The 57671-nt window shown below is 61.2% G+C and carries 53 protein-coding genes (2 of these 53 running past the window's edge); 39 read left to right on the forward strand and 14 right to left on the reverse strand.

The features are described 5' to 3' along the window. Positions 1-232, forward strand: the 3' end of a protein-coding gene (locus tag C8D92_RS13740) for a malic enzyme-like NAD(P)-binding protein (RefSeq protein WP_116919684.1). Its footprint begins 1034 nt before the window's first position; 232 of the gene's 1266 nt are visible here — the last part of the coding sequence; its start codon lies beyond the left edge, outside the window; it ends in the stop codon at positions 230-232. Between the two features lie 227 nt (positions 233-459). On the opposite strand, the gene C8D92_RS13745 is transcribed toward C8D92_RS13740, so the two are convergent. After that, positions 460-2916: a penicillin-binding protein 1A gene (locus C8D92_RS13745; RefSeq protein ID WP_243402455.1), complete on the reverse strand. Its 2457-nt coding sequence runs from the start codon at positions 2914-2916 to the stop codon at positions 460-462. 282 nt (positions 2917-3198) lie between these two features. Between C8D92_RS13745 and C8D92_RS13750 the strand changes: the two genes are divergently transcribed. From C8D92_RS13750 to hemE, 11 genes are all read left to right on the forward strand, one after another. Continuing rightward, entirely contained in the window at positions 3199-4263 is a 1065-nt protein-coding gene (locus C8D92_RS13750; protein WP_095611971.1) for a pilus assembly protein PilM, read from the forward strand. After that, a complete protein-coding gene (locus tag C8D92_RS13755; protein ID WP_095611967.1) occupies positions 4263-4835 on the forward strand; it encodes a PilN domain-containing protein in 573 nt (190 codons plus the stop codon). Before C8D92_RS13750 ends, C8D92_RS13755 begins: the two co-directional genes overlap by 1 nt. Then, positions 4832-5443 (forward strand): type IV pilus inner membrane component PilO, encoded by a 612-nt coding sequence (locus C8D92_RS13760; RefSeq protein ID WP_116919686.1) that lies wholly within the window; start codon positions 4832-4834, stop codon positions 5441-5443. Before C8D92_RS13755 ends, C8D92_RS13760 begins: the two co-directional genes overlap by 4 nt. A 6-nt stretch (positions 5444-5449) precedes the next feature. Next, positions 5450-5995 (forward strand): pilus assembly protein PilP, encoded by a 546-nt coding sequence (locus C8D92_RS13765; protein WP_095611965.1) that lies wholly within the window; start codon positions 5450-5452, stop codon positions 5993-5995. Positions 5996-6059: 64 nt separating this feature from the next. Beyond that, complete coding sequence (locus C8D92_RS13770) at positions 6060-8147, forward strand: type IV pilus secretin PilQ (RefSeq protein WP_116919687.1); 2088 nt, start codon at positions 6060-6062, stop codon at positions 8145-8147. 144 nt (positions 8148-8291) lie between these two features. Then, complete coding sequence (gene aroK / locus C8D92_RS13775; protein ID WP_095611963.1) at positions 8292-8864, forward strand: shikimate kinase AroK; 573 nt, start codon at positions 8292-8294, stop codon at positions 8862-8864. Further along, entirely contained in the window at positions 8861-9955 is a 1095-nt protein-coding gene (gene aroB, locus C8D92_RS13780) for a 3-dehydroquinate synthase (protein ID WP_116919688.1), read from the forward strand. Before aroK ends, aroB begins: the two co-directional genes overlap by 4 nt. Positions 9956-9982: 27 nt before the next feature. Further along, on the forward strand, positions 9983-11554 hold the full coding sequence (locus C8D92_RS13785) for an AAA family ATPase (protein WP_243402456.1): 1572 nt from the start codon (positions 9983-9985) through the stop codon (positions 11552-11554). A 201-nt stretch (positions 11555-11755) separates the two neighbouring features. Further along, a complete protein-coding gene (gene gltB, locus C8D92_RS13790; protein WP_116919689.1) occupies positions 11756-16213 on the forward strand; it encodes a glutamate synthase large subunit in 4458 nt (1485 codons plus the stop codon). Positions 16214-16270: 57 nt separating this feature from the next. Beyond that, a complete protein-coding gene (locus C8D92_RS13795; RefSeq protein WP_095611053.1) occupies positions 16271-17689 on the forward strand; it encodes an FAD-dependent oxidoreductase in 1419 nt (472 codons plus the stop codon). Positions 17690-17719: 30 nt separating this feature from the next. Continuing rightward, positions 17720-18784 carry a uroporphyrinogen decarboxylase gene (gene hemE / locus C8D92_RS13800; RefSeq protein ID WP_116919690.1) on the forward strand — a complete coding sequence of 355 codons (1065 nt, stop codon included), beginning with the start codon at positions 17720-17722 and terminating at the stop codon, positions 18782-18784. Between the two features lie 241 nt (positions 18785-19025). On the opposite strand, the gene C8D92_RS13805 is transcribed toward hemE, so the two are convergent. From C8D92_RS13805 to ettA, 5 genes are all read right to left on the reverse strand, one after another. After that, on the reverse strand, positions 19026-19394 hold the full coding sequence (locus C8D92_RS13805) for a PilZ domain-containing protein (protein WP_116919691.1): 369 nt from the start codon (positions 19392-19394) through the stop codon (positions 19026-19028). A gap of 113 nt (positions 19395-19507) precedes the next feature. Next, a complete protein-coding gene (radA, locus tag C8D92_RS13810) occupies positions 19508-20896 on the reverse strand; it encodes a DNA repair protein RadA (RefSeq protein WP_116919692.1) in 1389 nt (462 codons plus the stop codon). Between the two features lie 7 nt (positions 20897-20903). Next, entirely contained in the window at positions 20904-21203 is a 300-nt protein-coding gene (locus C8D92_RS13815; RefSeq protein WP_116919693.1) for a helix-turn-helix domain-containing protein, read from the reverse strand. Beyond that, positions 21193-21492, reverse strand: a complete 300-nt coding sequence (locus C8D92_RS15885) for a type II toxin-antitoxin system RelE/ParE family toxin (protein ID WP_279338317.1) — start codon at positions 21490-21492, stop codon at positions 21193-21195. Before C8D92_RS15885 ends, C8D92_RS13815 begins: the two co-directional genes overlap by 11 nt. 421 nt (positions 21493-21913) lie before the next feature. Next, positions 21914-23575 (reverse strand): energy-dependent translational throttle protein EttA, encoded by a 1662-nt coding sequence (gene ettA, locus C8D92_RS13825; RefSeq protein WP_116919695.1) that lies wholly within the window; start codon positions 23573-23575, stop codon positions 21914-21916. A 229-nt stretch (positions 23576-23804) separates the two neighbouring features. Here ettA and glyA point away from each other — a divergent pair, with 229 nt between their 5' ends. The 8 genes from glyA to C8D92_RS13865 are packed head-to-tail and all read left to right on the forward strand — an operon-like array spanning position 23805 to position 30369. Continuing rightward, a complete protein-coding gene (glyA, locus tag C8D92_RS13830; protein ID WP_116919696.1) occupies positions 23805-25061 on the forward strand; it encodes a serine hydroxymethyltransferase in 1257 nt (418 codons plus the stop codon). A 56-nt stretch (positions 25062-25117) separates the two neighbouring features. Beyond that, positions 25118-25636 (forward strand): transcriptional regulator NrdR, encoded by a 519-nt coding sequence (gene nrdR / locus C8D92_RS13835; RefSeq protein ID WP_095612320.1) that lies wholly within the window; start codon positions 25118-25120, stop codon positions 25634-25636. A gap of 13 nt (positions 25637-25649) precedes the next feature. Continuing rightward, positions 25650-26783, forward strand: coding sequence for a bifunctional diaminohydroxyphosphoribosylaminopyrimidine deaminase/5-amino-6-(5-phosphoribosylamino)uracil reductase RibD (ribD, locus tag C8D92_RS13840; RefSeq protein ID WP_116919697.1), 1134 nt, complete (start codon positions 25650-25652; stop codon positions 26781-26783). 5 nt (positions 26784-26788) lie between these two features. Then, the gene (ribBA, locus tag C8D92_RS13845) at positions 26789-27901 is read left to right on the forward strand and encodes a bifunctional 3,4-dihydroxy-2-butanone-4-phosphate synthase/GTP cyclohydrolase II (RefSeq protein WP_095612322.1); all 1113 of its coding nucleotides are present in this window, start codon (positions 26789-26791) and stop codon (positions 27899-27901) included. 31 nt (positions 27902-27932) lie between these two features. Beyond that, a complete protein-coding gene (ribH, locus tag C8D92_RS13850; RefSeq protein ID WP_095612323.1) occupies positions 27933-28412 on the forward strand; it encodes a 6,7-dimethyl-8-ribityllumazine synthase in 480 nt (159 codons plus the stop codon). After that, positions 28409-28891: a transcription antitermination factor NusB gene (gene nusB, locus C8D92_RS13855; RefSeq protein ID WP_116919698.1), complete on the forward strand. Its 483-nt coding sequence runs from the start codon at positions 28409-28411 to the stop codon at positions 28889-28891. The genes ribH and nusB overlap by 4 nt, the downstream gene beginning before the upstream one ends. A gap of 1 nt (position 28892) precedes the next feature. Beyond that, complete coding sequence (gene thiL / locus C8D92_RS13860; RefSeq protein WP_116919699.1) at positions 28893-29849, forward strand: thiamine-phosphate kinase; 957 nt, start codon at positions 28893-28895, stop codon at positions 29847-29849. Continuing rightward, on the forward strand, positions 29821-30369 hold the full coding sequence (locus tag C8D92_RS13865) for a phosphatidylglycerophosphatase A family protein (protein ID WP_116919700.1): 549 nt from the start codon (positions 29821-29823) through the stop codon (positions 30367-30369). Before thiL ends, C8D92_RS13865 begins: the two co-directional genes overlap by 29 nt. 113 nt (positions 30370-30482) lie before the next feature. On the opposite strand, the gene C8D92_RS13870 is transcribed toward C8D92_RS13865, so the two are convergent. After that, positions 30483-30689, reverse strand: a complete 207-nt coding sequence (locus C8D92_RS13870; RefSeq protein ID WP_095612327.1) for a DUF6316 family protein — start codon at positions 30687-30689, stop codon at positions 30483-30485. A 152-nt stretch (positions 30690-30841) separates the two neighbouring features. On the opposite strand from C8D92_RS13870, the gene C8D92_RS13875 reads away from it, so the two are divergent. After that, the gene (locus C8D92_RS13875) at positions 30842-31492 is read left to right on the forward strand and encodes a DUF2057 family protein (RefSeq protein WP_095612328.1); all 651 of its coding nucleotides are present in this window, start codon (positions 30842-30844) and stop codon (positions 31490-31492) included. 124 nt (positions 31493-31616) lie between these two features. Here the strand turns inward: C8D92_RS13875 and C8D92_RS13880 are convergent, their stop codons facing one another. Continuing rightward, positions 31617-33137 (reverse strand): WS/DGAT/MGAT family O-acyltransferase, encoded by a 1521-nt coding sequence (locus C8D92_RS13880; RefSeq protein ID WP_116919701.1) that lies wholly within the window; start codon positions 33135-33137, stop codon positions 31617-31619. A 109-nt stretch (positions 33138-33246) separates the two neighbouring features. Next, positions 33247-34170, reverse strand: a complete 924-nt coding sequence (locus C8D92_RS13885; protein WP_116919702.1) for a LysR family transcriptional regulator — start codon at positions 34168-34170, stop codon at positions 33247-33249. A gap of 101 nt (positions 34171-34271) precedes the next feature. On the opposite strand from C8D92_RS13885, the gene C8D92_RS13890 reads away from it, so the two are divergent. Beyond that, complete coding sequence (locus C8D92_RS13890; RefSeq protein ID WP_116919703.1) at positions 34272-35294, forward strand: glutathione S-transferase family protein; 1023 nt, start codon at positions 34272-34274, stop codon at positions 35292-35294. A gap of 29 nt (positions 35295-35323) precedes the next feature. On the opposite strand, the gene C8D92_RS13895 is transcribed toward C8D92_RS13890, so the two are convergent. Next, the gene (locus C8D92_RS13895; RefSeq protein ID WP_116919704.1) at positions 35324-36292 is read right to left on the reverse strand and encodes a polyprenyl synthetase family protein; all 969 of its coding nucleotides are present in this window, start codon (positions 36290-36292) and stop codon (positions 35324-35326) included. A gap of 294 nt (positions 36293-36586) precedes the next feature. On the opposite strand from C8D92_RS13895, the gene rplU reads away from it, so the two are divergent. The 4 genes from rplU to proB all read left to right on the forward strand — a co-directional run bounded on the left by rplU (position 36587) and on the right by proB (position 39684). Further along, positions 36587-36898, forward strand: a complete 312-nt coding sequence (gene rplU / locus C8D92_RS13900) for a 50S ribosomal protein L21 (protein ID WP_116919705.1) — start codon at positions 36587-36589, stop codon at positions 36896-36898. A 33-nt stretch (positions 36899-36931) separates the two neighbouring features. Further along, complete coding sequence (gene rpmA / locus C8D92_RS13905; protein WP_095611755.1) at positions 36932-37192, forward strand: 50S ribosomal protein L27; 261 nt, start codon at positions 36932-36934, stop codon at positions 37190-37192. A 158-nt stretch (positions 37193-37350) separates the two neighbouring features. After that, on the forward strand, positions 37351-38538 hold the full coding sequence (gene cgtA, locus C8D92_RS13910; RefSeq protein ID WP_116919706.1) for an Obg family GTPase CgtA: 1188 nt from the start codon (positions 37351-37353) through the stop codon (positions 38536-38538). A 21-nt stretch (positions 38539-38559) separates the two neighbouring features. Beyond that, complete coding sequence (proB, locus tag C8D92_RS13915; protein ID WP_116919707.1) at positions 38560-39684, forward strand: glutamate 5-kinase; 1125 nt, start codon at positions 38560-38562, stop codon at positions 39682-39684. A 118-nt stretch (positions 39685-39802) separates the two neighbouring features. Here the strand turns inward: proB and rpsT are convergent, their stop codons facing one another. Beyond that, positions 39803-40069: a 30S ribosomal protein S20 gene (rpsT, locus tag C8D92_RS13920; RefSeq protein WP_095611758.1), complete on the reverse strand. Its 267-nt coding sequence runs from the start codon at positions 40067-40069 to the stop codon at positions 39803-39805. 231 nt (positions 40070-40300) lie between these two features. On the opposite strand from rpsT, the gene murJ reads away from it, so the two are divergent. From murJ to C8D92_RS13985, 13 genes are all read left to right on the forward strand, one after another. Then, positions 40301-41887, forward strand: a complete 1587-nt coding sequence (gene murJ / locus C8D92_RS13925; protein ID WP_116919708.1) for a murein biosynthesis integral membrane protein MurJ — start codon at positions 40301-40303, stop codon at positions 41885-41887. A 290-nt stretch (positions 41888-42177) separates the two neighbouring features. Next, positions 42178-43131 carry a bifunctional riboflavin kinase/FAD synthetase gene (gene ribF / locus C8D92_RS13930; RefSeq protein ID WP_116919709.1) on the forward strand — a complete coding sequence of 318 codons (954 nt, stop codon included), beginning with the start codon at positions 42178-42180 and terminating at the stop codon, positions 43129-43131. Between the two features lie 45 nt (positions 43132-43176). Further along, positions 43177-45999 carry an isoleucine--tRNA ligase gene (ileS, locus tag C8D92_RS13935; RefSeq protein WP_116919710.1) on the forward strand — a complete coding sequence of 941 codons (2823 nt, stop codon included), beginning with the start codon at positions 43177-43179 and terminating at the stop codon, positions 45997-45999. Next, a complete protein-coding gene (gene lspA / locus C8D92_RS13940) occupies positions 45999-46508 on the forward strand; it encodes a signal peptidase II (protein WP_116919711.1) in 510 nt (169 codons plus the stop codon). Before ileS ends, lspA begins: the two co-directional genes overlap by 1 nt. Beyond that, entirely contained in the window at positions 46505-46957 is a 453-nt protein-coding gene (gene fkpB, locus C8D92_RS13945) for an FKBP-type peptidyl-prolyl cis-trans isomerase (protein WP_116919712.1), read from the forward strand. The genes lspA and fkpB overlap by 4 nt, the downstream gene beginning before the upstream one ends. A 21-nt stretch (positions 46958-46978) precedes the next feature. Further along, a complete protein-coding gene (gene ispH, locus C8D92_RS13950) occupies positions 46979-47932 on the forward strand; it encodes a 4-hydroxy-3-methylbut-2-enyl diphosphate reductase (RefSeq protein ID WP_116919731.1) in 954 nt (317 codons plus the stop codon). A gap of 214 nt (positions 47933-48146) precedes the next feature. Next, positions 48147-48731, forward strand: a complete 585-nt coding sequence (locus C8D92_RS13955; protein ID WP_095611763.1) for a GspH/FimT family pseudopilin — start codon at positions 48147-48149, stop codon at positions 48729-48731. A 26-nt stretch (positions 48732-48757) separates the two neighbouring features. Further along, positions 48758-49264 (forward strand): type IV pilus modification protein PilV, encoded by a 507-nt coding sequence (gene pilV, locus C8D92_RS13960; protein WP_095611764.1) that lies wholly within the window; start codon positions 48758-48760, stop codon positions 49262-49264. 9 nt (positions 49265-49273) lie between these two features. Beyond that, entirely contained in the window at positions 49274-50332 is a 1059-nt protein-coding gene (locus C8D92_RS15950) for a PilW family protein (RefSeq protein WP_095611765.1), read from the forward strand. An 8-nt stretch (positions 50333-50340) separates the two neighbouring features. Further along, positions 50341-50838, forward strand: coding sequence for a pilus assembly PilX family protein (locus C8D92_RS13970; protein WP_095611766.1), 498 nt, complete (start codon positions 50341-50343; stop codon positions 50836-50838). Positions 50839-50862: 24 nt separating this feature from the next. Further along, positions 50863-51237 carry a hypothetical protein gene (locus C8D92_RS13975; RefSeq protein WP_116919713.1) on the forward strand — a complete coding sequence of 125 codons (375 nt, stop codon included), beginning with the start codon at positions 50863-50865 and terminating at the stop codon, positions 51235-51237. A gap of 15 nt (positions 51238-51252) precedes the next feature. Then, on the forward strand, positions 51253-54450 hold the full coding sequence (locus tag C8D92_RS13980) for a pilus assembly protein (RefSeq protein WP_116919714.1): 3198 nt from the start codon (positions 51253-51255) through the stop codon (positions 54448-54450). Between the two features lie 8 nt (positions 54451-54458). After that, entirely contained in the window at positions 54459-54905 is a 447-nt protein-coding gene (locus C8D92_RS13985) for a type IV pilin protein (RefSeq protein ID WP_322852825.1), read from the forward strand. On the opposite strand, the gene C8D92_RS13990 is transcribed toward C8D92_RS13985, so the two are convergent. The 3 genes from C8D92_RS13990 to C8D92_RS14000 form a co-directional block, all read right to left on the reverse strand. Beyond that, positions 54906-55466: a GspH/FimT family pseudopilin gene (locus tag C8D92_RS13990; RefSeq protein ID WP_165819284.1), complete on the reverse strand. Its 561-nt coding sequence runs from the start codon at positions 55464-55466 to the stop codon at positions 54906-54908. It abuts the gene before it with no gap. Positions 55467-55685: 219 nt separating this feature from the next. Next, the gene (locus tag C8D92_RS13995) at positions 55686-57104 is read right to left on the reverse strand and encodes a sigma-54-dependent transcriptional regulator (RefSeq protein ID WP_116919716.1); all 1419 of its coding nucleotides are present in this window, start codon (positions 57102-57104) and stop codon (positions 55686-55688) included. A gap of 16 nt (positions 57105-57120) precedes the next feature. Continuing rightward, on the reverse strand, positions 57121-57671 hold the end of the coding sequence (locus C8D92_RS14000) for a sensor histidine kinase (RefSeq protein WP_116919717.1). 1069 nt of this gene lie beyond the right edge of the window; only the last 551 of its 1620 coding nucleotides appear in the window; its start codon lies off the right edge, out of view — the gene reads right to left on this strand; its stop codon occupies positions 57121-57123.

Genomic DNA, 57671 nt, shown 5'->3' on the forward strand with positions numbered 1-57671 from the left:
CGTCAATGCGATCCGGGATCTGGCGAGAGAGCCGGTGCCGCAGGAGATCTGTGAGGCCTATAACGTTGAGTCTTTCGAGTTTGGCAAGGAATACATCCTGCCCAAGCCGATGGATGTCCGTCTTCTGGAGTTTGTGCCGGCTGCTGTTGCACGCGCCGCCATTGACTCCGGTGTGGCGCGTCACGGTTATCCGGCGCACTACCCGCTGAAGGCCCTCGAAGACGTTCAGTAAAAGGCGCCGACTGAAAACCCCGCCCGGCTGTCAGGCCCGGCGGGGTTTTTTGTGTCCGTAGGACGGGGAATGCCTTCTCTTAATGATGGATTCGCCACGGAAAGAGACAGAAAGCACGGAAAGAGAAGTGACGGAGGGTTGCGTCGGTTTCTCTTCCGCGTCCGGAGGACGCTTTCCGTGAATTCCGTGTTATTCCGTGGCAGGCCCTTGGTTGGGCAGTCAGAGTCTCAGAACAGCTGTTGCGGCATCTGGCCGTCGCTGTTGCTGTCGTTGCTGCCATCGTTGGAGGCCGTGGCGTCAATGTCCACCGGTTCCGGCGCGTTTTCGGTCCGGAAGATTTCAAACAGGGTGTTCTTGCTGTCGGGGCGTGCCCGCTTCCCCGTCTCGGCGTCAATCTTGACGGTCACCAGTCCGTTGGGGCGTGGCATGTTGGCGGGTTCTGTCCCGGCCAGAGCGACCTCCATGTAGTCCGCCCAGACCGGAAGCGCTGCGGTGGCGCCATATTCGCCGCGGCCCATCGGCTGAGGCTGGTCAAAGCCGACCCAGGCGCTGGCTGCCAGGTTGTGATTGAAGCCGGAGAACCAGGCGTCCCGCTGCTGGTTGGTCGTGCCGGTTTTGCCGGCGATGTCATCCCGGCCAAGTGCCCGGGCCCTACGCCCGGTCCCCAGCCTCACCACGTCCTTCATCATGGAGTGAAGGATGTAGACGGAGCGCTCGTCCGCCACTCGTGGTGCCGGCTGGATGGCCGGAAAGCCCACGGCGGGTGTCGGGCGGCCTTCCGTCAGCTGCTCGCAATTGTCGTCGCAGGTGACGACGGCTGGCGCCTCGTAAACGACATCGCCGTCGCTGTTGCGTACGGTTTGTACGAAGTAGGGCGAGACGTTGTAGCCACCGTTGGCAATCACGGCGAAACCGCGGGCGATTTCCATTGGTGTCAGCGTGCCGCTGCCCAGCGCCAGTGATAGATCGCGGGACATCTGGCTGGTATCAATGCCCAGCTGCCCGAGATACTCGACGGTGTTGTCGATGCCCAGCTCGCGCAGCAGACGGATGGAGACCAGGTTTCTTGACCGATAGAGCGCCTTGCGCAGCCGGGTCGGGCCGTAGAATTCGCCGCTGGCATTCTGGGGGCGCCAAGTGGTTTCCAGGTCGATGTCGTCGAAGACAATGGGAGCGTCGTTGATCAGGGTCGCTGGCGTCTTCCCGTGTTCCAGAGCCGCCAGGTACAGGAACGGTTTGAAGTTGGAGCCGGGCTGGCGGCGTGCCTGAGTCGCCCGGTTGTATTTACTCTGGGAGAAGCTGAATCCGCCCGTCAGGGACTGGATACCACCGGTGTGCGGATCCAGTGAAACCAGAGCGCCCTGGACTTCTGGAACCTGCGACAGGCGCACCGAGGTCGGCCCGGGTGTCTCGCTCGGTGCTGCGCCGCGCGACAGGGGCGATGCCATCGGAATGCCCTCGACGTACACGACATCCCCGACTGACACGACATCCGCCGGTGATTCTGGTGTCGGGCCGAGCCGGTTGCGCGAGCGGAACGGGCGAGCCCAGGTCATCGTGTCGAATGCCATTGTGGCCGGCCCGATTGTGTCGGCGTAAACCCTCGCGGCTGCATCGGAAACACCGGTGACGACCGCCGGGTAAAGGCCGGCATAGGACTCGTGCGGCGCCAGGATCGACTGGAAATCGCCGGAGGCCATGTCCGACTCGGAGGCCTGGGCTACCGGGCCGCGGTAGCCATGTCGCCGGTCATAGGCCTTTAATCCGTTCCTTAGGGCTTGGTTGGCGGTGGACTGGCGGGTACTGTCGATCGTGAGAGAGACTTCATAACCGTCGGTATAGGCCTGGTCGCCAAAACGCTCGACCATCCATGTCCGGGTCATCTCTGCCAGATAATCTGCCTCAAGGGCGGACTCCGCACCGTGGTAGCGGGCCGTTACCGGCGCGTCCGATGCCAGCTCATGCGCGGCCTGCCCGATATATTCGAGGTCGTGCATGCGCTGGAGAATCCAGTTCCGGCGGATCAGGGCCCGTTCCGGATTCGCCAGCGGGTTGTACGCTGACGGTGCCTTGGGCAGGCCGGCGAGCATGGCCATCTGGGCCAGTGTGAGTTCCCGCACGGGTTGGCCGTAATAGACCTCAGCGGCCGCTTGTAGCCCATACGCACGATTGCCCAGATAGATCTTGTTGAAATAGAGCTCAATGATGGTCGATTTCGACAGTTCCTGCTCCATCTGAAGGGCCAGCAGGATTTCGTTGAATTTCCGAATGAATGTGCGATCGCGTGTCAAAAAGTAATTTTTTGCAACCTGCATCGTTATTGTGCTGCCGCCAGAGCGGATAGAGCCTGTCGATACAAGCTCCCACGCGGCCCGCACGAGGCCTTTGATATCGACCCCTGAATGCTCATAGAATCGGGCGTCTTCGGCGGCCAGGAAGGCCTGCAACTGCAACTCAGGAATCTGGTCGATTGTGACCGGCTCCCTTCTCTTTTCGCCGAATTCTGCTATTAATCTGTTGTCGCTGGAATAAATCCGCAACGGCGTCTGTAGTTGGATATCGAGGATCTGTTCGACGTCCGGAAGGCCCGGGCGGAGATATAGGTAAAAACTGGACAGTGTCATGGCGCCCAGTGCCAAACCGGCCAGAAAACACCAGAACAGGGAGTGTGTCAGTTTGCGCATGCGTGACATTTTTTTCTGACAAGTGTTGGATATAGGTCTATCATCTGAGAAATTGCTTTAGAAGCGGAGCCCATCCAGCGATGCTACTCTGCAATCCTCATCGGTTAAAGCGGCATTGTATCGTTTGGGCGCCAGAATTTCTCTTACGGAATGACAAGAATCCGGCCCCTGAAGGTCGGACCTGACGAGCCGATACAGGAAAGGTAATCGTGAAGGCGCTCTGCAGGGGCGTGCGGTTGGTTGCCTGATCCGGTTCAGCAAATCCAGGTACAGGGTGAGCGCGTGTTCGGATTACTCGGAAAAAAATCCAGTAATGTGCTGGGGATTGATATCAGCTCCAGTTCGGTCAAGCTTCTTGAGCTCTCAAAGCAGGGCAGTCGCTATCGGGTTGAGAGCTATGCGGTGGAGCCGCTGCCAGCCAATGCCGTGGTGGAGAAGAACATTACGGATGTTGAGGCGGTCGGCGAGGCTCTGAAGAAGGTGATGTCCAAGGCGCGCACGAGCCTGAAACAGGCGGCCGTCGCGGTGTCGGGGTCCGCCGTCATCACGAAGCTGATCCAGATGGACGGCGGTCTCAACGAGTTTGAGATGGAAGATCAGATCGCCATGGAGGCGGATCAGTACATCCCGTATCCGCTGGATGAAGTCGCCATCGATTTTGAGGTTCAGGGGCCGTCTGAGGCGAACCCCGATCAGTCGGATGTTCTGCTTGCTGCCTGCCGTAAAGAGAACGTCGATATCCGTGAGGATGCCCTCTCGATTGCCGGTCTGTCTTCCAAAGTGGTGGATGTAGAGGCCTACGCGCTTGAGCGTGCTTATTCATTGCTGGAGTCGCAGCTCGAATCGCAGGGCGAGGAACTCGTGGTCGCCGTTGTCGACATCGGTGCGACCATGACGACGCTGAGTGTTCTGGCCGATGGGGAGACAGTGTACACGCGGGAGCAGATCTTCGGTGGCAAACAGCTGACTGAAGAGATCCAGCGTCGCTATGGCCTGTCGATGGAAGAGGCCGGCATGGCCAAGAAACAGGGTGGCCTGCCGGATGACTATGAGGTGGAGGTGCTTTCGCCCTTCCGGGAAGCCGTCGTCCAGCAGGTGGCTCGGGCAATGCAGTTCTTTTTCGGGGCAAGCCAGTATAATGCGGTCGATTACGTCATTCTGGCAGGTGGGACGGCCTCCATTCAGGGCCTGACTGAGATGGTGGAGGATAAAACCGGCACGCCGACCCTGGTGGCGAATCCCTTTGCGGACATGGCGGTGGGCTCCCGTGTGAATGCGTCCGCCCTCGCCAACGACGCGCCATCGCTGATGATTGCCTGTGGTCTGGCGATGAGGAGTTTTGACTGATGGCAAAGATTAACCTGCGCCCCTGGCGAGAAGAGCTCCGCGCGGAGAAGCAACAGCAGTTTGTGGTCATGCTGGTGGGTGCCGTCATTGTCGCAGCGGGCCTGTCGTTTCTCTGGAAGACACACGTCGAAGGGCAAATCGACTACCAGGAGTCGCGTAATACCTACGTTGAGAACGCGACCAAGGAACTCGACAGCCAGATCAAGGAAATCGAGAATCTGCGCCGGCAGAGGGATGAGCTGATCGCCCGGATGCAGGTCATTCAGGATCTCCAGGGTAAGCGTCCGGTCATCGTCCGGGTGTTCGATCAGCTGGTGCGCACATTGCCAGACGGTCTTTTCTACACTGACCTGAAAAAGAACGGCGACAAGCTCTCGATGGTGGGGATGGCCGAGTCCAACAGTCGGATTTCCAACCTGATGCGTCAGTTGGAGGAGTCGGACTGGTTTTCAGGTCCCAACCTGACCAACGTGTCGGCGGCGGACAACCGTCGTGCCGGATACAGCCAGTTCAACCTGTCGGTCAATCAGGAGACGCCGAAACCCGAGAATGAAGGGGAGGAGACAGAATGAGCCTTGTGGACTCCCTGAAAAAGCTGAACGATCTGGATGTCAACGACCTCGACATCAACAACGCCGGCATCTGGCCCATGCCGGTCAAGATCATCGTCGCACTGATTCTTTTTGGGTTGGTTCTCGGTGGCGGTTACTGGTTTTTTGTCAAGGATCAGTACACCGAACTGGACCGTGTCTCGGACCGGGAGCAGGAGCTTCGCCAGGAATACGAAAACAAGGCCTACAAAGTGGCCAATCTGGATGTTTTCAAGCGACAGATGGCCGAGATGGAGGAAACCTTTGGCGCCCTGGTCAAGCAACTGCCGAGTGACACCGAGGTTCCCGGCCTGCTGGAAGACATTACCAATACGGCGAAAGGCAATGGCCTGCAACTCCAGGAGGTCACTCTGCAACCCGAGCAGCAGAAGGATTTCTACGTTGAGCTGCCGATCAACATCCGCGTCCGGGGTGGCTATCACGAGTTGGGGTCGTTTGTGAGCGCTGTCGCTGGTCTGCCGCGAATCGTGACATTGCATGACTTTACCATTAAACCCACCAGTGGTGACGGAGATCAGCTGGATATGCAGGTTCTGGCCCGCACCTATCGTTATCGGGCCGGGGAGTAGTGTGATATGACCCGAGGATGGAAAGGTTGGATCAGCCTCTGTGTTCTGCCGTTCGTGGTGGCATGCTCCCAGAACGAAGGGTTCGATGACCTGGATCGTTTCATGAAAGAAGCCCGGGAGCAGCCGAGAGGGCACGTCGAGCCTCTGCCAGAGTTCAAGGCCTATGAGGCTTTCAGTTATTCGGCGGCGGATCGTCGCTCGCCCTTTGAGCCGCCAGTAGAGGTTCAGCTCACGATGGTCGATGAGCAGGCGCCGAAAAGTGACGTCAAACCCAACCTCGACCGACCGAAGGAGGTTCTGGAGAATTTCCAGATATCTCAACTGACAATGGTGGGTACGCTCCAGCGCCCTAATGGTGATGGAGAACTCTTTGCATTGATTCGGGATAACACCGGTGGCGTTCATCGCGTCACGGAGGGTAACTACATGGGGCAGAACTACGGTCGTGTGGTCGGCGTCAACGAGACGCGGATCGAGCTGGTTGAAATTGTGCCCAATGGCCAGGGCGGTTGGGTCAAGCGCCCGCGCTCCCTGTCACTGAACGAGGGGTAGGAGCGGCGACATGGTAGACAATCGAAAGACGAACGAACAAAAAGGTTTTGGGTCGAGGCTTACGATGTTCAGAAAAATCGGGTTACTGATTGGCATGACGGCACTGGCGCTGGCTTCTGGCGTTGCCAGTGCCGTCAGCCTGCAGGATGTCTCCTTCAATGCGTTGCCGGGCGACGGAACAGAGGTCAGGCTGCAGTTTGACGGGCAGCCTCCGGAGCCGACCGGCTATACCATTGACCGCCCGGCCCGGATTGCTGTGGACCTGAAAGGCACCAGCAGCGCCCTGGCGAAGCGCAGTATGGCCCTCGGCAATGGCAATGCGCAGAGCATGACCGTTGTGGAGGCCAATGACCGGACCCGCCTGATCTTCAACCTGGTTGAGCTGGTGCCTTATACCACCAGCGTCGCTGGCGACACCATCACCATGACCATCGGAGGTGGGGACGGCGCGACCGATGAAGCCGCGAATCAGTCGGGCGGTGCTGACGTCGAGGCGGTCGTCGCTCAGAGCCGTCAGCGTGAGGCGGGCGACGGACAGGGTATTACCGGCGTCGACTTCAGCCGCAGCGGCGACGGCGCGGGCCAGGTCAAGGTAACGCTCGCCGGCCCGAGTGTGCCGGTGGATCTGAGCGAAGCGGGCGGCAACATTCGGCTCGTTGTGGACGATGCGCAGGCCCCTGAACGTCTGCGTCGCCGGCTCGATGTGACCGACTTCGCGACCCCGGTCAGCAAGATTGAAACTTACATGGAAGACGGCAACACCGTTGTTGAAATCCACCCGGAAGGCAATTACGACTACCTGGCCTATCAGGCCGGCAATCAGTTTACCGTCAGTGTCGAGCCACTGACCCAGGAAGAGGCCGAACAGCGGCAGGAAGACAAGTTCCCGTACACGGGTGAGAAGTTGTCCCTGAACTTCCAGAACATTGAGGTGCGTTCGGTGTTGCAGCTGATTGCGGATTTCACGGGCCTGAACCTGGTCGCCAGTGACACCGTCAGCGGCAGTATCACGTTGCGGCTTGAGAATGTGCCCTGGGATCAGGCGCTTGAGCTGATCCTTAAAACGAAGGGACTGGACAAGCGCCAGGTCGGCAATGTTCTGCTGGTTGCGCCCGCCGAGGAAATCGCGGCCCGCGAAAAGCTGGAGCTGGAGACCCAGAAGCAGATCGAGGAACTGGCACCGGTTCGCCTGGATATCGTTCAGGTCAACTACGCCAAGGCAGCGGACATCGTGAGTCTCATCAAGGCGGATGAGGAACTGATTTCGGATCGGGGCTTCATCTCCTCGGACGCACGGACCAACACGATCAGTGTCCGGGAGACCAACGAGAAGCTGGAGCAGATCCGCCGACTGGTCAGCACCTGGGACGTCCCGGTCCGTCAGGTGGCCATTGAGGCGCGGATTGTCCGGGCCCAGACCGACGTTGCGGAAGAGCTGGGCATCCAGTGGGGTGGCGGTGCTTACGATGTGGACGGCAATACCGTGACCACCATCGGCGGCTCGCAAGGCACGAACCAGGAGCTGCGCGACGCGGCTTCCGGCCAGGGCGATGGTGTCCTGACGTTCCCGGGAGCGCTCGCGGTGGATCTGGGCGTGGCCGCTCCGAACTCCACGCTCGCGATCGGTGTCGGTAGCGACGACTTCCTGGTGGATCTTGAGTTGTCTGCCCTGGAGAGTGATGGCAAGGCCGAGTTGGTGTCCCAGCCGAAGGTCGTGACAGCGGACCGTCAGACGGCCAGCATCAAGTCGGGCGAGGAAATTCCGTATCAGGAAGCCTCTTCTAGCGGGGCGACGTCCGTGTCCTTCAAGGAAGCAGCGCTGTCTCTGGAGGTCACGCCTCAGATCACACCGGATGACAAGATCATCATGGACCTGTTGGTCAGCCAGGATTCCCGTGGCCAGGTAACGGCAGGTATTCCGGCCATCAACACGAACGAAGTGGCGACTCAGCTCCTGGTGGCGGACGGCGAGACCGTGGTGCTTGGCGGTATCTTCGAGTCAGAACAGGCCACAACGATCTCCAAAACGCCGTTCCTGGGCGACATCCCGTATCTTGGCGCCCTTTTCAAGCGGGTCGAGCACGTGGACGAGCGAAGCGAGCTGCTGATTTTCATCACGCCGCGGATCATGCGGGGCGAGATGATTGAATAACGAACGGCAGGCGTTCTCAAAGCCGCTCCCAAGGGAGCGGCTTTTTTGTATCAGTCCCTCTTGACAGGGGCGCTGGCGCATTTCTTGGCGGGGCAGGCGCTGTGCTATCCTTGCCGATTCGATTTTTCTGGAAGAGCGGACACCATGTCATCCTTGCCTGAACGACTGGTTCTGGTTGGTCCAATGGGCGCCGGCAAAAGTACCATTGGTCGGTTGCTGGCCCGGGAACTGGGTTACGATTTTGTTGATACGGATCGACTGATCGAAGAACGTTGTGGCGCCAATATTCCTTGGATCTTTGATGTGGAAGGCGAAGCTGGCTTCCGCGCTCGAGAGACCGCGATGCTGGAAGAAATGGCGGGCCGGAGTCGTCTGGTGTTGGCGACCGGCGGCGGTGCCGTGCTCAATCCGGACAACCGCCCCCTTATGCGACAGGGAGCGTGGGTCATCTATCTTAAGACGTCTGTCGATCAGCAGTACGCAAGGACGCGCCGGGATCGCAACCGACCACTGCTTCAGAAGGACAACCCGCGCGCAATCCTGGAGACGCTCTTCCGGGAACGCGATCCGGTCTACGATGAGGTATCTGACATGACGGTCCTGACGGATCACCGCAGCCCCCGCTCTGTTGTTCGAGAGCTTCGTGATGCGTTGGGAGGCGCGCATGAAGAGAGCGGCGTGGGTCCGTTGGGTCCCAGAAAGAGGGCGGACTCATGAGCGGTGTTCGGCGAGAGCTACGGGTTGAGCTCGGAGAGCGGAGCTATCCGATTCTGATTGGTACCGGTTTGCTGGGGCATTACGATCTGACGCCCTGGGTGATGGGTGACCGGGTGATGGTGGTCACCAATGAGACCGTCGCGCCCCTCTACCGTGACCGGCTGGACGCCTGCTTCCCCGGGAAACAGGTGGACCATGTGGTGCTGCCGGATGGCGAGGCCTACAAGGACCAGGAAACATTGACCCGGGTTTATGACGCCCTTCTTGAGAAGCGCCATACCCGGCGCACCACCGTGGTGGCATTGGGTGGTGGCGTCATCGGTGATATGGCGGGTTTTGCGGCGGCCTGTTACCAGAGAGGGGTTCCGTTTATTCAGGTGCCGACAACGCTACTCTCGCAGGTGGATTCATCGGTGGGGGGCAAGACCGGAATCAATCACCCACTGGGCAAGAACATGATCGGGGCGTTTCATCAGCCCGAGGCCGTGCTGATCGATACGGACACGCTCACGACCCTGCCGGAGCGTGAGGTGCCGGCGGGCCTGGCGGAAGTCATCAAATACGGCCTGATCCGGGAGCCGGAGTTTCTGGCGTGGCTGGAAGAGCACGTCGAAGCCCTGCTGTCGCTTTCTCCGGATGCACTGGCCGAGGCGATCTACCGCTCCTGCGCCTGCAAGGCGGGTGTCGTCGCCGTCGACGAGCGCGAGGGTGGGCTGCGGGCTATTCTCAATCTTGGGCATACTTTCGGGCATGCGATCGAGACTCATACCGGCTACGGATCCTGGCTCCACGGCGAAGCGGTGGGTTTGGGGATGCTTATGGCGGCGGATTTATCGTGCCGAATGGGCCTGATCAATGAGATCGAACGGGAGCGGGTCCGTCGCCTGCTCCAGCGTGCCCACCTGCCGGCAAGGCCACCATCGGATATGACGCCGGATGACTTCCTGCGGCGGATGGCCGTGGACAAGAAAAATGTGGATGGCCGGATGCGCCTTGTCATTATGCGGCAACTTGGTGAGGCGTTCGTGACCGATGAGGTCGAGCCGGAGAATCTCCGGGCGACATTGACGCATTTTTGCGAATCGGCCTGACGCTGCTTCGAACACGGACGACATGTCATGACGGATAACGCCCTGAAAAGCGACGCCAGTTCTCTCTTTGAGCGTCTGCAGCACCGTTACGGTCTGGGGCGCGACCCGTTGGCGATGGACACACCTTTCTTTGGGGGCGCTCAGCGCCAGCATGCTCTGGAGACGCTTCGACATCTGTCAGGGTTTGGTGATCTGGCCATTCTGGTGACCGGCGAGCCTGGCTCTGGCAAGACGCGGCTTCTGGCGGAGTTGTTCAGTGTGGAGTCGGATCGGTTGACGTTTTACCGGATGCCGGCCCGGGAGCTGACCAGTGAACAGGCGCTGGCCAATCGGCTGCTTCAGGCCGCGCATAAGGGGCTCTCAGCGGGAGAATCCGCCCGCGATGCCGTCTTCGGTTTTTTTCGATGGAGCGAGACGGCGACTCTCCGGGGGCAGCGCATCGTTCTGTTGTTCGATGATGCTGACCAGGTTCCGGGGCATCTTCTGACACTCGTGCTCACGGCCTGGCGTGAGGCGGACGGCGCCAGAGCTGCCGTGCCGCTTTTTGCGGGGACGGACCAGTTGTTGGGGACGCTGGGGTTGACCCGGGAGGGTGACGGTAGCCGCGACCGGATTCACCAGATCCACCTGAGGCCGCTCAGTCGAGAGGAAGTGGCTGACTACCTGCGTCCTCGCATTGAGCTGGCCGGAGGCAACCCCGCGCACCTGTTGGCGCCCGGCGAGCTGCGTCGGCTGCATGAGTTGAGTCAGGGCAGCTTTGGGCGCCTGAAGCGGACCGCTCCCGCCGTCTGGCTGGGGTTGACCAATCATCGCCCCGCTCGCCCGGCGCCGGGCATTCCCTGGCGTCGTCTGTTCTGGCCAGCCTTGGCGGTGCTTGTTCTTGGAGGGTCCTGGGGGGTGGTGTCCTGGCAGTACGATCAGGTCGTGGCATCGGCGCCGGAGGAGGCGCCGATGCGTGCTGAGCCAGAGCGTAAAACGATCCATCTCGGCCCCCAGGATACCGCGCCGGAATCGGGTAACCCCGTCGTGGCGGCATCGGAGACGCCATCCGGAACAGACTCGGATGAGGCGGTCTCACGATCTCCGGAGAACCCGCCGGCGGAGTCCGATGGGCCGGATGACGCCGCACCGGTTGTTGCGGCCCGGCAAACATCCGCCGACACTTCTGCCGAGCCCGAGCCCGAGCCCGAGCCCGAGCCCGAGCCCGAGCCCGAGCCCGAGCCCGAGCCCGAGCCCGAGCCCGAGCCCGAGCCCGAGCCCGAGCCGGTTACACAAGCCGATGAGCAGTCTGACCCGGCACGGCTCAGTGATTACGCCAGTGATCCCCGTTATGTTCCGTTATCTGAGCTGCAAGCGAGGGACGGTATCACCGTTCAGATGATTGCCGGCTATGACACGTCCACTGTGCAGGGATTCGTGAACACCTATTCCGGGGTGGATGGGTGGATGATCACCCGCTCTACACGACAGGGCAGGCCGTGGTATATTGGCTTATATGGTGATTTTGCCAACAGAGACGAAGCCCGAAACGCCATTGCCAGGCTTCCTGAGGCCCTGAAAAGCCGGGACTATTGGGTCAGACCCCTGTCCGGGTTGTAACCCCGCGTACTGACGATGCTTTCGTGACTCATTTCCTCAACGACCCATTCCAATAACATGCCAGAGTCGTTTGGCTCATTTGAGTACGTAATAGTACGTATGTAAAATGCTGAGCCCCCATTTTCAGTGTCAGGAGTGCGATTGGGCAGATGTGTGCCTTAAGATCCTGATTGAAAAGATTTTTTAGATGAGAGAACGCTTATGATGACAGGTTTGTATCGTCCCGAAGAGGTTCGGGACAACTGTGGATTCGGCCTGATCGCCCACATGGAGGGTGAGGCCAGCCACAAGTTGCTGCAAACTGCCATCGAGTCGCTGACCTGCATGACCCACCGTGGCGGGATTGCGGCTGACGGCAAGACCGGGGATGGCTGCGGCCTGCTACTGCAGAAACCGGATGTCTTCCTGCGCAAAGCCGCAAAGGAGAGCCTTGGCCACTCGCTGGGCGACCTCTACGGCGTTGGCATGGTGTTCCTGAACCCGGACGAACAGAAGGCGCGCCGTGGTCGTGAAACCATCGAAAAACACTTGATCGATCAGGGGCTGTCGGTGGTTGGCTGGCGTGTCGTGCCGACCAACAACGACTGTCTCGGGCCAATGGCTGTGGACTGTCTGCCGCGCATTGAGCAGGTTTTTGTCGAGCCCGGTGATGCCTCTGCATCGGCCCGTGAATTCGGTATCTCCCTGTTCCTCGGGCGCCGTCATGCGGAAAACGAAATGGCGGATGACGAGGAATTCTGCATCTGTAGCCTGTCAGACCGGACGCTGGCCTATAAGGGTCTGATGATGCCGGCGGACATCACCCGTTTCTACGAGGATCTGGGTGATGAGGACATGGCGACCGGCATCTGCGTCTTCCACCAGCGTTTCTCCACCAACACCATGCCGCGCTGGCCACTGGCCCAGCCGTTCCGCTTCCTCGCGCACAACGGCGAGATCAACACCGTTGAGGGCAACCGCAACTGGGCCATCGCCCGCGCGTCCAAGTTCAAATCACCGGAACTGCCGGACCTGCAGACCCTGCAGCCACTGGTGAACCGCAGTGGCTCGGATTCCTCCAGCATGGACAACATGCTTGAGGTTCTGCTTGCTGGCGGCGTGGATCTGTTCCGTGCGGTTCGGATGATGATTCCACCGGCCTGGCAGAACGTGGACACCATGGACCCCGATCTGCGGGCGTTCTATGAGTACAACTCCATGCACATGGAACCCTGGGACGGCCCGGCCGGCCTGGTGATGTCTGACGGCCGACATGCCGTGTGCATGCTCGACCGAAATGGCCTGCGTCCGGCCCGCTGGGTTCTGACGCGGGATAACTTCATGACGCTTGCCTCGGAAATTGGAACCTATGAGTACCGCCCGGAAGATGTGGTCGCCAAGGGCCGGGTCGGGCCGGGGCAGATTCTGGCGATTGACACGGAATCCGGCAAGGTGCTCCACACCAAAGACGTGGACGAGCGCCTGAAAAACGCCCAGCCGTACAAGCAATGGCTGCGTGAGAATGCGCTGCGGGTCGAGTCCACCCTGAATCAGGGGACGGCACCGGAGTTTCGTCTCATGGACAAGGACGAGCTGCTGGTCCACCAGAAGATGTTCCAGGTCACCTACGAGGAACGGGACCAGGTCATGCGCCCGCTGGCCGAGAACGGTCAGGAAGCGGTGGGGTCGATGGGGGACGATACGCCCATGGCCGTTCTGTCCTCCCGCGTGCGCCACGTGGCCGACTACTTCCGGCAGAAGTTTGCGCAGGTGACCAACCCGGCGATTGACCCGCTTCGCGAGGCAATCGTCATGTCGCTGGAGACCTGTCTGGGCGCCGAGCGAAACGTGTTTGAGGAAACGCCGGACCACGCCAACCGGATCATCCTGTCCACGCCGGTGCTGTCGCCAAACAAGTTCCTGCACATTGAGAACAACGACCGGCCCGGCTTTGAGGTGGCTCGCATCCGCCTGAGTTACCGCCCGGAGCAGGGGCTTCAGAAGGCCATCAAGGCCGTCTGCGAGGAAGCCGAGCAGGCGGTTCGGGACGGCAAGGTCCTGCTGATCCTCAGTGACAAGGCGCTCACCGAAGGCGAGTTGCCGGTCAACGCGCTGATGGCGACGGGCGCCGTCCATCACCATCTGGTACAACAGGGGCTTCGCAGCGACGCCAACCTGATTATTGAAACCGGCTGGGCGCGCGACTCGCATCAATTTGCGGTGCTGTTTGGCTTTGGCGCCACGGCGGTCTACCCGTACCTGTCGTACCAGGTCCTGAATGACCTGATCGACACGGGTGAGCTGCTGATGGACCCGATCCAGGCCAAGAACAACTACCGCAAGGGCGTCAACAAGGGGCTGCTGAAGATCCTGTCGAAGATGGGGATCTCCACCATGACCTCATACCGCGGCGCGCAGTTGTTCGAAGCCGTCGGCATGTCCGACGAAGTGGTCGACCTGTGTTTCCAGGGCGTGGCCAGCCGGATTCAGGGCGCGACCTTCTACGATTTCCAGCAGGATCAGGAGACGCTGGCAAAACAGGCCTGGAAGAACCGCAAGCCGGTACCGCCGGGTGGTTTTCTGAAGTACATTCATGGCCAGGAATACCATGCCTTCAACCCCGATGTGGTCAGCACGCTGCAACAGGCGGTTACCGATGGCGATTACGGCACGTACCGCGAGTACGCCGGGCTGGTCAACGAGCGGCCTGTCGCCACGCTGCGGGACCTGCTGACCTTCCGGGATGACATCAAGGCTGTTGATCTGGACGATGTCGAGCCGGTGGAGAACATCTTCCCCCGCTTCGACTCGGCCGCCATGTCGCTGGGCGCACTGTCGCCGGAGGCTCATGAGGCGCTGGCGATGGCCATGAATACGCTCGGCGGTCGCTCGAACTCCGGTGAGGGGGGCGAGGACCCGGCCCGGTACGGCACCAACCGCCGCTCGAAGATCAAGCAGGTCGCCTCCGGTCGCTTCGGTGTGACGGCTGAGTACCTGCGCAGTGCCGAAGTGATGCAGATCAAGGTCGCCCAGGGCGCGAAGCCCGGCGAGGGGGGGCAGCTGCCGGGCGGCAAGGTCAACGAACTGATCGCTCGGCTGCGCTATTCCGTGCCGGGTGTGACGCTGATTTCGCCACCCCCGCACCATGACATCTACTCGATTGAGGATCTGGCGCAGCTGATCTTTGATCTCAAGCAGGTCAACCCGAAAGGGCTGGTGTCCGTGAAACTGGTGTCGTCACCGGGTGTCGGTACCGTCGCGGCGGGCGTGGCCAAGGCGTACGCCGACCTGATTACCATTTCGGGTTATGACGGCGGTACAGCGGCCAGTCCGTTGACGTCGATCCGCTACGCCGGTTCCCCGTGGGAGCTGGGTCTGAGCGAGGCGCACCAGACGCTGCGCGGCAACGACCTGCGTGGCTCCGTGCGTCTGCAGACGGACGGTGGCCTCAAGACCGGGCTGGATGTGGTGAAGGCCGCCATCATGGGCGCCGAAAGCTTTGGCTTCGGTACTACGCCGATGGTGGCGCTGGGCTGCAAGTACCTGCGGATCTGTCACCTGAATAACTGCGCAACGGGGGTTGCCACGCAGAACGACCACCTGCGGGCTGAGCACTTCAAGGGCACGGTCGAGATGGCCATGAACTTCTTCCGCTTCGTGGCGGAGGAAACCCGGGAGTGGATGGCGCGTCTGGGCGTTCGGAGTCTGGAAGAGTTGGTCGGGCGGACCGACCTGCTGACGATTCTGGAAGGCGAGACGCCGCGCCAGAAGAACCTGGACCTCACGCCGCTGCTTGGCAGCGATGCCGTTCCGGCGGATAAGCCCAATACCTGTCAGGTCGAGCGCAATGTGCCGTTCGACGAGGGGGCGTTGGCCGAGCAGATGGTCAGGGACACGGCGGACGCCATCGCCAGCAAGCAGGGCGGCACCTGGCAGTACACCATTACCAACTGCGACCGTTCCATTGGTGCCCGTGTGGCCGGCGAAATCGCCGAAGTCCACGGCAACCAGGGTATGGCGGAAACGCCCCTGCGCCTGGAGCTCAACGGCACGGCCGGTCAGAGTCTGGGGGTCTGGAACACCGGCGGCCTGCACCTGATCCTGGAGGGCGACGCCAACGACTACGTCGGTAAGGGCATGACCGGTGGCAAAGTGGTCATCCGCCCGCCGAGCGGCAGCACCTTCAAGACGCAGGATACGGCCATTATGGGCAACACCTGCCTCTACGGCGCCACCGGCGGCAAACTGTTTGCGGCCGGCACGGCGGGCGAGCGCTTCGGTGTCCGGAACTCCGGTGTTCACGCCGTCGTGGAAGGCGCCGGCGACCACTGCTGTGAGTACATGACCGGCGGTCTGGTGACCGTACTTGGCCGAACCGGCCACAACTTTGGTGCCGGCATGACGGGCGGTTTTGCCTACGTGCTGGATGAAGCCAACACCTTCGTTGACCAGTACAACCACGAACTGGTGGAGATCCAGCGAATTTCCAGCGAAGACATGGAAATGTACCGCAACCACCTGCGCAGCGTGATCCGTGAGCACGTCACGGAAACCGATAGCGTCTGGGCCGGTCACATTCTCGACAATTTCGATGACTATGTCGGTCGTTTCTGGCTGGTAAAGCCGAAGGCGGCAAGCCTCGGCTCCCTGCTCGCCAGCACCCGTGCGCGTCCGGAATAAACGCCGGACGCGTCCCGTGACGACCCTGATCGAAATTGACCGAATGAGAGCTGCGTGATGAAAGAGAGACTGAATAACCACTTCCAGTTTGTTGAAGTCGGCCGTGTGGATCCGAACAAGGTGCCGGCGAAAAAGCGGAAAAAAGAATTCGCCGAGATCTATCATCCGTTCGAACCCGGCGAAGCCGCCAGTCAGTCGCATCGTTGTCTGCACTGCGGCAACCCATACTGTGAGTGGAAGTGCCCTGTGCACAACTACATTCCCAACTGGCTGCAGCTGGTGTCCGAGGGAAACATCATGAAGGCGGTGGAGCTGTGTCACCAGACCAACTCCCTGCCGGAAGTCTGTGGTCGTGTCTGCCCTCAGGACCGGCTCTGTGAAGGCGCCTGTACCCTCAATGACGGCTACGGCGCCGTCACCATCGGCTCGGTGGAGAAATACATCACCGATACGGCGTTTGCTCTGGGCTGGAAACCGGACGTCTCGGACGTCGTCTGGACCGACAAGAAAGTCGCCGTGATTGGCGCCGGTCCGGCCGGTCTCGGTTGCGCCGACGTACTGGTCCGCAACGGCGTGAAACCGGTGGTCTATGACATCTACCCGGAAATCGGCGGCCTGCTGACCTTCGGAATTCCGGAGTTCAAGCTGGAAAAGAGCGTCATGGAACGGCGTCGCGCTGTGTTTGAGGAGATGGGCGTCGAATTCCGCCTCAATACCGAAGTCGGCAAGGACGTCGCGATGGAGGACATCCTGGAAGACTTTGATGCGGTCTTTATGGGCATGGGCACCTACACCTACATGAAAGGGGGCTTCCCGGGTGAGGATCTGCCGGGCGTTTACGACGCGCTGCCGTACCTGGTGTCCAACATTGATCGCCGTCTGGGTTTCTCTGCGACCAACAGCGACTTCATCGACATGAAGGACCAGCGTGTGGTCGTGCTGGGGGGTGGCGATACCGCCATGGACTGCAACCGGACGGCGATTCGCCAACAGGCCGCCAGTGTCACCTGCGCCTATCGCCGGGATGAAGAGAACATGCCGGGGTCACGCAAGGAGGTCGCCAACGCCAAGGAAGAGGGGGTAAAATTCCGCTTCAACCGTCAGCCCATCGCGATCATCGGTGAGGATCGTGTGGAAGGCGTGAAGGTGGTTCGCACCCAGCTGGGCGAGCCGGATGAGAATGGTCGCCAGCGTCCGGAAGTGGTGCCGGGCAGCGAGGAAGTTCTGCCGGCCGATGCCGTCCTTGTCGCCTTCGGTTTCCGGCCCAGTCCGGCCGATTTCTTTGACGATGCGAGCATCAAGGTGGATGATCGCGGTCGGGTGGACGCGCCTGAGGACAGCGAGTTCCACTTCCAGACGTCAAATCCGAAAATCTTTGCCGGTGGCGATATGGTCCGTGGCTCCGACCTGGTCGTAACAGCCATCTGGGAAGGGCGCCAGGCCGCCGAAGGCATCATGGATTACCTGGACGTCTGACGGCACACATGCGGCAATAGCGAGACCCTGATGAGCGACCTGCAGAATGACCGGCTGATCCGCGCACTGTTGCGCCAGCCGGTGGACCGGACGCCGGTCTGGATGATGCGCCAGGCCGGGCGTTACCTTCCGGAATACCGGGCCACACGGGAAAAGGCCGGCAGTTTCCTGAGCCTTTGCAAGAACACCGAGCTGGCCTGCGAGGTGACGATGCAGCCGCTCCGGCGCTTCCCGCTGGACGCCGCCATTCTGTTCTCTGACATACTGACCATCCCGGAGGCGATGGGCCTGGGCCTGTACTTCGAGACCGGGGAAGGGCCCAAGTTCCGCCATACCGTCCGTTCCGCAGCGCAAGTGGATGCTCTGCCACGTCTGAATGCTGAGACCGATCTGGATTACGTCATGAATGCCGTATCGGCCATCCGCACCGCTCTGGGAGGCGAGATGCCGCTGATCGGCTTCACAGGCAGTCCGTGGACGCTGGCCACGTACATGGTCGAAGGCGGCTCCTCCAAGGACTTCCGGCATGTCAAAGGCATGCTGTATGGCCAGCCCGAGGTGATGCATGCCTTGATGGCCAAGCTCGCGGATGCGGTGACCGATTACCTCAATGCCCAGATCCGCGCCGGGGCTCAGGTTGTCCAGATTTTTGATACCTGGGGCGGTTCCCTGACCGGTCCGGCCTATCGTGAGTTCTCACTTGCCTACATGGAGCGGATCGTGAATGGCCTGATCCGCGAGCAGGACGGTCGGCGCGTGCCGGTGATCCTGTTCACGAAGAACGGCGGCCAGTGGCTGGAGTCCATGGCGGAGACTGGTGCCGATGCGCTGGGCTTGGACTGGACCACGGATATTGGCAAGGCCCGAGAACGGGTGGGCGACCGGGTGGCTCTGCAGGGCAATCTCGACCCGGCGATGCTGTTCGCCCCGCCGGAGCGAATCCGGGAAGAAGTGGCCTACATTCTGTCCCGTTTCGGGCGCCACAATGGTCACATTTTCAACCTCGGCCACGGCATCACCCCGGATGTGAACCCGGACCATGCCAAGGCGTTCATTGAAGCCGTGACAGAGCTGAGCCCGGCATACCACCAATGATTGGTTAGCCGCGGAAAGACACGGAAAGCACGGAAACGCCCTTCGGGCGAAAATTAGAAAGCATACTGTTCTAGGTACTTGTTGGCTCGATCAGTCCATGCCGGGTGGCATTCGGAACAGTCGGGCCGCTATAAGGAGGTCGACAAAATCGAGGCAACCCGAGTCAACTTGGCTGCACTTGTCACTCTTTATTTTCAGTGATTTCCGTGTCTTTCCGTGGCAAAAGCATCCTTCCCTGAATCTAGTCCCCCTCATGCCCCAGATATCGCAGCTCCCGGTCCAGTAACGCCGGGTCGCCGAGGTTGAGCTCCACCAGGCGCTTCAGGTGAGTGGCGCTGTCCAGGTCAATGTACTGGCAGCGGAAGCCCAGCCGGTCGTCCTCGACGTGGCGAAGCGTCACCGCCATGACGATGGCGCTGTCCAGGTCGTTCAGGTGGATAACCACTTCGAACGAATCGTCCTCAGGCGGTGTCCAGTTCTCCGGTCGGGCCACAAGAACGCCTTTCAGCGAAATATCCTGCAGAGTCGAAGACCAGACCTGGTCGCGCTGATGCAGCTCACAGGGGGCGTCAAACACAATACGGTGGAAATGGCGGCGGTCCGGTTGCATGGTGTCGTTCGTCACGGTGGTTCGACCTTTATCTTTGGTTATTGTTTTAAAGATAGCAACCCGTCGCGGTATGTGACGAGCGTGTTCTGGAAATGGCTGTGGAATGGGGGGCGTCAGGTGTCGCTCAGCTCGTCCAGTGCATCCAGCGCCTCGCTCAGCCGGGTCACCGGGATAACCCGCATGCCGTCGATGGCCTTTCGAGGTGCGTTGGCTTTGGGCGCCAGAGCGTGGCGGAAACCATGTTTGGCCGCCTCGTAAATGCGTTCCTGGCCGCTGGGGACCGGGCGGATCTCGCCAGAGAGCCCCACTTCACCGAAGATCACCAGGTCCTGGGGCAGAGTGCGATCCCGGAATGACGACACAATCGCCGCGAGTAGCGCCAGATCGCCGCTTGTCTCGGTGACCTTGACCCCGCCGACGACGTTGACGAATACGTCCTGATCCGCGACATGCAGGCCGCCATGGCGATGCAGTACGGCCAGCAGCATCGCCAGCCGGTTCTGGTCCAGCCCCACTGCGACCCGCCGGGGATAGCCGCCCTGGGCGAGGTCCACGAGCGCCTGGATTTCCACCAGCATCGGCCGGGTGCCTTCCCAAACCACCATCACGACGCTGCCGGGCGCGGCCTCCTCGCTGCGGTTCAGGAAAATGGCGCTGGGATTCTTGACCTCTTTCAGGCCCTGCTCGAGCATCGCGAACACGCCCAGCTCATTGACGGCGCCGAAGCGGTTCTTGATGCCGCGCAGTGTGCGGAAGCGACTGTCGCCGGAGCCTTCCAGCAGGATGGAGCAGTCGATCATGTGCTCCAGCACCTTCGGGCCGGCCAGGCTGCCGTCCTTGGTGACATGGCCAACCAGGAACAGGATGGTGCCCGTCTGCTTGGCGAAGCGGGTCAGGTAAGCGGCGCTTTCCCGGACCTGGGAGACGCTGCCGGGGGCAGATTCCACGTCAGACACATGCATGACCTGAATACTGTCGACGACGAGAACCCGCGGCTTTTCCGTCTCCGCCACCTGAATAATGCGTTCGACGTTGGTTTCCGAAAGCATGTTCAGGTCGTTGGTGGCCACGCCCAGTCGCTGGGCGCGAAGGGCCACCTGCTGGAGGGATTCCTCACCCGTGACGTAGAGCGCCCGCTGGTCGCGGGCGAGATGACAGACGGTTTGAAGCAACAGGGTGCTCTTGCCGGCACCGGGCTCGCCCCCCATCAAGATCGCCGAGCCCTCCACCAGCCCGCCACCGAGGACCCGGTCCAGCTCGTTCATCCCGGAGCCGATCCGGCGCTGTTCCTCGGTGCTGACCGAGGCCAGGGTCGTCACGCCGGAGAGGCTGCCCGCGAAGCCCTCAAAACGGGCGCTGCGGCGGGCCGTCGCGGCATTGCCGCCGGCGCCGCGCACCTCGCTGATGGTGTTCCAGGCCGAACAGGCCGTGCACTGGCCCTGCCATTTGGAATAGTCCGCCCCGCATTCGGTGCAGACATAGGCGGTTTTGGTTTTTGCCATGGACGCCTCAGAGAGCTGCCGGATCATTGGATGGGCGTTGCGATGCCACAAGATGAATGTCGTAGCCGCAGACGGTCGCGTATTTCCGAAGCAGGTGCCAGCTCGGGTTGCTTTTCCCGCGCTCCAGGCGACTGATATTGGACTTGTGAGTCCCCATGCGTTCGGCCACCTGATCCTGGGTTAGACCAGCGTGATGTCGCATGGTCAGTAGCTGGTCGATCAGCTCGAACTCCGGCCCCAGACGGTCGTATTCCGCACGAACGGCAGGGTCCTGTAGCGCCTTCCGCTTGAGTGCTTCAAGTGTCATGTTTCTTCACCTCCCGCAGCCGCTTCAGTGCTTTGTCCAGCTCTTTTGGCGGCGTTTTCTGAGTCTTCTTGACGAAGACATGAAGCACGATGATCCGTTGCCCGGACTGGTAACAATAGAGACCTCGTGCAATGCCTTCCATGGACTTGGCGCGAATTTCGAAGAGGCCGTTGCCCATAGCCCGGGTGTGGGGGTATCCCAGATGAACGCCGTGACGGGCAATCAGTTCCAGCATACGAAGGAACCGCGCTTGCAACTTCGGTGGAAGTGCGAGAATGCTTTCTTCCACATCCTAGTGTCTCGTCTGGTTAATTCGCTGACTTACTGAGCCCCTGAAAGGTGTGAGAGCAAGGCGCGATGGCGAAGGTTTGGTGGTTCCAAATCGAGTCAGCGCAACGCGGCTATCAGACCTTTCAGGGGCTCCCGAAGGGCGCGCCGCTGACGGCTCTGGAGCGACGTTGTCAGTCCTTGACGGGGAATGACCCCGCCTGCGGACTGACGCCTTGCCCAGAACCGTCAGAGGCGCGCAGTAAGTCAGCGAATTAACCAGACGAGACACTAGACAAAGTGGATTGACCATTTCATTTTGTGCTCCATCCATGGAGTTGTCAAATATGATAACTTTCAGGGTGTAGAATGTCGATGCTGTGGCAGGGTCACGCTCTGGAATCGAAAGAGGGAGGCGCCCCTCGTGGGGAGGGGCGCAGCCATCAGGCCAGTTTCTTGTACTTCATGCGCTGCGGGACCATGGCGGAGTCGCCCTTGCGCTTCTTGTGGTCCTCGTCGTATTCGCTGAAGTTGCCTTCGAAGAAGACCACCTCGCTGTCACCCTCGAAAGCGAGGATGTGCGTGGCGACCCGGTCCAGGAACCAGCGGTCGTGCGAGATGACAAGCGCGCTGCCGGGGAAGGTGAGCAGGGCTTCTTCCAGCGCACGCAGGGTTTCCACGTCCAGGTCGTTGGTCGGTTCGTCCAGCAGCAGGGTGTTGCCGCCTTCCTTCAGCAGCTTGGCCAGGTGCAGGCGGTTGCGCTCACCGCCGGACAGTTCGCTGACGCGCTTCTGCTGGTCGCTGCCCTTGAAGTTGAAGCGGCCCACATAGGCGCGGGACGGCGTCTGGTAGTTGCCGACCTGGATGATGTCCTGGCCGTCACTGAGTTCTTCCCACACCGTCTTGTCGCTGTTCAGGTCACGCATCTGGTCGACGTAGGCCAGCTTGACGCTGTCTCCGACTTCGATGGTGCCCCTGTCCGGCTCGTCCAGACCGGCGATCATCCGGAACAGCGTGGACTTACCGGCGCCGTTGCCACCGATGATGCCCACGATGCCGCCTGAGGGGATTGAGAAAGACATGTTCTCGTACAGCAGCTGACCGTCGAATGCCTTGCTGACGCCCTCGGCTTCGATGACCTTGTTACCGAGACGCGGTCCGGGCGGGATGTACAGCTCGTTCGTTTCGTTACGCTTCTGGAATTCCTGCGAGTTGAGCTCCTCGAAGCGATCCAGGCGGGCCTTGTTCTTCGACTGCTGGCCCTTGGCGCCTTTCTTGACCCACTCCAGCTCTTTCTTGATGGTCTTCTGGCGGGCCTGCTCCTGTTTGGCTTCCACCTCCAGGCGCTTCTCCTTGGCTTCCAGCCACTGGCTGTAGTTGCCTTCAAATGGAATGCCCTGGCCGCGGTCGAGCTCCAGAATCCACCCGGCCACATTGTCGAGGAAGTAGCGGTCGTGGGTGATCGCCACAACGGTGCCGCTGAAATCGTGCAGGAAACGCTCCAGCCAGGCGACGGATTCAGCATCCAGGTGGTTTGTGGGCTCGTCCAGCAACAGCATGTCGGGGCTGGACATCAGCAGCCGGCACAGTGCCACGCGGCGACGCTCACCACCGGACAGGTTGGTCACCTTCTGCTCCCACGGCGGCAGACGCAGCGCATCGGCGGCCACTTCGAGCTTGCGTTCAATGTCGTGACCGTCGGCCGCCTGGATGAAACTTTCCAGTTCCCCCTGGCGCTTGGCCAGCTCGTCAAAATCCGCATCCGGATCGGTGTAGGCCGTGTAGACCTCGTCCAGTTCGGCCAGTGCCTTGTGGATGCTTTCCACGGCTTCATCGACGATCTCTTTGACCGTCTTGCTGTCGTCCAGCTCCGGTTCCTGAGGCAGATAGCCGATGTTCAGGCCGGGCTGGGGGCGGGCTTCACCGTTGTACTCCTGGTCCACGCCGGCCATGATGCGCAGCAGCGTCGATTTACCCGCACCGTTCAGGCCCAGTACGCCGATCTTGGCGCCCGGGAAGAAGCTGAGGTTGATGTCCTTGAGGATTTCCTGCTTGGGCGGGACGACCTTGCCCAGGTTGTTCATCGTGAAGACGTATTGAGCCATGACGAGGGTCTGACCTCCTGGTTTGAATCGGGTGATCCGGGGCCCGGTCGGCCCGCGGAAAAAAGAATGGGCGAAAAGAGTTGTACGGTAGCGAATGACGGGGCCTTTGGCAATTGGCGAACGTCGCGCAAAAGATGATTCCGGGCAGCATTCTGCGCTAGAATGACGGGCCAATTTCACCACCACATCCTGTCACCATCCGTTTTCAGATCAGAGGGGCACGCCATCCATGTTCAGACGTGATATGTCCATCGCCGATTTCGACACCGACGTCCAGAAGGCGATTGATGCGGAAAACCGTCGCCAGGAGGAACACATCGAGCTAATTGCCTCCGAGAACTACACCAGCCCACGGGTGATGGAAGCGCAGGGCAGCGCCCTCACCAACAAATACGCTGAAGGCTACCCGGGCAAGCGCTATTACGGTGGCTGCGAGCATGTTGATGTGGTCGAGAACCTGGCCATTGAGCGTGCCAAGGAGCTGTTTGGCGCGGATTACGCGAATGTTCAGCCGCATTCCGGCTCCCAGGCCAACGCGGCGGTCTATCTCGCGCTGCTCAAGCCGGGCGACACGGTGCTCGGTATGAGCCTGGATGCGGGCGGGCACCTGACCCATGGCGCAGCTCCCAACTTTTCCGGAAAGCTCTACAACGCCGTCCAGTATGGTCTGGACCTGGACACCGGGCTGATTGACTACGACGAGGTCGAGCGTCTGGCGGACGAGCACCAGCCGAAGATGATCCTGGCCGGTTTTTCGGCCTACTCGAAAAAGCTCGACTTCGCCCGTTTCCGCCAGATTGCGGACAAAGTCGGTGCCTGGCTGTTTGTCGATATGGCCCATGTGGCGGGGCTTGTGGCGGCCGGCGTCTATCCGGACCCGATGCCGCATGCCCACGTTGTGGCGACAACCACCCACAAGACGCTCCGCGGTCCGCGCAGTGGCCTGATTCTGGCTGGTGACGACGAGAAGCTGCAGAAAAAGCTGAATTCGGCCGTGTTCCCGGGGAGTCAGGGTGGCCCGCTGATGCACGTGATCGCCGGCAAAGCCGTTTGCTTCAGGGAAGCAATGAGCCCGGAGTTCCGTGAATATCAGGAGCAGGTGGTGCGCAACGCCAAGGCGATGGCGACCGTGTTCATCGACCGGGGTTTCGACGTGGTCTCCGGCGGGACGGACAACCACCTGTTCCTGCTCAGCCTGATCAAGCAGGACATTACTGGTAAAGACGCCGATGCCGCACTGGGTCGCGCCAATATCACGGTTAACAAGAACGCGGTTCCGAATGACCCACGCTCGCCGTTCGTCACATCCGGCCTGAGGATTGGTACGGCGGCCATGACGACACGGGGCTTTGGCGAAGACGAGGCCCGTGAGCTGGCAGGATGGATGTGCGACATACTGGATGACCTCGAGAATGAGGACACCATCAACAAGGTCCGGGACCAGGTCCTGGCGCTTTGCCGCCGGTTCCCGGTCTACGGTGACTGACTGACCGGTGCTGGGGCCGGTCGTTGGCCGGCCCGGATTCGAAGGGAGCAGGCAACATGCATTGTCCGTTTTGCGGTGAAGCTGACACAAAAGTGATCGACTCGCGCCTGGTGGCCGAAGGTGACCAGGTGCGCCGCCGTCGCGAATGCCTGTCCTGTCGCGAGCGTTTCACAACCTTTGAATCCGCCGAACTGGTGATGCCGCGCATCGTCAAACAGGACGGGACGCGCCAGCCTTTCGATGAGGAGAAGCTGCGCGACGGCATCATGAAGGCACTCGAGAAGCGGCCGGTCAGCATCGAGGCCATTGACGCGGCGCTCAATCGCATCCGATTCCGGCTGCGGGCGATGGGCGAACGGGAGATCAGTTCCATTACGCTGGGGGAGGAGGTCATGAATGAGCTCCGCCAGTTGGATCAGGTGGCCTATGTGCGGTTCGCCTCCGTTTACCGCAGCTTCCAGGACATCAACGAGTTCAAGGACGAGATTGAACGCCTGACCACCCAGATGGCGAATGGTGCCGACCCGGTTGACGTGGCGAAGGTGCTGGCGGGTCCGGACGACGAGAAAGAATGAGGCGGTGTCCGTAATGGCTGATCGTGCCCTGGATGCCGCTCTGATGGCCCGCGCCATCCGTCTGGCCTGGCGTGGGCAGTACTCCGCGCACCCCAATCCCCGTGTCGGCTGCGTGCTGGCGCACGGCGAACAGGTCGTCGGTGAGGGCTGGCACGAGCGGGCTGGCGAAGCCCATGCCGAGGTCCGTGCACTGGCGGATGCCGGTGAGCGGGCCCGCGACGCGACGGCGTATGTCACGCTCGAGCCCTGTCGCCACCACGGCCGGACGCCCCCCTGTGCCGATGCGCTGGTGGAAGCCGGTGTCGGGCGAGTTGTCGTCGCCATGACCGATCCGAACCCGCAGGTCGCCGGTGGCGGTATCGAACGGCTTGAAGCGGCCGGTATTCCGGTGACCTGTGGTGTGCTGGATGTCGAAGCGCGGCGGCTGAATGACGGGTTCGTGACCCGTATGACAACAGGGAGGCCCCGGGTGCGGGTCAAAGTCGCAGCGAGTCTGGACGGCCGGACGGCCATGGCCTCTGGAGAGAGTCAGTGGGTTACCGGCGCGGCCGCCCGTTCTGACGTCCAGCGATTACGGGCGATGAGTGGTGCCATCATCACCGGTGCCGGAACGGTGCTGGCGGACGATCCGAGTCTGACGGTGCGCCCGGAGCAGGCGGATTTTCCGGCTTGGGCGAGCCAACCGCCCGGCCAGCCCCTCAGGGTGATACTGGACCGTCAGTTCCGCACCCCCAGTGACGCGCAGGTGATCACAACCGGCCCGGTGTTGATTGTCGGTGATCACACGCAGGAGAGCAGCGATGCCGCCCGGCGTCTTCAGGACAGCGGGGCGCAGGTTCTGGGCGTTGACACCAGGCATGCGTCGGGTATGTTGGCCGCCGTTCTGGCGGAACTCGGACGTCGCGACGTCAACGATGTGCTGGTGGAAGCCGGACCGACGGTGGCAGGAGCGTTCGTTGAGGTCGCACAGGTCGATGAGTTCTGGCTGTATCAGGCACCGGTATTTCTCGGTAGCCAGGGGCGCCCGGTGGTTGAGCTGCCGATTGAACGCATGGCGGACAAGGTGAGTTGGACGGTCTTGGACCGTCGGCAGGTGGGGGCGGATCAGCGACTGATTCTGACGCCCCGTCAACACAACGAATTGTGAGACTTATGGCACTGGACCGTATCGAAGACATTATCGACGACATCCGTCAGGGCAAGATGGTGATCCTGATGGATGATGAGGACCGGGAAAACGAAGGCGACCTGGTGATGGCGGCCGAGCACTGCACGGCCGATGCGATCAACTTCATGGCGCGGTTCGGCCGGGGTCTCATCTGTATGCCGATGACCCGCCAGCGTTGCGAGCAGCTGGATCTGCGGCTGATGGTCTCGGAGAACGATTCCGGCTTTGGCACCAAGTTCACCGTTTCCATCGAAGCCGCCCGGGGCGTCTCTACGGGGATCTCTGCGGCGGACCGGGCCCGCACCGTTCAGGCGGCCGTGGCCCGTGGCGCGTTGCCGGCGGACATTGTTCAGCCCGGGCACATCTTTCCGCTCATGGCGGACGCCGGCGGCGTTCTGAGCCGGGCGGGGCATACCGAAGCGTCCTGTGATCTGGCGAGTCTCGCCGGTTGCGAGCCGGCCGGTGTCATCTGCGAGATCATGAACGAGGACGGCACCATGGCCCGTCGGGAAGATCTTGAAGCCTTTGCCGAGGAACATGGCCTGCGGATCGGCACCATCGCGGACCTGATTCATTACCGGACGCTGAACGAGCGCACCATCGAGTGCATCGACGAGTACGATCTGGAGACTGAGTACGGCCTGTTCCAGTTGCGCACGTATCGCGACACGATCCAGGGCCGCACGCACCTGGCGCTGACGCGAGGCACCATCGACGCCAGCGTACCCGCCGTCGTCCGTGTGCACGTCACGGATACGCTCCGGGACCTGCTAGGCGCCCGCCGTTCCGGCTCCCATAGCTGGCCGTTGCATCGGGCGCTGGAGAAGGTGTCGCAGGCGGACTCTGGTGTCGTTGTCCTGCTGAACAGCGGCGAGGACAGCTACAATCTGGAAGACAGGATCCGTGAGTTCTTCGATCCGGACCGGCACGGCGCGGCCAAGGGTAGCTCCGGTGTGTACTTCACGGTCGGGACTGGCTCACAGATTCTCCGGGACCTCGGGGTCGGGAAGATGCGCCTGCTGAGTGCCCCAATCAAGTTTTCCGCCATTTCCGGGTTCGACCTGGAAGTGGTTGAGTATCTGCCGTACGAGGGGTAACCGCGGCGATCATATTTGCGAGGAGTCATTCATGACAGACATCAGGACGCTGGAAGGGGATTTTACCCAGTGCAGTGGTCAGTACGCCCTTGTGGTAGGGCGATTCAACGGGTTCGTCGTGGACAGTCTGGTTGAGGGGGCGCTGGATACCCTGCGCCGCCACGGGATCGGCGAATCGGATATCACGATTGTCCGGGTCCCCGGCGCCTATGAAATGCCGCTGGCGGTCAAGAAAGTGGCATCAACCGGCCGATACGATGCCGTTATCGCGTTGGGGGCCGTCATCCGTGGCGGCACGCCCCATTTCGACTACGTGGCCGGAGAAGCCTCCAGTGGCCTGGGCGCCGTTAGCCTGGAAACCGACGTGCCGGTGGCGTTTGGGCTGCTGACCGTCGACTCCATCGAACAGGCCATCGAACGCTCCGGTACCAAGGCCGGTAATAAAGGCGGTGACGCTGCTATGACCGCGCTTGAGATGGTCAGTCTTTTCCGCAAGCTGGATGACCAATGACCGATCCACAATCACCCGTCGACCCGCCGAACAATGCCCCATCGTCGCGCCCGAAAGCGAGTGAACGCCGCCGCGCACGGGTGCTGGCCATGCAGGCGCTCTATCACCGGCATTACTCGAGCAGTCCGATCAACCAGATCGAGGCGGAGTTCATGACCGATCAGGATATGAGCCAGGTCGATACGGCCTATTTCCGGGATCTGCTGCGAGGGGTGGCCACCAAGCAGGGGGATCTGGACGAGGTGCTCGAGCCCTATCTGGATCGGCCGATCGGTGAGGTGGATCCGGTGGAATTGGCGATCGTGCGCCTTGGGGCATACGAGCTCAAGGAGCGCATTGACGTGCCCTACCGAGTGGTCATCAACGAGGGCATCGAGCTGGCGAAGCGGTTTGGTGGTACCGAGGGCCACAAATTCGTCAACAGCATCCTCGACCGGCTCAGCCGCCGGTTGCGTCTGGCGGAAACCCGTCCCCGCTGACATGGATGAGTTCGAGCTCATCCGCCGGTTTGTGGACCCGGTGGCCCGGGCGACGCGCAATGAGGCCGTGCGCCTTGGCCCCGGCGACGATGGCGCGATCCAGTCCGTGCCGGCGGGTTACGAACTCGTATTCTCAATCGACACCATGGTCGCGGGTGTCCACTTTCCAAACGCCTACCCGGGTCATTGCCTGGCCACGCGCGCGCTGGGTGCCGCCGTCAGCGACCTGGCCGCCATGGGGGCCGACCCGGTCTGTTTCACGCTTTCGCTGACATTGCCTCATTCGGATGAGGCGTTCCTCTCATCGTTCTTCCAGTCCCTCTCTGATCGGGCGCAGGCGCTGGGTGTCGCGCTGGCAGGCGGTGATGTGACGGCGGGGCCGCTGAGCGTCTCCGTGCAGGCGCACGGTCAGGTTCCGGCAGGGGCGGCCATAACGCGCGGCGGGGCAAAACCCGATCAGCTGGTCGTGGTTTCCGGCACGCTGGGCGACGCGGCCGGAGCGCTCGACATGCTTGATCGCGACCGTCCCAATGAGTACCAGGGCGCGCTGCTGGCTCGTTATCACCGCCCGGAGCCGCGCCTGGCTCTCGGCCAGCGACTGAGGTCGATGGCCACGGCCGCTGTGGACGTCTCCGACGGCCTGCTTGCGGATCTGGGGCACCTGTTGGTGGCATCGGGTTGTGGCGCGACCATCGACGCGAGCGCGGTGCCGTGCTCAGACGCTTTGTTGCGATGTGCCGGACAGGGCGCTGGCGTTCTGGCGCTGACCGGCGGCGACGATTACGAGCTGTGCTTTACCCTGCCAGAGGTCCAGTGGTCCGACGAGCTGTCGGAAACGGTTCCACTGACGGTGATTGGCCGCACGCAGCCGGCGCCCGGATTGGATGTGGTGAACCGTCCACCGGGGCTGAACAGGGCGATGACCGGGTATGACCATTTCGGAGGTGGCCGTGAGTGACCCTCATGCCGGGCAGGAACCGGAGGCGGTCGGCCCCCTGTTACCGCCGGGGTTTTTGCGCCATCCGATTCATCTGCTGGCCTTCGGGTTCGGCAGCGGCGCCGCGTCCCGGGCCCCGGGGACATGGGGCAGCCTGGCCGCGATTCCTCTGTATTTTCTGTTCTTCTGGGTGCCGACGCCGGTTTACTGGCTGGTGGTCCTTGTGGCGCTGCTGGTGGGCATCTGGCTCTGTGGGCGGACCGCAGCCCACCTGGGCGTCCACGACCACAGTGGCATCGTCTGGGATGAGTTTGTTGGCATGTGGATCGTGCTGGGGTTGCATCCGGAGACGTGGCAGGGGGTGCTCGTGGCGTTCCTGCTGTTCCGGTTGTTCGATGTCGCCAAGCCCTGGCCCATCGGCTGGCTCGACCGACGGTTGCCCGGTGGTTTTGGCATCATGATGGACGACGTCGTCGCCGGCCTCATGGCACTGGCGGGGCTGTATCTGCTCGATGCCACCCTGATCCCATTTGCGCTCTGACGAACACGCTGTCTCAAGAGCCCCTTCTATGGTGCTCCTAGTGTCTCGTCTGGTTCATTCGCTGACTTACTGCGCGCCGCTGACGGCTTCTGGAGCGACGTTGTCAGCCGACACTAGTGGACGCGGTGCGTCTGTTCGGGCAGCATTCGGGCGACATGGAGGAAGCGGCGCAGGCCGGTCTCCGCCCGTTCCCGTGACGCAAATGGTCCGCTGTCGAACCCTTCTCGGGTGGTGAAGTACCACTTACCACCGACGCAGAAGAATCGACTGCTCCGGAATGGGACCGGTCCCGACTCACCGGTGCGATTCTGTGTATCCATGGGGGCCTCCTGTACCGGCGTTCTTGTTATTGGTGTCGGTCTGGTCGCGGTTGCTTTGATGTCGGAGCCCTGCTCTGTGGTCCGACTTACACCCAATCTAATCGAATTGGCTAGATTTTCAACAAAATTTCACATTGTGGAGGAGTGGAACTGTGACAAACGAGATGACGAGAGCTCTGCGCGGTCTGGCCTGTGTGCTGATGCTGGCCTTCCTGACCGGCTGCGGCACCACCATGTATCAGGTCCAGACCTGGGAAGGTGAGCGGGCGGGGGATGCTGATACCGCCATGCTCGATGCGCCGGGAACGATCAAGGTCCAGTCCGTCAACGGCCGGTCAATGACCTCGTACTTCCTGGAAGATCTGGATCTGAGTTACGAACTGCTGCCGGGAGAGAACCGTGTCGTGTTTGTTCGCAAAACCATCTGGGCCAAGGCACAGCGGGTTGATAACGGCGAGTCCTCCGTGCATACCGTCGAAACGGCGCCCCGTGAAGTGATCATCAATGCCCGCCCGGGCGCTCACTACCGCTTCCAGGCGCCAAGCCCGCAAAGCCGGAAAGAGGCCATGGCGACGGTTGAGCAGTATCTTGCGACGGTCGTGGACGCGGATGGCAAGACCGTTGCGGAGGCCGGGCCGGTGTCGGCGTCCACTGAGACCGCTGCGTCCGTTGCTGATGGGGATAGTGCGCGGCAGAAGACGGCGTCAGGAAACGATCTGTCCACGCTGGACGCCATGAAAACGCTCTGGAAAAAAGCCAGCAGCGAGGAGAAGCAGCGGTTTCTGGACTGGGCGTTTGAGTGACGTGATTTCGGCCACGGAAAGACACTGAAAGCACGGAAATTTTCCAGCCCGAAGGGCGTTTCCGTGCTTTCTGTGTTTTTCAGTGGCCCGTCCTTATTCTTCAAAAGTCGCTTGGAACGGGTTGCTACCGCTTCCGGATCCCCTTTCGGAGCACGCCTTCAATCGCCGTCAGCGCGTCGTCCAGCAGTGAGCTGTCCTGGCTGCTTTCCATCAGCTCCGGCTCGCTTTCCGCCGGCAGGTTCATGGCGGCCGACTCAATGGCGTCCAGGCTTTCGTCGACCAGTCCCGTGAGTTGCTCCCCATCCGGGACCACATCCGGGCAGATGGTGAAGTTCAGGGTAAGCTGCCCCTCGTAGCTGACGGCCACGACCACCAGACCCATGCTGTCGAACAACGGCGCCGCGTTGTACTGTCGAACCAGGCGCGCGCCCTGCAGGTAGAGCGGTTCCTGCGGGCCAGGCACGTTGGTAATCGGGACGTTGAACAGCGGCTGATACCGCTGAGCGAGCTGCAGTTCACTGTAGAGTCGTGCCGACAGGGCCAGCATGGTCGATGGCACCAGTTCGGTCAGGCGGTCGGCCGCGATCGCCTCCTGATACGGCTCGGACGCCACCGCGTTCCAGTGGATGCGCCGGATGCGTCGTGCCGGGTTGGGTTCGAGGGTGGCCAGATCAAGCAACATCGCGGACATCTGGTTCCCGGTCGGGCGGCGCAGGCTCCGGGAGCGCACCGAGACGGGGGTCATGGCAACCAGGGAGCGGCTCTGATCCATGCCGTGCTCGGCCATGTATCGGCGCAGGACCTCTGCGCTGAGTCCGAGGACCACATCGTTCAGTGTGACATCGCCCAGGGATGCCTTGATGCCCTTGAGCCGTGAGAGCGGGACGCTTTTGCCGAGAATGCGGCGATTGGCGGTGATCTGCCGGTTGAACGGGCTGTAGGGCGCGGAGAAAAACGGCAGGGAGATCGGCAGACGATGGAGTTGGCGCCGGATCATGCCCCGGGCCGTGGCTTCCATGGCGGATGCGGTGACAGAGGCAATCTGCAGAGGTTTGCGGGCGAGATTCGCGCCCACCTGCATCAGCGCGCGCCGGTCTGACGGTGCCGGCTGGGGATGCCACGGCTGCGGCGGCCGGATTGGGTGGGGCTCCGGCGTGTACTCCAGCAGTTTGCCCATGATTTCCTCGCCGCTGAAGGCATCAATGGCCGAGTGGTGAAGCCGAACGATCAGGGCAAAGTTGCCATTGTCGTCATCGTTGCCCAGGTTCAGGCCGTCGACGAACGTAATGTGCCAGAGCGGGCGATCCCGTTTGAGCGGTTCCTGGAGAATGCGTGAGGCCAGGGCCATCAGGCTGTCGCAGTCGTTCCGGCGGCCCATGGAGACGTAGGCAAGGTGGCGCTCGATGCTGAAATCGGGATCATCGATCCAGTGCGGATGGCCGAGGTGGAACGGAATGTCGCGGAGCCGCTGACGAAAGAAAGGCACGACGTGCAGGCGACTCTCCAGATAGTGAATGAAGGTGCCGTAGGAAAGGGGCTCATCCCGCCCGGAGCCATCGAACAGATAGATACCGCCGATGTGCATCGGAGCCGTGTCCGACTCCAGATAGAGGAACGAGGCGTCCAGTTCCGATAGCTGCCGCATGAAAAACTCCGTGCCAGATTCCGAGGCGAAGTATTGTGCGCTTGCCGGGCGGGAACGTCGAGTGTCATAAGGGGCTTTTCGGCCGCACCGACGGTCAGCCCGGCCGGATTCAGTCCTTTGTTGCCGGAATCAGCCAGCGGTCGAACAGCCGCGGGTCCGACAGCTTATCCCAGAACCACATCAGCGCTTTGCCCTGGTCGTCCTGATGCCGCGCCAGGGTCAGATCCACGGGCTTACGGTCCGCGTCCACCTCGATGGGAACCAGGTCGCCACTGGCCAGGTGATCCCGGATGCGCGGCTCGGGGAGCCACCCAATGCCCAGCCCGGCCATTTGAGCCTCTATCTTCTGCTCCATATTGGCGACCGTGAGCGTGATCTGCCGGGAAAAGATGCCAGCCGAAGCGGGCGTCAGATGTCGTGAGCTGTCCGCGGCGACAATCGCCGGGTAGTCGGCGATCTCGTCTTCGCTGACCGGACCGGATGCGCTTGCGAGCGGGTGGCTCGGTGCCACCGCGTAGATGAAGGGCACCACCCCCAGCGGGCGGGTGACGAACGGACCGGCCGGTCGGGACAGTGTATCGGCGCCGAACAGCAGATCGGCGCGTCGGCATTGCAGCGCATCCCAGGCGCCGCCGAACACTTCTTCCGTGAGCTGGATCTCCACCGGCAGCCCAAGAGAATAGAAATCGCTCACGGCCGGGAAGACCGCGTTGAAAGGCAGCAGTGTGTTCACGGCGATGCGCAGTCGCGTCTCCCAGCCCTGCGCCACCTGGCGGGTCGCGTGGGCGAGTGCGTCGGTCGCTTGCAGCAGCGTGCGCCCCTCGTTCAGCAGGTACTGGCCGGCTGGCGTGAGTCGGGCGCGGTGTCCGGAGCGGTCGAAGATCGACAGGTCCAGATCGTCCTCCAGCTTCTGGACGGTGTAACTGATGGCGGAGGGCACCCGGAAAAGCTCGTCAGCGGCGCCGGCAAAGCTGCCTCGCCGGTCGATGGCGTCCAGAACCCGAAGGGCGTCGATGGTGATGGCGTTATGCATGTTCAGCGAATCTGAAGGTGTCGGCCAGAATTGATCGATTGAGCCTGCGATCAGGCTGCGACGACAATATAGGCATTCACACCAGTAAAAGCGAGGGCCGTATGGGACTTCTGATCGATGGGCAATGGCATGACCAGTGGTACGACACCAGCAAGACCGGAGGCCGGTTTCAGCGTGAAGCGGCAGGCTTCCGTCACTGGGTGACGGCGGATGGTTCGGCCGGGCCGACGGGTGAGGGCGGCTTTCCGGCGGAGTCCGGGCGCTATCACCTCTACGTCTCCATGGCGTGCCCTTGGGCGCATCGCACGCTGGTGTTCCGCGCACTGAAAGGGCTGAAGAGCCACATTTCGGTGTCGGTGGTGCACCCGTACATGCTGGAAAACGGTTGGGAGTTCCGTCCCGGCAGCACTCAGCATGCGGACACGGTGAATGGCAAACGCTTTATGCACCAGATCTACACGGCCGTTGATCCGACCTACACCGGCCGGGTCACCGTGCCGGTGCTGTGGGACAAGACGCGCGAAACGATTGTGAGTAACGAGTCGGCGGATATTATCCGGATGTTCAACACCGCCTTTGATCACCTGCCCGGAGTGCGTGACGGGCTGGACTTCTACCCGGAAGCGCTGCGCGACGACATCGAGGCGGTCAATGACCGCGTCTATCACACGGTCAATAATGGCGTGTACAAAGCCGGCTTCGCCACCGCGCAGGCGGCGTATGAGGAGGCCTGGGAGGCGTTGTTCGGCTCCCTGGACTGGCTGGACCAGCGACTGGCCAGACAGCGCTATTTGGTTGGTAATCGCATCACCGAGGCAGACTGGCGCCTGTTCACCACGCTGATCCGCTTCGATGCCGTGTATTACAGCCACTTCAAGTGCAACCGGCAGCGGATCAGTGACTTCGAGAATCTGTCAGCGTACGTCCGGGATCTGTACCAAGTGCCCGGCATCGCGGAGACGGTCGACATTGATCAGATCAAGCGGCATTACTACGTCAGTCAGCGCACGGTCAATCCGACCCAGATCGTCCCGGTCGGCCCGAGGCTGAATCTTGACGCCCTGCACGGCCGTCGGTTCCTGGGGCCGGACGCGCTGGATTCCGGCATGGGGCACGATGGGTAGGCCGCGCCGCGGCGAACCTTGAGGCCGATTCAGGAGGCGCGGGAGACGGCCAGTTCCGTCAACGCCGCCATGGCATCCCGATGGCTGGACGGGGGGAGGGCGTTCAGGGCCTCGTTGGCGGCGGCCGCTTCCTTGCGTGCCCGGTCCAGCGTGTAATCCAGGGCGCCTGAGTCTTCGACCAGTGTCAGGATTGGCTCCAGCTGGTCGAGGCCGCCCTTTCGGATGGCGTTGCGAATCAGTGAGGCATCTTCCGGGGCGGATCGCGCCATGGCCTGGATCAGAGGCAGGGTGGTCTTACCCTCGGCAAGGTCGTCACCGACGTTCTTGCCCATGGTGTCTGCATCGCCACGGTAATCGAGCACGTCATCGACCAGCTGGAAAGCCATCCCGAGGTGTTTTCCGTAAGCCTGCATGGCCTTCGCCTGTTCGGCCGAGGCGTCCGCGAGCAGGGCGCCACTATGGGAGGCCGCTTCGAACAGCATGGCGGTCTTGTTATGGATGACCGTCATGTACTGCGATTCGGTCAGGTCCGGGTTGCGGGTGTTCATCAGCTGCAGCACCTCGCCCTCGGCGATCACCGCCGTGGCGTTGGAAAGCACGTCCATCACGGACATGCGGTCCAGTTCCACCATCATCTGAAAGGCGCGGGAATAGAGAAAATCCCCGACCAGTACGCTGGGCGCATTGCCCCACCGCGCGTTGGCCGTTTCGCGGCCCCGGCGCCGGTCCGAGGTGTCCACGACGTCATCGTGGAGCAGCGTGGCGGTGTGCAGGAACTCGATCACGGCGGCGAGCTTGAGGTGGTCGGAACGCTCGTAACCCAGGGCGCGACTGGTGAGCAGCACAAGGAGGGGGCGCAGTCGTTTGCCGCCGCTCTCGACGATGTGCTCGGCAATCTTCTCCACCAGCGGCACATCCGACGACAGTCGCCGGGTAATCAGCTCGTTGACGCGGTGAAAGTCGTCGGCGACCGTGTCGTAGATTCGCTGGGCTGTCATGGAAGAAGATCCGGAAAGAGAGAAACGCGGCAATGCTAGGTATTGGCCGAAACGCTGTCAACTTGGTCGACACCCGATGTTGCGAGGCCTTTGGCGTTGGCGTACAATTGCGCGCCCTGAACCGGCGGTTTCTATGGACCGCGATGGGCATTATGAACTCATCCCAGTACCTGCGCTCCCTGCTATAGGGTCGCCAGAGCGCTTCCCTTAGAACCAGGCGGATTGAAAAGAGCAGGGATGGGTCACACGCGGATTGCCGCTGCGGGCGGCAGTCTTTGAATAGCGGAGAGCAACATGTACGCAGTGATTGTCAGTGGTGGCAAGCAGCATCGCGTCGAAGAAGGCGAGACGCTGAAGCTGGAAAAGATTGAAGCCGAAACCGGTGGTAAGGTCGAGTTCGACCGCGTCCTGCTGGTTGCGGATGGTGACAAGGTGACGGTCGGTGAACCGGTCGTGGACGGTGCGAAGGTGACGGCCGAGGTGGTTCGTCACGGTCGCGCCGACAAGATCAAGATCATCAAGTTCCGTCGTCGTAAGCATTCATTGAAGCGTCAGGGCCACCGCCAGTGGTTCACTGAAGTCAAGATCACAGGCATCAAGGGCTGAAGCCCGCAGGCCTGTCATTAGAGGAGGCGAATCATGGCTCATAAAAAGGCAGCAGGTAGTACCAAGAACGGGCGCGATTCCGAGTCGAAACGCCTTGGTGTGAAGCGCTTTGGTGGTCAGGCGGTATCGGCTGGCAGCATTATCGTTCGTCAGCGGGGCACCCGCTTCCACGCCGGCTCCAACGTTGGCCTGGGTAACGACCACACGCTGTTCGCCAAGACCGACGGCGTTGTGAAGTTCGAGACCAAAGGCGCCAAGAGTCGTAAGTTTGTGAGTATCGAGCCGGCCCAGTAATCCCGACGGGCCAGCAGCGATCTCTGGAAAAGCCCCGCTGTCCGCGGGGCTTTTTTGTTGGTGGTCCCGGCATCGTCGGCTCTCACGTTTTGTCCGATGTTCGTTTACATTGGAGTCGCATTAACACGATACCGCTCCAGCGGGGATGGGCGCACACCATGAAGTTTGTTGATGAAGCAACAGTCCGGGTGGTCGCCGGCAACGGTGGCCATGGTTGCCTGAGTTTCCGGCGAGAGAAGTTCGTGCCCAAAGGCGGTCCGGACGGTGGCGATGGCGGTGATGGCGGGTCTGTCTGGCTGGAGGCCGACAGCGCGCTCAACACCCTGATCGACTACCGTTATCAGCGCAAGTACAAGGCCGATTCGGGCGAGGGCGGTTCCGGTCGCAACTGCTCCGGGCGCAAGGGCGACGATCTTACGTTGACGGTCCCTGTCGGCACGACTGTTGTGGATGTGGACACCGGTGAGGTGCTGGGCGATCTGACAGAGCCGGGGCAGCGCCTGAAGGTCGCGCAGGGAGGCTTCCATGGCCTCGGCAACACCCGCTACAAGTCCTCCGTCAATCAGGCGCCCCGTCAGACGACCAATGGTACCCCCGGTGAGATTCGTAACCTGCGGTTCGAGCTGAAAGTGCTGGCGGACGTTGGTTTGCTGGGGCTGCCCAATGCCGGCAAGTCCACGCTGATCCGCTCGGTGTCGGCGGCCAAACCCCGCGTGGCGGACTACCCGTTTACCACCCTGGTTCCCAATCTTGGTGTCGTGCGGGTTCAGGCGGATCAGTCCTTCGTGATGGCGGATGTGCCGGGCCTGATCGAGGGCGCGGCAGAGGGCTCTGGTCTGGGCATTCGCTTTCTCAAGCACCTGGTGCGGACCCGGCTTCTGCTGCACGTGGTCGATGTGGCGCCCTACGATGGCAGTACCCCGGCGGAGAGTGCCCAGGTCATCGAAGACGAGCTGGATAAGTTCAGCCCGACGCTGGCCGAGCGAGAGCGCTGGCTGGTGCTCAACAAGACCGACATGATCCCGCCCGATGAGCAGCAGGAAGTCTGTGAGGAGCTGGTCGAGGCACTGGACTGGCAAGGGCCGGTGTTCCGGATTTCCGCCATCAGTGGAGAGGGCACCCGCGAGCTCTGTCAGGCGATCATGCGGTGGCTGGAAGCCCGGAACGAAGAAGAGGCCGTTGATCCGGCCATTGCCGAACGCGAGCGCCTGCTCCGTGAACAGATGGACGAGGAAGCCCGGGAGCAGATCGAGGCCGTTAAGGCGGAGCGTCGTGCCCGTAACGCGGAGGATCGGGGCGATGATGACGACGATCATGGTGTGGAAGTGGTTTATGTTCGAGAGTGATCGCATGGGGCGCGTGTCCGTATGACTGAGCGCAACCGGATCGGGAGCGCCCGGCGCCTTGTCGTCAAGATTGGCAGCGCCCTGCTGACCAATGATGGCCGCGGACTGGATGTCTCGGCCTTGAGCGGTTGGGTCGACCAGTTGGCGGCGCTCAGCCGTCAGGGTGTGGAGCTCGTTATTGTCTCCTCCGGCGCCGTGGCCGTTGGGATGAGCCGGCTTGGATGGAAGGTGCGGCCGGAGCAGCTGCACGACTTGCAGGCCGCCGCCGCCGTCGGTCAGATGGGGCTGGTGCAGACCTGGGAGGCGCAATTCCAGTGTCACGACCGGCACACGGCGCAGGTATTGCTCACCCACGACGACCTCTCGGACCGCAAGCGGTACCTCAATGCCCGCAGCACGCTTCGTGCGCTGCTGGACGTTGGCGTGATCCCGATCGTCAACGAGAACGACACGGTCGTGACCGACGAAATCCGCTTTGGTGATAACGATACGCTGGGCGCGCTCGTCGCCAACCTGGTTGAAGCGGATGGGCTGATCATTCTCACCGATCAGTCCGGGCTCTATGAGCAGGATCCGCGTCAGAACCCGGAGGCCCGGCTGGTGACCGAGTGCCGGGCGTCGGATTCATCCCTGGACGCTATGGCGTCCGGCGGCTCTGGCGTGTTGGGTCGTGGCGGGATGCAGACCAAGGTGCGCGCAGCACGACTGGCATCGCGGTCGGGTGCATTCACGGTGATTGTAGGCGGTCGTCTTGATGGCGTGATTACCCGGTTGCGGGACGGTGAGATTCTGGGGACGCTGCTGTTGCCGGAGCAGGAGCGCCTGGCCGCGCGTAAGCAGTGGTTGGCCAGCCACCTGAAAACCAAAGGGCGGCTTGTTCTCGATGAAGGGGCGGTGCGTGTTGTTCGCCAGGGTGGCCGGAGCCTGTTGCCCGTGGGCGTATCGGGGGTTCAGGGGCAATTCCGGCGCGGTGAAATGGTGACCTGTGTTGGGCCGGACGGCACAGAGGTGGCCCGTGGACTGGTCAACTATGATGCCGTCGAAGCGCGGGAGATTCGCGGCTGTTCATCAGACCGGATTGCGGATGTGCTCGGGTACGTCTCGGATGAAGAGATGATTCACCGGGATAATCTGGTGGTCGTCTGAAGGGCGGCTGGTTAGGTGCAGTCGTCGATTGGGCTTTTTCGTCAGCCCAAGCGACGGATGAGGCATAAAAAAACCGGCCAACTGGCCGGTTTTTTTTGGATCGCATCAGTGGCGATGATCAGGCGTTGAGCGCCTTGATCCGCGTCGTCAGACGGCTCTTGATGCGGGCCACCTTGTTCTTCTTGAAGATGCCCTTGTTGACCATGCTGTCCAGAATCGGCTGGGCCTGCTGGTAAGCCGTGCGGGCTTCTTCGTAATTGCGGGCGTCAATCTGGCTCTGGACCTTCTTGACGTAGGTGCGCGCCATGGAGCGCAGGCCCGCGTTGTGCTTGCGGTTCTGCTCGTTCTGGCGTGCGCGCTTACGCGCCTGGGGAGAGTTTGCCACCGTGTCACTCCTGAAATTCGTTGCCAAAAATGGATAACGGAAAACGCTATGCGGTCGGGGTGCCGTCGACCGGCCCCTGAGCAGAGCGTCCGGCTCCCTGATAAATGACGCGCAATGGTGCCGTTTTAAGGCGTCTGTGTCAAGGCTGAGCGGTGGTCGGGGCAGCCATTCCCGGGCTCTGTGGTAGACTTGGGCGCTTTTCCGGCATTCACTGCGACAACCGGCTTGATCATGACCCGATCCGACCCTGACACGCCCGATTCCGGGACCGATAAGACGCCGAAGGTGCCGGGTCTGCTCCGGTCGTCGGGTGTTGTCAGCGCCATGACCATGCTGTCCCGGATACTCGGGCTGGTCCGGGACATGGTCATCGCCCGCTATTTTGGGGCGGGGACCGGGGCCGACGCCTTTTTCGTGGCATTCAAGATTCCCAACTTCCTGCGCCGGTTGTTTGGGGAGGGCGGCTTTTTTCAGGCCTTTGTTCCGGTTCTGTCTGAATATCGGGAGAAGGACTCTCTGTCCGAGGTGCGGGGGCTGGTCAACGCCGTGGCCGGGACGCTGGGCGTCGTACTGCTGGGCGTCACACTGATCGCCATGGTGGGGTCGCCGGCCCTGACGGCCCTGTTTGCGCCGGGCTTCATGGATGAGCCGGAAAAGTTCGCCCTGGCCAGCGACATGCTGCGGATCACCTTTCCGTATCTTCTGTTTATTTCCCTGACGGCCTTCGCCGGTGCGATTCTCAACAGCTACGACCGGTTTGCCGTACCGGCCTTTACGCCAGTCCTGTTGAATCTCTCCATGATCGGGGCGGCCATTTTCCTGTCGCCGCTCATGCAGTCGCCTGTCATGGCGCTGGCGTGGGGGGTGGTGATTGCCGGCGCATTGCAGTTGTTCTTCCAGTTGCCGTTCCTGATGCGGCTGGGCCTGTTGCCGCGCCCGAAAGTGGATTACCGGCACGAGGGCGTTCGTCGCATCCTGCGCCTGATGGTGCCGACCCTGTTTGCGGTGTCGGTGAGCCAGATCAACCTGTTGCTGGATACGGTGCTGGCGTCATTCCTGGAGACAGGCAGTGTCTCCTGGCTCTACTACTCGGACCGGTTGTCCGAGTTGCCGTTGGGCGTCTTCGGGGTGGGCATCGGTATCGTGATTCTACCCAACCTGTCGCGTAAACATGCCGCGGATGACCCCCGCGCATTCGCCGCCACGATGGACTGGGCGGTGCGGATGATCTTTCTCGTCGGGCTGCCCGCGGCTGTCGCGCTGTCGATTCTGGCCGAGCCGGTGATTGCCACGCTGTTCCACTATGGCGCGGTGACCGATCGGGATGTGTTGATGTCCGCGCAGAGTCTGCGGGCCTATGCCGCCGGGCTGGTGGCCTTCATGCTGATCAAGGTGCTGGCGCCGGGGTTCTTCTCTCGCCAGGACACGAAAACACCGATGAAAATTGCGATGATCGCGATGGCGTCCAACATGGTGTTCAACCTCATCCTCGTGTTCCCGCTGGCCCACGCCGGCCTGGCGCTGGCCACAGCGCTCTCGGCCTGGCTCAATACCGCACTGCTGTGGCGGGGGCTTCGCCGCGAGGGCGCCTGGCAGGCGCAGCCGGGGTGGGTGCGATTCGCCCTTCAGGTGACAGCGGCCAACGGCGTCATGGCCGGGTTGATCGTCTGGCTGGCCGGCCCGGTGTCCGGTTGGCTAGAGGCGACCGGGATTCAGAAAGCGCAGGAAATGGTGGTGCTTGTCGGCGTCGGGGTCGTGGCCTATTTCGCGGTGCTGTTGCTGACGGGCGTGCGGGTGCGGCATTTCCGGATTCAGTGATGGGGCGGTTTGCCACGGAAAAACACGGAAAGCACGGAAGCCGCCCGTTGGGCGGCATGAAGAGCATCTGCTCTATTGGTTCGGCTCACTGGTCTGGAAGACGTTCGCCCCGCCTCGTTCGTCAGTCGTCACCAATAACAGGCAGGACACAACGCGCTCACTACTTTCAGTTTGTCGTTCTTCTTTTTTCCGTGCTTTTCGTGTTTTTCCGTGGCAACCAACTGCTCTGGCTGGACTTCCGCCGAGGGGGCTAAGGTATAATGCGCGGTTTGCAGGAGGACAGTGTTTCCATGCGGTTGATCCGTGGTCTGACCAACCTGAAGGCGTTGTCGCAGCGGCCTGATTCGCCGCTGGCGGCGGGGTGCGTCGCCACGATCGGCAACTTCGACGGGGTGCACCGGGGGCACCAGACCATCATCCGTCAGGTGAGGGATAAGGCCTCGGAGTTGGGGCTTCCCAGCGTCGTCATGGTGTTTGAGCCGCAACCGCGTGAATACTTTCAGGGGGCCGAGGCCCCACCGCGCCTCATGCCGTTCCGCCAGAAAGCGGAGGCGCTCGCTCGGGAAGGCGTCGACTACATTCTGTGCCTGCGGTTTGACGGTCAGTTCCGTCAGTACTCCGGCATGGGCTTTATCGAGGACATCCTGATTGACGGTCTCGGTGTTCGCCATCTGGTGGTGGGGGACGACTTCCGCTTTGGCTGTGATCGGGCGGGCGATTTCCGGCTTTTGAAACAGGTCGGTGAAAAAGTCGGCTATTCCGTGGAGAATACCGAGACGGTGCTGGACGGTGAGGAGCGCGTCAGCAGCACCCGTGTTCGCGCCTGCCTGGCCGAAAATCAGCTTGAGCAGGCCGAGCGGCTGCTGGGCCATCGATACGCCATTGAAGGGCGGGTGGTTTACGGTCGTCAGCTGGGTCGCCAACTGGACGCCCCGACCGTCAATCTCCTGCTGCCGCACCGGCCGCCCCTGCGCGGTGTCTATGTGGTCGGTGTGACGCTGGTGGACGGTCGGGTCCGATACGGGGCGGCCAACATTGGGGTGCGTCCGACCGTGGACGGCAAGCGGCCCTCGCTGGAGGTGCACCTGTTTGATTTTGACGAGACGGTGTACGGCCAGCGCCTGAAAGTTGAGTTCCTGCATCCACTTCGGGACGAAGTGGCATTCGATTCCCTCGATGCGCTCAAGGCACAGATTGGCCGTGATTTCGAGGCGGCCCGGGCCTGGCTGGCGGATTCGGTCTGATCCGGCCGACTATTTCTGACTGCGTGACGGTAAACAGACGACATTATGAGTGACTACAAGCACACCCTGAATCTGCCGAAAACCGGTTTCCCCATGCGGGGCAATCTCGCCAAGCGTGAGCCTGAGCGGCTCCGTCAATGGCAGGAGATGGATCTGTACGGCCAGCTGCGCCGTGCCCGGGCCGGGCGTGAGCGCTTCATTCTGCACGATGGCCCTCCATACGCGAACGGCAGCATTCACATTGGTCACGCCGTCAACAAGATCCTCAAGGACATGATCGTCAAGTCCCGGGGCTTCCAGGGCTATGACGCGCCTTATGTGCCCGGCTGGGACTGTCACGGCCTGCCGATCGAGCACAAGGTGGAACAGGACATCGGCAAGGCCGGCGACAAGGTAGACGACAAGACCTTTCGCCAGGCCTGCCGGGATTACGCGGCGAAGCAGATCGACGGGCAGCGCGAAGACTTCAAACGCCTGGGCGTTCTGGGGAACTGGGATCATCCCTACCTGACAATGGACAGCCAGGTGGAGGCCGATATCGTCCGGGCGCTGGGCCGGATCGTGGACAACGGTCATCTGGTCCGCGGTTACCGCCCGGTGTACTGGAGCGTTGTGGGCCAGTCCGCGCTGGCGGAAGCGGAAGTGGAGTACCACGAGAAGACGTCCACCCAGATCGACGTCCGGTTTACCGCCGTGGATCAGGAGGCCGTCCTCAAGGCGTTTGGCACTCAGGACGGGGAAGGCGATGTGTCGGTTGTCATCTGGACGACCACCGCCTGGACCATCCCGGCCAACCAGGCCGTTGCGGTCAGCGCGGAGCTCGAGTACGCGCTGGTGCAGCTGGATGCGGGCAATGGCCCGGAGCAGCTGATTCTGGCCCGTGAGCTGGTCGAGGAAGTGACCGAGCGCTGGGGCGTCAGTGACTACCGGATTCTCGCCAATGTCCGGGGCGATGCGCTGGAAAAGCTGGCCCTGCACCATCCGATTTACGACAAGCAGGTGCCGGTTGTTCTGGGAGAGCACGTCTCGCTGGACGCGGGCACCGGTGCGGTTCACACGGCGCCCGATCATGGCATGGAGGACTTTGAAGTCGGCCAGGCCTATGGCATCGACACCCTGAACCTGGTGCAGGCGAACGGCACGTACACCGATGATGCCGGCGAGTTTGCGGGCATCCACGTCTACAAGGCCGACGACCCGGTCTGCGAGGCGCTGACGCGTGAAGGCAAGCTGGTGTTCAGCGAGACGTTTCAGCACAGCTACCCGCACTGCTGGCGCACCAAGACGCCGCTGATTTACCGGGCAACTCCGCAGTGGTTCATCAGCATGGACGCGAAGGGGCTCAAGAAGGGCGCCATGGACGCCATCCCGGGCGTCCGCTGGGTGCCCTCCTGGGGGCAGAACCGCATTGAGGCGATGATCGAACAGTCCCCCGACTGGTGCATCTCACGGCAGCGGACCTGGGGCGTGCCGATCACTCTGTTCATCCATAAGCAGACCCAGGCCCTGCACCCGGACACCAACGATCTGATCGAGAAGGTCGCCCAACACATCGAGGAAGGCGGCATCGACGCCTGGTATGAACTCGATACAGCGGACCTGCTGGGTGATGACGCCGACCAGTACGAGAAGGTGACCGATACGCTGGACGTCTGGTTCGACTCGGGCGTCACCCACGCCTCCGTGCTCCAGAAGCGCGACGATCTCGGCTGTTTCCCGGCCGACCTGTATCTGGAGGGCTCGGACCAGCACCGGGGCTGGTTCCAGTCGTCCCTCAAGACATCCATCGCGATCAATGGCACGGCGCCATACCGTCAGGTACTGACCCACGGCTTCACGGTGGACGCCCATGGCCGCAAGATGTCGAAGTCACTGGGCAATGTGATTGCGCCGCAGGAAGTCATGAACGAGCTGGGCGCGGACATCCTGCGCCTCTGGGTGGCGTCCACCGACTACAGCGGTGAGATGACGGTCTCCAAGGACATCCTCAAGCAGACGGCGGACGGCTATCGCCGCATCCGGAATACCGCCCGGTTCCTGCTTAGCAACCTGAACGGTTTCGAGCCGGCTGACCACGCGATCGCCCCGGAGGACATGCTGGCGCTGGATCGCTGGATGGTGGACCGGACGCGTGAACTGCAGGCAGACCTCGACCGGGAGTACGACAACTACGCCTTCATCCGCGTCTTCCAGAAGGTCTACAGCTTCTGCGAAGCCACGCTGGGTGGCTTCTATCTGGACATCATCAAGGACCGCCAGTACACGTCCCAGCCGGACAGCCTGGCCCGGCGCTCCTGCCAGACCGCCCTCTATCATGTGGCCGAGGCGCTGGTGCGCTGGATTGCGCCGATCCTCAGTTATACCGCCGATGAAATCTGGGAGCACCTGCCGGGCGAGCGGGACGCAAGCGTCTTCCTCGCCACCTGGTATGACGGCCTGACGGCACTGAGCGATGACGCGACCATGGGGCGCGCCTTCTGGGAGCAGATGCTGGAGGTCCGCGAGGCGGTCAACAAGTGCCTGGAAGACGCCCGGAACCGTGGCGATATCAAGGGCTCGCTGAGTGCCGAAGTCACACTGTATGCCGATGGCGAGCTGCGTGAGCGCCTGGAGCAGTTGGGTGACGAGCTGCGTTTCGTGCTGATTACTTCCGAGGCCCAGGTGGCGCCGTTGTCCGAGGCCGGGGGGGCAGCCGAATCGACCGCTGTCGAGGGCCTGTCCGTGGCTGTTGGCGCGACTGACAATGAGAAGTGCGATCGCTGCTGGCACCACCGTCCGGACGTTGGTCAAAGCAGTGAACATCCGGCGCTGTGCGGGCGTTGCATCACCAACGTCGATGGTGAGGGTGAGCAGAGGGCGTACGCCTGATGACCTGGTCACTGGAAGAGGGCGCCTCCCGGCTGCGCTGGCTTTGGCTTGCCTGCCTGGTGATCCTGCTGGATCTGGGGACCAAGGCGATGGCGTCGGCCTGGCTGACCTATGGGGAGCCGGTGGCGATCATGCCGATGTTCAACCTGACGCTGCTCCATAATACCGGCGCTGCGTTCAGTTTTCTTGCGGGCGCCGCCGGCTGGCAGCGCTGGTTCTTCGTCGGGCTTGCGGTCGTGGTCTGTGCCGTGCTGGTGCGCTGGCTGGCCACCCTCAAGCCCCATGAAAACTGGCTGTCCATCGCCATCGTACTGATTCTCGGTGGGGCGATCGGCAACGTCTATGACCGGGTGGTGCATGGCTATGTGGTCGACTTCCTGCACTTTTACTGGAACGACTACCATTTCCCCGCGTTCAATATTGCCGACAGCGCCATTACTGTGGGAGCGGGGATGATGCTCATCGACCTGTTCCGTAAACCGTCCGACGAGGAGGCTGATCGCCCATGAGCGAGCGCCCCGTGGGCCCGGAAACCCGGGTCACCCTGCATTTCGCCCTGAAACTGGAAGACGGCAGCGAGGTGGACTCCACCTTTGACAAGGAACCGGCGTCGCTCAACGTCGGCGACGGCAATCTGCCCGAGAACTTCGAGCAGTACATCCACGGCATGACCGCCGGGCAGCGCGAGACTTTCGAAGTGCCGCCCGAGAATGCGTTCGGTCAGCACAACCCCAGCAACGTCCAGACATTCAAACGATCAGAGTTCGGACCGGACATGGTGCTGGAGCCGGGTGTGATGATCTCCTTCGCCGACAAAATGCAAGGCGAACTGCCGGGCGTGGTGGATCACGTGGAAGGCGATCAGGTGACGGTGGATTTCAATCACCCCCTGGCGGGGCGTACACTGACGTTCGAGGTGGAAATCGTGCGGGTCGAACCGGCCCACACGACGCATTGACTGATCCCAAGGCTGATGACCATGCAGATCCGACTCGCCAATCCCCGTGGCTTCTGTGCCGGCGTTGACCGCGCCATCGAAATCGTCAACCGGGCGCTCGACGTGTTTGGAGCGCCGATATACGTGCGCCACGAAGTGGTTCACAACAAGTTCGTGGTGGATAACCTGCGCGAGCGTGGTGCGGTTTTCGTCGATGAACTGGACGAAGTGCCGGACGATCATCTGGTGATCTTCAGTGCCCATGGCGTGTCCCAGGCCGTGAAGAACGAGGCCGACCGTCGTGGCCTGCGGGTGTTCGATGCCACCTGCCCGCTGGTGACCAAGGTACACATGGAGGTCATGCGCTACAGCCGGGACGGCCACGAGTGCATTCTGATCGGCCATGAGGGCCATCCCGAAGTGGAAGGCACCATGGGTCAGTACGACCGCAGCCGGGATGGGGACATCTACCTCGTGGAAGACGAAGCGGACGTCGACAACCTGACTGTGAAGGACCCCAGCCGAGTCGCCTATGTGACCCAGACCACCCTGTCCATGGACGACACCTCCCGGGTGATCGACGCCCTGCGCCGAAAGTTCCCGGAGATCCAGGGGCCGCGCAAGGACGACATCTGCTACGCCACCCAGAATCGCCAGGACGCGGTGAAGGAGCTGGCCGGCGATTGTGATCGGCTGCTGGTGGTGGGCTCCCCCAACAGCTCCAACTCCAACCGCCTCAGAGAACTGGCCGAACGCATGGGCACTCCCGCCCACCTGATCGATCAGGCCGAACAGATCGAAGCCGCCTGGTTCGACGATTGCCAGGTCGTTGGCATCACCGCCGGCGCCTCCGCCCCGGAGGTGCTGGTTAATGACGTGGTGAAACGTCTACAGGAACTTGGCGGAACGGCCCCCGAGGAACTGGAAGGCCGCGAGGAGAACATTGTCTTCTCCATGCCGCGTGAGCTGCGGATTGATGCAGTGGATGTGAGCTGAACCCCCCGTCTGAAACTGGCTGGCCGCTTCTGGCCGTCCTTTCCACTGACGCGCTCAGTTCTTCGTTATCACGCTCTCCCTGCACGTGACCTCCGTCACGCCATTTAACGTCGTTTGACCGGTCATCCGCCAGTCGGCACCGCTTGTCGTCTGATGGTGGAGATGGCGATTGGCGTTGATTACTCTGAGACTGGATTCATGGGGTTAAGTCATTATGAAGTTGCAGAATCAGAACAACGCCGGTTTCACGTTGGTCGAACTGCTGGTGACGTTGATCATCCTGGGCATTGTTATTGCCTTCGCCGTCCCGTCGTTCCAGACCATGGCGACCAGCAACCGGATGACCAACCAGGTGAACACCCTGTCCGGATTGATTGCCAATGCGCGAAGCGCCGCATCAACCGCTCCTGGTTCCACGGTGACCATCTGTTCCTCGTCCGATGGGGCTTCCTGTAGTGGCAGTAGCAACTGGGAGGACGGCTGGATCGTCTTTCGGGATGAAGACGGTGACGGATCCGTCGACGCGGGCGATGGAGACGAAGTCCTGCGGGTTCACGCCGATCTGGCTGGGGGAAACACCCTGCGAGTCACTGGTTTCGATGGTTCCGGGCAGCGCATCCAGTTTGAGGGCAATGGTATGCCGTCGGCGTCCGCGGGGAGCGCTGGGGCGGGCACCTTGACGGTGTGTGATGACGGCGGTGTCAGCGATGCGGGAGCGATTGTCGTCGCCGTCTCCGGCCAGACCCGTCTCGTGAGGAATGGTCTGGATCATGATGGCAACGCCATCACTTGCCCGTGAGTGGAATAATTGGAGAGCGTCTCGTCATGAACAATGTTAAGACACGACCGGGTTCCCAGAGTGGCATCACGTTCATCGAAGTGCTGGTGACGATGGTGATTGTCGGTGTCGGCCTGCTTGGCGTGGCGGCCATGACGCTTGATGGTCTGAACAACAATCGCAGTGCTTATTTGAGAACCCAGGCCAGTCTATTGGCGTACGACATGGCCGACCGGATTCGTCTCAACTCTGGCCAGGCCAGCTCCTACGCAGGGTTTACCACCAAAGGGGCGGGAACCAGCGTGCCGTCGTGCCTCAGCAATAATTCGGGTTGCTCGCCGAGCAAGTTGGTGGCGGCGGATAAAGCGCAATGGGCGAGCGCAATACAGGGCAGTGGGGGCGACTTCATCTTTCTCCCTGCCGCTCAGGGCGCTGTGACCCAGAACGGTGACGAGTTCACGGTTGCCGTCAACTGGGTCGAGACACAGTGGGACGAGGGGGCTGGGGAGGAGACGGACCAGACCCAGACCTTCCAGCTGACATTCAATCTATAGGTCATCGGCATGAGCGCATATCGCATGAGTTGGCATCAGGATCGACACCCCCGCCGCGAGGAGGGGCTGTCCATGATTGAGTTAATGGTGGCGTTGGTGCTCAGCTCGATCCTTACGCTCGGAGTGCTGACTATTTATCTGGATTCAAATGACACCTCGCGCATGAGCGAGTCGCTGGCCCGGGTGCAGGAAGCTGGCCGTATCGCGCTTGGCATTATGGCCCGCGATATTCGGATGTCGGGCTTTCAGGGGTGCTCTGATCCAATGCAGGACATTGCTCCGAACTTCACGGCCTCATCACTCGATGGCGATTTCTTTGGCGCCGGTCTGCGTGGTGTCGAGGTGGGGGGCAGCAACTGGGAGTCGGCGACGGGTCATATCGACGTGAATAACATCAAGACGTCGGCCATTTCCGGAACCGATGTGGTTCAGGTTCGGCGTGCGTCGGCGCCGGTCGCGGTGCTTGATTCTGACATGGCGACGGCCGGCAGTGTGATCCAGACCGTTGATGAGAACGGTGCCAAGGATTTCACCCTGGGTGAGGCGGCGCTGATCACTAACTGCGTCAACGCCGATGTTTTCACCGTCGAGAACGAGGACGGTGAGACCGAGCAGATCAAGCACAGCTCGCTGTCCAACGTCTATCCGGCGGGATCCCGGGTCTTTCATTTCTCGACGGACACCTACTGGGTTCAGGATACCGGTCGTCAGGACGATCAGGGGAACGCGGTGTTCGGCCTCTATCAGAACGGCAGTGAAATCGTGGCCGGGGTTGAGCGGCTCCAGGTGCAGTACGGTGTTCGGGAGGGTGACAACATCCGGTACGGCGGTGCAGCGGATGTTAATGACGACGAGTGGAATGATGTGGAGGCGATCCGGGTCGGCCTACTGGTTAGCGATGCCCAGAGCGTCATGGCCAACTCGGATGCCAAGGACTACGATCTGCCCGGCCTTACAGTGCAGCCGGCCGGCACGGCTGGTGCGGCAGCGACCTACCCGGATGACAGACGGCTCCGGCGGGTCTTTGTCACCACGATCAAACTGCGCAATCAGATACCGACGACATAGGTGGTTGCATGAATAACCTTACTTTCCGGAACGATGGAGTCAGGCTGGGGGACCGCCAGAACGGTGCGGTGCTGGTCGTCAGTCTGATTGTTCTGCTGGTCGTGACCCTGCTCGGTCTCAGCGGCATGGAAACGTCCGTGATGCAGGAGCGGATGGCGTCGAACGCACAAAACAGCAATCGCGCGTTCCAGTCGACAGAGAGTCTGCTGGATCAGGCCATGCGCGATGAGGATATTGTCGGTGGTTCTTCTGCGGAACTGAGTAACGCCATCAAGCGCGGTGTTGGTGAGCCTGGCGATTCCACGGCATTCAGCACGTCGTACGAGTCGCTCAGTGCCGCGTATGTGCTGACCTACATGGGAGAAAACACGCCATTTGTGGCGCAAGGGCAGGAGTCGTCCATCAACTCCGATCTGCCCACGAGGCGTTTTGAAATGCGTATGTCTGCAGAGAATACAACGACGCAGGCGGGCGCGACGGTGACACAGGGGTTCGTTCCGAACTAGGACGGGATTTTGGGGGAGACTGTGATGGATAATTTCATGAAGAAGACGGTATTGGCTGTACTGGCGTTCGTCGGTATGGGCTTTGTGTTGGCGGCGGGTGTGCACGCCCAGGAAGCTGCGTCTCTGGATGGAGCTGGGCTGAAGCGAGTTCAGCAAGCGCTGGAAAGCTCCTCCATCGAGGTTGTGAGGAATGGGGCCGGTCAGCCTGTCAGTATCATTGCAAAACCGTGCAATACATGTGACCCCGTGCGCTTTCTGGTGTCGGATTCTCTGTCCTTCCATCAAGGGGGAGAGCGCCTGAACATCGAGGAAGCCGCTCAGCAGAGTGGCTGGCCGGGCACGGTCATCCATAAAACTGATTCCGAGATGGCTGAAAAAGTCATCTTCTTCGCCAGGTAACGAGGAGGGCGAGTGATGCGCTATCAACGAATGATCAGGAATTTGGGGATCGGCCTCCTAAGTGGTTTTATGGGTGCTCAGGCGGCTGCAGATGACACCGAGATCTTTTTCAACATCGATCAGAATGAAAGCCGGCCCAACATCCTTTTCCTGCTGGACAACTCGGGCAGCATGGATTCTGAGGTTGAGGTCGAGGCCACTGGCTATGACAGTAGCCAGGATTATGATGGCGATTACGACGACGACTACATCTACTACGCCGATGGTGGCTATCTCTACACGATCCGCAAAACCGTGATTCAGTGCTCTGATATAGCGGGCAAGCTGAGTAGCGTCGGTAAAACAGCGCCCTACCGAATGGCCTATTACTACGATAATGAGTGGAACTCGTTCTCGTACCAGAATGTCAATTACTCAACAACGGACTGTCAGGCGGACAATGACCAGAATGTCGATTGGGGCGATATGAAGCCCCAGGAGTACTATTCTGCCAACTACCTGAACTGGTACTTCTATAATCAGGAAACGCAAACCAAGACCCGCTTGGAGATTGTCCAAGAGGTGGCGAACAATCTCGCTGACGGCCTATCAAACGTCAATATCGGCCTGATGGCATTTGATACAAATGCCAACACCCAGTATCACGTGAACATCGATCAGTATATGGGGGAAGGGGGACGAATCCTCGTGCCCATCGCAGATGTCGAAGAGAACCGGCAGACGTTCAAAGATGGTGTTAACGCCCTCGGGCCGGATACCAATACGCCCCTTTCTGAGACGTTGTTTGGCGCTAAGCGCTACTTTGAGGGCAAATCGCCCTTCCTCAGTAACGCTGATGACCAGGCGTCTGACGCAATGGATGGCAATCAGTACGACAGCCCGATCAATCTAGAGTGTCAATCGAATCATGTGATCGTACTGACAGATGGTGAGCCGACTAAGGATTACAACCATACCGATGACATGGCGACAGAGCTGGGTATCGACAGTTGTGATGGTAATTGTCTGGATGAAATTGCCGATTACATGCAGAACTCGGATATCTCCGAGGATCACGACGGTAATCAGCGCGTAACGACGCACACTGTCGGGTTTCTGACCGATCAGGACTTGTTGTCCAGTACCGCGGAAAAGGGCGGCGGTGACTACTACCTTGCTGATAACGCAGATAATCTTACGGCAGCATTTAACACCATCATTAAGGAAGTGCTCTCAACGAACAGCACATTTTCTTCACCGGGTGTGAGTGTTAACAACTTCAACCAGCTTGAACACCTGGATGCGCTGTATTTCGCTTTGTTCGAGCCGACGACGCGCTCGCGGTGGCCCGGTAATCTGAAACGATATCGCTTGAAAAGTGATGGCACGATCGTCGATCAGAATGATAATGATGCGATAGACGATTCGACCGGCTTTTTCAAAGAAGGGGCACGAAGCTTCTGGAGTTCCATCGATGATGGCGCTCAGGCTTCGGTTGGCGGCGTGGCCGGACAACTCCCGGACGACAATGCGCAGCGCAAGGTCTACACGCACTACAGCGGCTCCACGAGCAAGGTGCTGTCAGATTCCGTCAACGCGGTGACCACGGCGAACTCGAACAACCTAACCAAGGCGATGTTTGGGGACGCCAATATGAGTGATGCGGATCACAACAAGCTCATCAAGTGGACGCGTGGGGTCGACGTGAATGATGTCGACCAGGATGGCAACCATAGCGATTCTCGGCATTACATCGCAGACCCTTTGCACTCAAGACCGAACCTCCAGGTTTATGGCGGCACGGAGGCAGACCCCGACACAACGGTGTTCTTTGGGGATAACCAGGGCTACTTGCATGCGATTGACGGCGAGACCGGCGTCCCTCACTTCTCTTTCATTCCTGAGGCGATGCTTGCGAACCAGCCCACGCTTTTGGCGAACGACGTCACCGACGCGATGCGCCCTTATGGGATGGACGGATCGGTCACGAGCTGGTTCGCAGATAAAGATGGGAATAATGCTGTCAACGGCGAAGATCATGTCTACATCTATTCGGGCATGCGGCGAGGCGGGCGGAATTATTACGGCCTAGACGTGACTGATCGCTCCGCACCAGAGCTACTCTGGACAATCGAGGGTGGGGAAGGTGACTTCTCCGAACTGGGCCAATCTTGGTCCCAGCCCGTCAAGAAGAAAGTTCGGATTGGGGACGCCGTCAAAGACGTACTGATTATTAGTGGTGGCTATGACCCGGACCAGGACGATGTGAATACGCGCACGGAGGACGACCAGGGACGTGCGATCTACATAGTAGACGCGTCGACCGGTGACCGCCTCTGGTGGGCTGGCCCGGAAGGCAGCGGCGCCGACTTGGTGCTTGACGATATGGATTACAGTATTCCCGCGACGCCCGCCGTCATTGACGTTAACGGTGATGACCTGGCGGATCAGATTTACGTAGGGGACATGGGGGGGCAAGTCTGGCGTGTCGATTTTGCTCACGGCAAGTCGGCAGCCAACTTTGCCACTGCCGGGGTGATTGCTGACCTTGCTGGCGATTCAGTTGCGACAAATCGCCGCTTTTACCACACGCCGGATCTGTCGGGAACGTTGAAAGATGGTAAGCGTCAGCTCAATCTCGTGATTGGGTCTGGCTTTCAAGCTCATCCGCTTGATACGGGGGTCGAGGACCGTCTCTACAAGCTCGATGTGTCGAGTATCGTGGCTCCCACCGACGACGATGGAAACATTGAGTATACGACTCTGACTGAAGACGATCTCTATGACACAACGGACAATCTGATCCAGCAAGGATCGGATGCTCAGAAAGAGACGGCTGAGGCGAACCTTGCTGACGGTGATGGGTGGTACATTCGGTTCACTCGTTCCGGGGAGAAGGTGCTTTCGAGTAGCGCCACCCTGCGCGGAGATGTCTACATCACCACCTATGAGCCGTCGGACAACCTCGATCCCTGTGTCCCGGCCGCCGGCCAGGCCCGTCTGTACCATGTAAAGCTCCGGGACGGGCGTGCCGTGGTGAACTACGATGGTGTCGGTGGTGATGAGGCGCTGACGAAACCGGACCGTGAGAAAACACTGAAGACAACCGGTCTGCCGCCGTCTCCGAAATCGATCACGATTGAAGGCGAAGAGATTATTGTGACCGGTTCTGAAACGACCAAGGCACCGCCGCCCAAGTCGCTGGTCCGTAAGATCTACTGGTACGAGGAGTAATAGGCAATATGATGATTCGAGGCCGGAACAACGGGTTCACCCTCATTGAACTGCTGATCGTGGTGGCGATCATCGGCATTATTGCGGCGATCGCTTACCCCAGCTACGTGGAGTACGTTGAGGATGCCCGGCGCTCTGACGCGCAGGCGGCCCTGATGGGGCTCGCCAGCGCGATGGAGCGTCACCGGACCTCGAACAATACCTATGAGGGCGCCGGTTCGCCGGATACGGGCGCTCCCTCCATCTACGCCGATGAGGCACCGGTGGACGGCAGTCCGAAATTCTACGATCTGACCATCAATGCGGTTGACGCAACCACCTATACGCTTCGCGCGACGCCGAAAAATGCGCAGGCGGGTGATGGCGTGCTTGAATTGGAGCATACCGGCGCACGCTGGTGGGATGAGAACGGTAATGGCTCTGTGGATGCCGGCGAAGAGAACTGGGACAAGTGACTAGCAACCGATCTTCAGACCCCACGGCAGCGTGATGCTGTCATCCCGGTTTCTGTCTAGGGTGCGGCGTAGCCGCCCGCCCTGGTTCAGGGCCAGGTAAGTCATCAGCCCTGTCTTTTCACGGTTCGGACATACGACGATGCTGCCTGACAGTCCGTGTGTCATCCCCGTCATTCCAAATCTGAAGTACCCTTTCCCGCCTGTTCTGGAGCGGACTCTGAATGCTTCAGGAGGTGCCTCCAGCTCTCGCCATACGACATTGTTGTCGGGTTGCCTGTCTTTGTTCGCATCGGGAAACACAGCGACGGGCTTTTCCCAGTCATCGTGACAGGTGTTGGTGGTGTCGAGGGGGCATAGCGTGACCACGTCCCGTGTGGTGGCCGCTTTCGCCCGGGCAAACTGGAACGCACTGAAATAACCGGCAATCAGAGTCTGGTGCCGATTTGCCTGCACGAACTGAGTCCCTGCTGATATTGCAGCTGAACTCACAATGACGAGTATCGTGAGGGCTGTGATGAGTTCGATGAGGCTGAAACCTGAAGGCGATGTCGGGGTATTCAAAGCAGTTCCTCCCTGAATCTGAAGACAATGAAAGCAGAGAGGGTAAGTGCAGGAGGCTGTCACATCTGTAAGAGAACGATGGCAGACGTGTCAGTTATCGCTGTTTCGGGGCGTTTCTGTGCGGTTGTCGTGGCGAGGAAGGTGCCTCGTTACAGGTCAGAGTGACGTGCGGGAGTGGTCCGATCCCCCGCACTGTGTCCGTCGTCTGCGATGAATTGTTCAGTCCAACCCGAGCTTTTTCAGCTTGTACCGCAGCGCCCGGAAACTGATGCCCAGTTTTCTGGCGGCAGCCGTCCGATTCCATTTGGTGGCTTCAAGGGCCTTCTCGATGGCCTGCCGCTCGACGGTTTCCAGATACTGTTCCAGGTCCAGCTCGCCATCGTCCGGGATGGGTGGTACATGATCGCCCGGTGTGTCGTGCCCAGCGGGCGTCCCGGTGCGGGATTCCAGCGCCTGGCACGGTGCGGGCACGGCAGGCGTATCGCCCATCTGGAGGTCGTCCACATCAATCCGGTCGTCTTCGCACAGTGTGAAAGCGCGTTCCAGGATGTTCTCCAGCTCACGCACATTGCCGGGGAACGTGTGCTGCTGGAGTTTTCGGCCCGCCGCGTCGCTCAGACGGGCCGGTTCGCACTCATAATCACGGGCCAGGCGCTCCAGAATGTGCCGGGCCAGCAGGGCAATGTCGTCCGGTCGCTCCCGTAAGGGCGGAACGGCCAGCTCAATGACATTGATCCGGTAAAACAGATCCTGGCGGAAGCTGCCGATCTGGACCTGTTCGGCCAGGCTGCGATGTGTGGCGCTGAGGATGCGGATGTCGACAGGGATTTCCTTTTCGCCACCAACCGGGCGAACGGACTTTTCCTGAATCGCGCGCAGCAGTTTGACTTGCATGGCGAGTGGCAGGTCTGCGATTTCGTCCAGAAACAGGGTGCCTCCGTCCGCCTGCTGGAACAGGCCGGCCTTGTGGTCCGTCGCGCCTGTAAAGCTGCCCTTGCGATGGCCGAAGAATTCGCTTTCCATCAGTTCCGAGGGTATGGCACCGCAGTTGACGGCCACGAACGGCGCATCCCGTCGAGGGCCCTGCAGGTGGATCATTCGTGCGACCAGTTCCTTGCCACTGCCCGACTCTCCGCTGATGAAGACCGGCGCCTGGCTCCGGGCGACCTTGCGGGTCTGTGCCCTGAGACGGCGAATGCCGTCGGATTCGCCCAAAAGCAGGCTGGGCTCCGAAGTCGGCTCGTTGTCGGGTTCCTCATCCGGCAGTCGCAGGGCGCTTTCGATCAGTTCGCGCAGGCGGGGCAGCTCGACCGGTTTGGAGACAAAATCAAAGGCGCCCGCCTTCAGCGCCTCAATGGCCGTTTCCATGCTCCCGTAGGCGGTGATGACGGCGACCGGCGTCTGGGGGCAGGTCTGCTGAATCCAGGCGACCAGATCAATGCCATTGCCATCGGGCAGGCTCATGTCGGTCAGGCAGAGCTGTGGGGGCGCCTTCGCCAGTATGTCGCGGGCGCTGACGAGGTCCGAGGCGGTCTGGACCGCGATGCCCATCCGGGACAGGGTAATGTCCAGCAGCTCACGAATGTCGGGCTCGTCATCGACGATCAGGGCGGTGGCCTGTTGTGTCGTTCTGGTCATTGTCTTGGTATCCCCGTCAGATCAGGCGGTCCTGATGGGCAAAGGTGATGCGGAAGCAGCACCCGGGGCCGTCCGTCTTTAGCAGCCCAAGATGGGCCTGATTAGCCTCGCACAGCTCCCGGGCCAGATAAAGGCCCAGTCCGGTGCCACCCTGGTCGGTCGTGTAGAACGGCTCGAACAGGTGCTCACACTGTTCATCACTCAGGCCCGGGCCATCGTCCCTCACATCGATATGGCAGCGTTCGCCGTCGTTGGTGATGCCAACGTGAATGGCCAGCGTGGGGTGACCGGTCTCGGCAAGGCTGTAGCGCAGGCCATTATCGCAGAGGTTGATCAGTACCTGCTCCAGCTGGCCCGGATCGAAACGGGCAGGGGGGATGTGGTCGTCCCGGGTCAGGGTGATGTCGGGAGCCGGCCTGCCGGATTGATCGGCGGACGGCTGGTAGTCGGCGATGAAGCGCGTTAGCCATTCGTGGACGTCCATCAATTCGACCTGTGATTCCCGGCGACGGGACAGGTCGAGAATGTTCTCGATAATGCTGTTCACCCGTCCGGAGTGACGCTGAA

Source organism: Tamilnaduibacter salinus (genome assembly GCF_003096655.1).
GTDB classification, from domain to species: domain Bacteria; phylum Pseudomonadota; class Gammaproteobacteria; order Pseudomonadales; family Oleiphilaceae; genus Tamilnaduibacter; species Tamilnaduibacter salinus.

Coding starts and splice junctions, on each gene's coding strand:
- C8D92_RS13870 (WP_095612327.1), bottom strand. CDS start 30,689: ATGGATACACAGAATCGCACCGGTGAGTCGGGACCGGTCCCATTCCGG.
- C8D92_RS13815 (WP_116919693.1), bottom strand. CDS start 21,203: ATGACACTTGAAGCACTCAAGCGGAAGGCGCTACAGGACCCTGCCGTT.
- ribF (WP_116919709.1), top strand. CDS start 42,178: ATGCGGTTGATCCGTGGTCTGACCAACCTGAAGGCGTTGTCGCAGCGG.
- C8D92_RS15950 (WP_095611765.1), top strand. CDS start 49,274: ATGAGCGCATATCGCATGAGTTGGCATCAGGATCGACACCCCCGCCGC.
- thiL (WP_116919699.1), top strand. CDS start 28,893: ATGGATGAGTTCGAGCTCATCCGCCGGTTTGTGGACCCGGTGGCCCGG.
- ribH (WP_095612323.1), top strand. CDS start 27,933: ATGACAGACATCAGGACGCTGGAAGGGGATTTTACCCAGTGCAGTGGT.
- radA (WP_116919692.1), bottom strand. CDS start 20,896: ATGGCAAAAACCAAAACCGCCTATGTCTGCACCGAATGCGGGGCGGAC.
- C8D92_RS13970 (WP_095611766.1), top strand. CDS start 50,341: ATGAATAACCTTACTTTCCGGAACGATGGAGTCAGGCTGGGGGACCGC.
- C8D92_RS13985 (WP_322852825.1), top strand. CDS start 54,459: ATGATGATTCGAGGCCGGAACAACGGGTTCACCCTCATTGAACTGCTG.
- C8D92_RS13955 (WP_095611763.1), top strand. CDS start 48,147: ATGAAGTTGCAGAATCAGAACAACGCCGGTTTCACGTTGGTCGAACTG.
- C8D92_RS13865 (WP_116919700.1), top strand. CDS start 29,821: ATGACCATTTCGGAGGTGGCCGTGAGTGACCCTCATGCCGGGCAGGAA.
- C8D92_RS13885 (WP_116919702.1), bottom strand. CDS start 34,170: ATGCATAACGCCATCACCATCGACGCCCTTCGGGTTCTGGACGCCATC.
- ileS (WP_116919710.1), top strand. CDS start 43,177: ATGAGTGACTACAAGCACACCCTGAATCTGCCGAAAACCGGTTTCCCC.
- rplU (WP_116919705.1), top strand. CDS start 36,587: ATGTACGCAGTGATTGTCAGTGGTGGCAAGCAGCATCGCGTCGAAGAA.
- C8D92_RS13765 (WP_095611965.1), top strand. CDS start 5,450: ATGACCCGAGGATGGAAAGGTTGGATCAGCCTCTGTGTTCTGCCGTTC.
- C8D92_RS13890 (WP_116919703.1), top strand. CDS start 34,272: ATGGGACTTCTGATCGATGGGCAATGGCATGACCAGTGGTACGACACC.
- C8D92_RS13745 (WP_243402455.1), bottom strand. CDS start 2,916: ATGCGCAAACTGACACACTCCCTGTTCTGGTGTTTTCTGGCCGGTTTG.
- fkpB (WP_116919712.1), top strand. CDS start 46,505: ATGAGCGAGCGCCCCGTGGGCCCGGAAACCCGGGTCACCCTGCATTTC.
- rpmA (WP_095611755.1), top strand. CDS start 36,932: ATGGCTCATAAAAAGGCAGCAGGTAGTACCAAGAACGGGCGCGATTCC.
- C8D92_RS13805 (WP_116919691.1), bottom strand. CDS start 19,394: ATGCAACCGGACCGCCGCCATTTCCACCGTATTGTGTTTGACGCCCCC.
- glyA (WP_116919696.1), top strand. CDS start 23,805: ATGTTCAGACGTGATATGTCCATCGCCGATTTCGACACCGACGTCCAG.
- nusB (WP_116919698.1), top strand. CDS start 28,409: ATGACCGATCCACAATCACCCGTCGACCCGCCGAACAATGCCCCATCG.
- proB (WP_116919707.1), top strand. CDS start 38,560: ATGACTGAGCGCAACCGGATCGGGAGCGCCCGGCGCCTTGTCGTCAAG.
- C8D92_RS13895 (WP_116919704.1), bottom strand. CDS start 36,292: ATGACAGCCCAGCGAATCTACGACACGGTCGCCGACGACTTTCACCGC.
- C8D92_RS13980 (WP_116919714.1), top strand. CDS start 51,253: ATGCGCTATCAACGAATGATCAGGAATTTGGGGATCGGCCTCCTAAGT.
- C8D92_RS13995 (WP_116919716.1), bottom strand. CDS start 57,104: ATGACCAGAACGACACAACAGGCCACCGCCCTGATCGTCGATGACGAG.
- C8D92_RS13975 (WP_116919713.1), top strand. CDS start 50,863: ATGGATAATTTCATGAAGAAGACGGTATTGGCTGTACTGGCGTTCGTC.
- aroB (WP_116919688.1), top strand. CDS start 8,861: ATGAGCGGTGTTCGGCGAGAGCTACGGGTTGAGCTCGGAGAGCGGAGC.
- cgtA (WP_116919706.1), top strand. CDS start 37,351: ATGAAGTTTGTTGATGAAGCAACAGTCCGGGTGGTCGCCGGCAACGGT.
- C8D92_RS13760 (WP_116919686.1), top strand. CDS start 4,832: ATGAGCCTTGTGGACTCCCTGAAAAAGCTGAACGATCTGGATGTCAAC.
- C8D92_RS13785 (WP_243402456.1), top strand. CDS start 9,983: ATGACGGATAACGCCCTGAAAAGCGACGCCAGTTCTCTCTTTGAGCGT.
- ribD (WP_116919697.1), top strand. CDS start 25,650: ATGGCTGATCGTGCCCTGGATGCCGCTCTGATGGCCCGCGCCATCCGT.
- murJ (WP_116919708.1), top strand. CDS start 40,301: ATGACCCGATCCGACCCTGACACGCCCGATTCCGGGACCGATAAGACG.
- ispH (WP_116919731.1), top strand. CDS start 46,979: ATGCAGATCCGACTCGCCAATCCCCGTGGCTTCTGTGCCGGCGTTGAC.
- nrdR (WP_095612320.1), top strand. CDS start 25,118: ATGCATTGTCCGTTTTGCGGTGAAGCTGACACAAAAGTGATCGACTCG.
- aroK (WP_095611963.1), top strand. CDS start 8,292: ATGTCATCCTTGCCTGAACGACTGGTTCTGGTTGGTCCAATGGGCGCC.
- ribBA (WP_095612322.1), top strand. CDS start 26,789: ATGGCACTGGACCGTATCGAAGACATTATCGACGACATCCGTCAGGGC.
- pilV (WP_095611764.1), top strand. CDS start 48,758: ATGAACAATGTTAAGACACGACCGGGTTCCCAGAGTGGCATCACGTTC.
- ettA (WP_116919695.1), bottom strand. CDS start 23,575: ATGGCTCAATACGTCTTCACGATGAACAACCTGGGCAAGGTCGTCCCG.
- gltB (WP_116919689.1), top strand. CDS start 11,756: ATGATGACAGGTTTGTATCGTCCCGAAGAGGTTCGGGACAACTGTGGA.
- hemE (WP_116919690.1), top strand. CDS start 17,720: ATGAGCGACCTGCAGAATGACCGGCTGATCCGCGCACTGTTGCGCCAG.
- C8D92_RS13770 (WP_116919687.1), top strand. CDS start 6,060: ATGTTCAGAAAAATCGGGTTACTGATTGGCATGACGGCACTGGCGCTG.
- C8D92_RS13795 (WP_095611053.1), top strand. CDS start 16,271: ATGAAAGAGAGACTGAATAACCACTTCCAGTTTGTTGAAGTCGGCCGT.
- C8D92_RS13755 (WP_095611967.1), top strand. CDS start 4,263: ATGGCAAAGATTAACCTGCGCCCCTGGCGAGAAGAGCTCCGCGCGGAG.
- C8D92_RS13880 (WP_116919701.1), bottom strand. CDS start 33,137: ATGCGGCAGCTATCGGAACTGGACGCCTCGTTCCTCTATCTGGAGTCG.
- lspA (WP_116919711.1), top strand. CDS start 45,999: ATGACCTGGTCACTGGAAGAGGGCGCCTCCCGGCTGCGCTGGCTTTGG.